The sequence below is a fragment of the Mycobacterium sp. VKM Ac-1816D genome (assembly GCF_000416385.1).
Lineage (GTDB): Bacteria > Actinomycetota > Actinomycetes > Mycobacteriales > Mycobacteriaceae > Mycobacterium > Mycobacterium neoaurum_A.
The window spans coordinates 1-57,671 of record NZ_AOHQ01000146.1; the positions used below are offsets into that span (position 1 = coordinate 1).

Genomic DNA, 57,671 nt, shown 5'->3' on the forward strand with positions numbered 1-57,671 from the left:
AGCCATCACCACCCGCTGGCTCGACCCCTCCCACGGCGGCATCAACCTCGGCTTCCCCGAGAACGGATAAAACCATGTCTTACAACGTCACTCTTCCCCGGCACAGCAAGATCGGCGCAGGCGCGGCGGCCGACCTCGGGACCCTGTGCGTGCAAGTCGGTATCACGCGTCCGGTCCTGGTGACCGACGGCTACCTCGCCGATACCGGCCAGGCCGACCGGCTGCTGGGCATCCTGCGCGAGGCAGGCTGCGAGCCGGCATTGTTCGCCGAGACCGTGCCCGATCCGACATCGTCATCGCTGCTGCCGGGACTCGAGACCGTGCGACGGCACCGGGCCGACGGTGTCATCGGATTCGGCGGCGGAAGTCCGATGGACACCGCGAAGGCGCTGGCCGTCCTGGCGGTCGCCGAGGGCGACATCAGCTCCTTCAAGGCACCGAACCTGTACGCCGGTCCCGCGCTGCCCATCGTCGCGGTACCGACGACCGCGGGAAGCGGCTCGGAGGCAACACAGTTCACGGTCATCACCGATGACGACACCGACGAGAAGATGCTGTGTCCCGGTTTGTCGTTCCTACCGATCGCGACCGTGATCGACTTCGAGCTGACCATATCGATGCCGGCCCGCCTGACCGCCGACACCGGTGTCGACGCACTCACCCACGCCATCGAGGCCTATGTGAGCCGTCGCGCGAATCCGTTCAGCGACGGAATGGCGCTGGTCGCCATGCGCACCATCAGCGCCAACCTGCGGCGCGCGTATGCCGACGGTGAGGATCGGGCCGCGCGGGAAGCGATGATGCTCGCCTCGACCCAGGCCGGGATGGCATTCTCCAACGCCAGCGTGGCCCTGGTGCACGGTATGAGTCGTCCCATCGGCGGACATTTCCATGTCGCACATGGTCTGTCGAATGCGATGCTGTTACCCGCCGTGACCAGATTCTCGGCGCAGGCGGCCACCGCGCGCTACGCCGAGTGCGCGCGCGCGATGCGCGTGGCCGACGATGCCGCCAGTGATGCCGTGGCAGCCGGTGCGCTGGTTGACGAACTCGACGCCCTGTGCGCCGATGTCGCAGTGCCGTCACCAGCTCAGTACGGCATCGATTCGACGGACTGGGATTCCCGCCTGGAAGTGATGGCCGCGCAGGCGCTGGCCTCCGGTTCGCCGGCCAACAACCCACGGGTTCCCGACGCCGATGAGGTGATCGAGCTGTACCAGGCGATCTACCAGTAGCCAGGCGTCGTTCCCGAGCCGCATCGTGGTCGCACCGCATAGGGTGGGCGGACCGACCACGAGGGAGCCACCATGGGCAGTCCGGCATCAGCGAGCAGCACCGTGCTCGAAGTTGCTGCGATGCTGCAGAACAACGGCCAGTCCACCGGCATGACGCTGGCGGCGGTGGACAGGCTGAACAACGGTCTGGACATCTCGACGACACTCATCCCCTCGTGGCAGTCGTTGACACTGACCGATTCCGGTGATGACACCGGTGCGGCTCAGGCCGTACCGGTGTCGCCGACGGCGGTGAACATCGCGCGGGTGGCCGCTGTCATGCGGGTGGTCGACACCGCCGAGGACGGTCCCGTAGCTCTCGACGAGGTACGCGGTGCACTCACCGAGGCGGCATCCCTGCCGCTGTCGCACCCGGTGCTGTTCACACTGGCCTGTGCCGGCGGGGCGGGCGCGCTTGCCGTCATCTTCGGTGCCGACAGCCCGACCGTCGTGCTGTTGGCAGCGCTGACCGGGGCGGTCGGAGGAGTCCTGCGGCGCGTGGCCGGCCGCTGGGGTGCCGGGCCGCTCCCCCAGGCGCTCCTGGCCGCCACGGTCTCGGGGTTCATCGGTGCCCATGCGATGAACGCGCAGCTGGGTGCCGGGGCGGCGCTCGTGGCGCTGTGCGCCGTGCTGATCCTGGTGCCCGGCCCGCACATCCTCAACGGGGCGCTGGACCTGTTGTCCGCACGCATGGGGTTGGGAATGTGCCGGATCGGTTGGGCAGTAGTGATTCTCATTGTCATCGGCGTCGGCCTGCTGCTCGGTGTGCAGCTGGGCGGTGCGAATTTCCCCGAACTCGGCACCGCAACGAGGGCACCGCTACCCGGCGATGTGATCGCGGCGGGGGTCGCGGCCGCCTGCTACGCGGTGTACTTCTCGATGCCGTCCCGATTCATCCTGTGGCCGGTGGCAGCCGGCATGCTGGCCCACGCCGGACACTGGATGGCGCTCGCGGTATGGCACTGCGGTCCCGCCACGGCCGCCCTCATCGCCTGCCTGATCGTCGGCGCCGCGCTGGCGCCGGTCTCACACGCGTTGCGAATACCTTTCGCCGGAATCGGTTTCGCATCGGTGGTATCGCTGGTTCCCGGGTCCTATGTGCTGGCAACGGTTCACGGCATGGTCGGACTCGCCGGTGATCCCACCCCGGAGTTGTTGGCCACCACTGCCTCCAGTGCGGCGACGGCTGTCGCGATCATTGCCGCGATGGCAGCGGGTCTGGCAATACCGATTCATGTTCGCGACGTCGTGGTGAACCGTCGGCGCCGGTGACGCCGACGGACGGCCGCGACACGCAGTAATGCGCGAGAACCTGGGCAAGCGGTGCGATATCGCGCAGCTGTTCTATATCGGTGTTGCAGTAGATCTCCACCAGATACCTGTTCTCCGCCGCGTGCACGCCCACCCCGAGCACCGCGCGGTACCCGAGCACCTCCAACAGGGCCACTTCGCTGGGATCCGACGATTCGTCGTCACGGCAGGCGAAGAACGTCGACGCCTCCCTGATCGCACGCTCGCTTTCCGGGTAGTCGGCGAGCTCGCCGCCGTCGACGCCCAGATCGGTCAGGATCGCCAGATCGGAGTCGGGTTCGCGCACGATGTCCATCTTGCGTGCCGTGGCCACCGATGCGCCGTCGGCGGAGACCACCGATAACGCGTAGGCGCAGGTGTTCACCGCGCGCTGCATCTGGAGGGCGAGGACCTCCAGGGCCTCCAGATGCGACAGTCGAGGGTTCTCGCCGAGAATCCGCACCACACTGTCGGTCAGGAACTGCGTGCCGCGGTGCACATCATTGCTGCGATCACCGCACCCGACCGGAAGGTGCTCGGAGATCACCACCGAGCTGAAGTGGGCGGGGCCGTGGCGCTTTGCCTCCAGCAGTGCCGCGTCCGCGGCGGCAAGCAACTCATCACCGGTGCAGTCGCTTCGGTCACTCGTGGCGGCAGCACCCCAGGACACACTGACCAGTCCACCGACGGCCTCGCGGATGTCGCAGGTGGCGCACTTGGCCAGGTCTTGGGCGTGGGCCATCGTCGCGTTGGGCACCAGTATGCAGAATTCGTCACCCCCCAGCCGGGCAACCAGGGCGCCCGCAACGGTGCGCGCCAGCCCGGACAGCACCGCTGCGACGTCACGGAGCAACTGGTCCCCGGCGGGATGGCCCGACTGATCGTTGACCTGTTTGAACCCGTCCAGGTCGCAGACCAGGGCCACCACGTCGACCTGACCCCATTCGATCCCGTCGCAGAACTCCGACAGCGCCCGCCGATTCGCCAGCCCCGTCAGCGGGTCTTCATAGGCGTACCCCCAAATGGTGCTGATCAGCTCCGACCGTCCGATCGCAATCGCGACAAAGGCGGCCACCGCCTGCAGGAGCTGGGCATCGCCATGATCAAAACGGCGGCCGTCGGCGCCGCTCACCCACACCTCACCCCACATCGCATCGCCCGCCATGATCGGGACAGCGAGCTCACACTCCTTGCCGAGCTCTTCGAGAAGCATTCTGGACCGCGGCGGGCAGGCGGGATCATCGATGTGGTGTGTGTATGACCGCCCGTCGTGCAGGAGTTCGGCGACATCGGATTCGTTGGCCACGTAGTAGAACTCGTCGGAGGGCCACCGACGCTCATGCGGTCCGAGGTTGCCCACGTTGATCAGTGTCTGCAGCGCGTTGTTCTCACGTTCCCACCGGCAGATCGACACCGATGCCGCTCCCAGCGCGTGGACGGTCTGCTCGGCGATGACCTCGAGGACGTGCGCGAACGAGTCCGGGCGTAGTACCGCCTCCGCTATCCGTAGCAACGCCTTGAGTACCGGAACCTCGGCGGCGGCCCCGATGAGCTCGTCGATGACCGGCGGCCACTCTCCGTTGGCGGCCTGCCACACCTTGGCACTGTCGATGCCGGAGGTGGCGCCCAGAACACCCTGTCGGTACATATCGGTCCCCTGCACACCCTCCGCCGCACCGAGGACGGCGCCGGTCGTGTTTGCAAAGATAGCCGCTGTCGCGCGCTTGTTCAGCGGCAATCGTGGCGGCCTCGGGCTGAGCCACCCCGTGGTGGCCTCACGCGGTGTCGGTTCGTATCCGTCGCAGGTAGTCCCGGGCGAGTTCCGCCGCCGACTGCCGCATCATCTCCTCGGTGACATGGCTTCGGGCTTCGAAGCGACTGATGGCGAACAATGACGAACAGTCCGTGAGGTATCGGGCGAGCTCGGCTCGCAGTACCTGACGGGGTATGGACAGCCCGTGATATTCGGCGAGCAACTCGGCCAGCCGATCGACATGGGCTTTCATCCACGGTGCGGGGTCCCTGGCGACCCCGATCGTCATTCCCGCCCGCCTCCTCAGCGAGGAACTGCGCATGCCTTGTCGCAGTCCCCTGGCCACCAAGGTGCCCAGCGGGTCGTCATCATCGGACACCGGTCGTGCCTCTGGCCGAAGATGACGGCGTCGGCTGCAGGCCCGTCCGCAATCGCCCACGACCTGAGCCGTCGCCATCCGATACCGAGTCGCTTTCACCCGTTTCCTCCGATCCCCCGCCCGCACACGACCGCGCCCTCAACGATCCCATAGCGGCCCGGGACCCACATCTCGGCCCGAGCGATCTGCCGCCGGCTCGGGCACGGTTCGCGTCGGTCACGGCGTCGACATTGCCGATCCGGTTTCCGCCGCGTCTTCACACCGATGAAGTATCTGTTGACGTGGATTGGTCTGGCGACGGCGATGGTGCAGGGTGTGAAGAATGTTGCCGGTGCTCGATCTGTCAGAGTCGCACACCCACCCCGACGGTTTCCGTGTCGCGTTGCGGGAAGCCGCCCACACGTTCGGTTTCTTCTACCTGACCGGGCACGGTGTCTCGGACGCCCAGATCGCCGGAGTCCTGACGTCGGCCCGCGAGTTCTTTGCGCTGCCTGTCGATGTCAAGAACCGGATCAGTCAGTTGCAAAGCCCGCAGTTTCGCGGCTACTCCCGCCTGGGCGGTGAGCTGACCAATGGCCAGGTGGACTGGCGCGAACAGATCGATATCGGCCCCGAGCGCACCACCGTTCCCGGCGCCGAGGGCTACTGGCGGCTGCAGGGTCCCAATCTCTGGCCCGAGCAGCCGACGGGTTTCCGGGCGGCCTTCGAGGACTGGGACCGCTCGATGTCAGCGGTGGGTCTGCGGTTGCTCCGGCTTTGGGCCGAGTCGTTGGGGGCCGCCGCGGACCTGTTCGACGAGGCGTTCGCCGGACTTCCCGCGACCCTGATCAAGGTGGTGCGGTACCCGGGAGGCGCCGCCAGTGACCAAGGCGTTGGTGCACATAAGGATTCGGGTGTGCTCACGCTGCTTCTGGTCGAGCCGGACTCGACCGGCCTGCAGGTCGAACTCACCGCGGGTGAGTGGGTCGACGTGCCGCCGGTGCCCGGTGCGTTCATCGTCAACATCGGCGAACTCCTGGAAGTCGCCACCGGCGGCTACCTGCGGGCCACTCGGCACCGGGTGCTGTCACCGAAGCCGGGTACCGACCGGATATCCATCCCCTACTTCCTCAATCCCGCCCTCGATGCCACAGTTCCGCTGATGGTGCTGCCCGACGAGCTGGCCGCACTGGCTCGTGGTGTCGAAGCCGACCCCGACAATCCGATCTTCAACACCTACGGTGAGAACGCCTGGAAATCACGAACCCGCGCACATCCCGATGTCGCCGAACGCCATCACGGGATCCGGCCCACGGGCGTCCCGAACTCCGGCTACTGACCAATGGGGCCTGCAGACTTGCCGTCGTGATGAGCGCAACCCTGCCTACGGCCGAGAATCCTTCCTAGTCTTCGCGAGATGTTCGACGTGCGCAGATTGGTGGTGTTGCAGGAGATAGCGCGCTGCGGATCTCTCAGTGCTGCAGCCGCCGCCATGAACTACACCACATCGGCCGTCTCCCAACAGGTCACTGCGTTGGAGCGCGATCTGGGTTGCACCTTGCTGGTCCGCGGCCCGTCCGGCGCACGCCCGACACCCGCCGGTAGCACCCTCCTGGAGCACGTGCCCGCGATCCTTGGCGCAGTGGCTGCAGCCGAGCGCGACCTCGCCAACGGCACCACCAGACGGCCGGGCGTCGTGCGCATCGCATCGTTCGCCAGCGCGGCGGCAGTCATCCTGCCACCGGCCATCGCTCGCACTCGACGGGTATTACCCGGGTTGGCAATTGAATTGGTAGCAGTCGATCCTGACGACGGGGTAGAACTACTGCGCAACGGCGACGTCGACGCCGCCATGGTGACCGAAGTGCCGGGAGAACACACCGACTTCCCGGGCGTGACCACACTCGACGTCTACGACGACGAGTTCTTCGTCGTGTTGCCGTCGGGGCATCGCCTGGCAGAGCGGACCGAGGTACCGATGGTCGAACTTGCCCGCGAGAACTGGGTGGTGAGCAGCCAGACCGGCCTGTGCCCGGACACCCGCGTCTTCCGCAATGCCTGCGAGCGTGCAGGATTCGAGCCGAAAGTCAGTTATCGCGCCGAAGAGTACGCGACGGTGCAGGGCTTCGTCGCCGCCGGGCTCGGTGTGTCCCTGGTGCCGTCACTTGCGGCATCTGGCGCACGCACCGACGTCGCCGTCCGCAGGGCCGCAGGACACCGCCCCATGCGAACGGTGGCGATAGCCACCGCCGCGGTTCCGGCACCGGCAAGCGTTCTGTCCACCGTGATCGGATTGATCGCCACAGCCGGCAAGGCCATCGCGGCACGCACCGAGTGCAGCGTTGCTGCAAGCGCTTCCAGCGTCGCTTGAACCATCTGTTCACACATCTGCGCTGCCCCTAGGTTTTTCCGCGGACCATGAAGCGAGGAGCCCACACGATGCCCACCACCATCACCGCCGTACCCGTTCTGCGAACCGTCGAGGACGCCCTAGGGGTCGCCAATGCCGTCGCGTCGTCGGTCGCCGCGGGAGCCGTCCGACGCGAGATCGACGGCAGCCTACCGACCGATGCGCTGACTCAGATCGGCAGCTCCGGTCTGCTGGGAGTGCTGGTCCCGAAGGCATTCGGTGGTCCGGGCCTACCCCGGTCCACCGCCGTCGAGGTGCTGCGCATCCTCGCGCGGGCCGATTCGGCGGTGGGCCAATTGCTGTTGGCTCATTACGTCGTCACCGCCGCCATCCGCGGCCTGGAGGACCAGGAGCCTGCCCCGCGGATCTACCGAGACGTCCTCAACGGGGCCCAGATCGGCAACGCCACCGTCGAGCGAGGCACCCGGACCAGCGTGGAACGCACCACCACGGTCACCCGACAGTCCGATGGCGACTGGCTACTCGAAGGAACCAAGTTCTACGCCACCGGATCACTCGGCGCCACCTGGATCGCCGTCGCTGCCAGGATCAGCGGAACCGACCACGGAGCAACGGTTTTCGTCCGCCCCGACGATCCCGGCGTCATCCTGAACCTGGACAGCTGGTCGTCGTTCGGCCAACGCGGCACGGCCAGCGGCCAAGTCGTCCTGGACAAGGTGCACGTCACCGCCGATCTGGTCATCGACGAAGGTCCAGACCCTGACCCCCTATCGGCGGAGCCGTCGGTCCTCGGCGCATTCGATCAGGCGCTGCACACCGCCATCGACGTCGGCACTGCCCGCGCCGCGCTCGAAGACGGTGCGGACTTCGTCGCATCGCGGAGTAGGCCGTGGTTCGAGGCACACGTCGAGCGCGCCGCCGACGAATCGCATGTCATCCGTCGGTTCGGCGAACTGACCGCCAAACTGTATGCCCTGGAGGCACTGCTGACTCACGGCTCGCGCCTGGTCGACGACGCGCTGGCCGCACCGGAGGTGACCCGTGACGCCGCGGCAGCGGCCTCACTTCAGGTGGCAGCGGCCAAGGCCCTGGCCCAGGAGTACGCCGTCGAGATCGCAAGCGGCATATTCGAACTCACCGGAACATCGGCAACCGATGCCAAGTACGCACTCGACCGGCACTGGCGCAACCTACGCGTCCACACATTGCACGATCCCGCTCGGTGGAAATACGTCCATCTCGGGCGGCACACCCTGGACGGCACGCTGCCGCCACGTCTCGGCCTGCTCCTCTGACACCACTACCACCAAGGATTACTCATGACCGGCTTCTATCTCACCGGCAGCATCAACGTGCCGACCACCGCCAACGCATTCGCCCTCGTCGGAGAGCGTCTGCAGCCCGGTGTTCGTCGCGTCCCCGACGGCGAACCGGGCGACCGTGCCAACTGGGTTCTGGTGCATTCGTCTCACTTTCTGTCCAACCCGACCCTCGACGTCATCGACGGACGCGCCGCCGTCCGCCCGGGAACCGAGGTGTCCTTCGGCGATGTCGACTACCACTCCGCTGCGATCGCCTCCCATCGCGAATTCCGGTCCGCTCGCGACGCCGGAATCCTGGATAGCGACAGCAGGTTCCTTGTCTCCATCGGCACTCCTTTCAATGCGGTGAATTCGTTCGCCCACTTCGACTCTCAGGTCGAGATCGCCCTGGCGTACGAAACCGCGCTGCGACGCAGTGTCGAGCACATACAGGACGCCATCCCGCATGCGGACCTGGCGATCCAGTGGGACCTGCCGACCGAACTGGCGACCATCGAGGGATGGTTCGCCAACCCCTACCCCGACCAGGAGTCGATCTTCGCGGCCACTGCCCGCCTCGCGGATTGGATAGCCGAGGATGTCGACCTGACCTTCCACCTCTGCTACGGAGACTCGAAATTCGGCGCATCGCCCTTCATGGGTGAACCGCCCACCGAGGAGGCGGCGGCCCGCGGCGGTCGGCACATCCTGCCGCGGGATGCCACCGCGATTGTGACGTTGTCCAACGGCCTTGCTCGCCACATCGCACGTCCAATCAACGCCATCCACGCTGCGACGGTGGCCGCGTGGACCAAACGGGCACATTGGCAGCCCCTGAGCGGGTTGGCAGTCGAAGCCGAAACGGAGTTCTATCTCGGCTTGCTACACGCCGAGGACGGCGCGGCAGGCACCCGGCGCCGGGCAGCACTCGCCGGCGAATTCCTGCCGCGGTTCGGCCTGTCCACCGAATGTGGACTCGGACGGCACTCCGCCGAACAACTCGATGCCGTACTCACCGCATGGCAGGAACTTGCCACCACCTATCAACCCGCCCTCGCGACGGCCTGAACGAAGGACATCTCATGACCGATCTGGCCACACCCCAGGCCCTTCCCGACCTGTCGCAGACTCCACAGGACACCGCCGTTCCGCGGCCAGAAGACACCGTCGCCCCGCGCCCGGGGGATCCCGGGCTGATCGCCCTGCCGCTGATCATCGCCGGCGGCTTCGGGCTCGGCGTCACCAATACCGGCATCCTCGACGTGCCGGCAGCCGCCGTGCCAATCCTGTTGTCGGCGACGTCGATAGGGCTTCTGGTCGCCACCCTGTGGTCGGCGGCGCTGGGCCAGAACGTCAACGCGACCGTGTACGGCACGTTCTTCGGTTTCTACGGAAGCTACGCGGTGCTGTCGCTGGGCCTCACGCACGACTGGTTCGGCATCGCCGCGGCCGATGCCGGCGGCACCGTCGCCCTCTGGCTGGCCAGCTGGCTGGTGACCATCGGCCTGCTGACGGTGCTACTGCTCCGCCTGCCCTGGACCTACCCAGTGCTGCTGCTGGTGGTCGACCTGGCCCTGGCGGCGTTGCTGATCGGAAATCTCACCGCCAGCACCGATGCGACGCATGCCGGTGGATGGCTGATCTTCGTGTTCGTCGGTTTCGTCGTGTACTTCTACACCGCGGCGTTATGGGCGGAAACCGGAGGCAGGCTTCTCCCGCTGGGACGTCCCCTCGTCGGATGAGGTCATCGTCAGTGCGACGCCGCTCACATTCATTAGCGTAGCTATCTGATTTTTGGTTGACTGGGCAACGATTCAATCCAGTGGCCGCGCAGACAGGGATGAGCCGTGATCGACAGCGTGAGACAAGCCGTTAACCGCTTCGCATCGGTGACCTCTGCCACCGCGCTACTGGCCGGTGTTGCCGGCGGGGTGTCCATCGCGCCGGCCGCGGCCGACCCATGCCCCGACGTCCAGCTGATCTTCGCCCGCGGCACCTTCGAAGCGCCCGGCGTCGGATCCATCGGGCAGAACTTCGCCGACGCCGTGCAGCAACGCGCGGAAGGTAAGTCGGTCAACACCTATGCGGTCAACTATCCGGCCTCGCTCGACTTCGCGACCGCAGCCGATGGGGTCGCCGACGCCAGGAACAAGGTGCTCTCGACCGTATCGTCCTGCCCTGACAGCAAAGTGGTGGTAGGAGGCTACTCGCAAGGGGCCGCGGTCGCGGCGTACCTCACCATGGATGCCGTGCCCGAGGGCTATCAGCTGCCGCCCACCATCAGCGGCCCGCTACCCCGCGAGGTGGCCGACCACGTCGCGGCGGTGGTGTTGTTCGGCAAGCCGTCCAGCGGCTTCCTCCAGATGATCCATACCGGCGCTCCCCCCATCACGGTCGGCTCCGAGTACGCGGGCAAGACCCTCGACGAGTGCCTGCCGGAAGACCCGGTGTGTTCACCATCCGGTCGCGACCAGGGCGCCCACGGCGCGTACGCTGTCCGCGGCCTCACCGGCCAGGCGGCAGATTACGTCGTCGCCAAGCTCGGGTCGTCCGCCGCGAACTGACGGATCGTCACCCTCTTCGATACGAAACACCCAGGAGCCCAACAGTTTCGCCTTGACACTCGGCGACGGGTCCGCGGGCTGACCGGTACGGCGAGACAAGCCGCGGATTTCGCTACATAATCTTGTTGAACCTGCAATTATATTGCGGATTCGGCACCACCTGCGAATTCCCTTTGTCCACCGCTCCGCGCCCTTCGATGCATCGCCGCACCGCCGCGCGCGAGCATCGTGCGTCTCTTATGTCGAAGGATTCTCATGAGTGTCGCGAGGCGCCTTGCCGCCGCGGGTTTCGCAGCCGCCGTCATCATCGGCGGGACCACCGCACCGGTGGCACAGGCCGCCACGACACATCAAACCGGAAGCACGGCGTTCTATCTGCGCTATACCTGCCTGTGCGACTCCATTCCGCATGCCCAGGAGGCCCTGGATCTGGCGAGCGGATACCTCGACGATGTCGGTCCGATCAACGGCGTCGGGTACCCGGCGGGCCTGTTGTTCGCCCTGGACTCGGTGATCGGCGCCGGTGGGGTGAACTCCGCGCTCGGGTCGGTCGCCGACGGCGTCAAGATCACCCTCATCGGCGTCAGTCAGGGCGCGATCGTGCTCAACTATGTCAAACAGTCACTCGCACTGCAGATCACCGCCAACCGCCCGCATACCGAACTGTCGTTCGTCACCTTCGGCGATCCCACGAACGGCACCGGCGGCATTGTCGCCAAGAACCCGCTGCTGTGGCTGACGGTGCCCTTGGGGCCGCTGCCGACCCCCTACAACACCACCGAGATCGTCCGCGAATACGACGGGCTCGCCGACTGGCCCGACCGTCCAACCGCGCTGTCGGCGATGAATGCCCTGCTGGGCACGCTGGTCGTGCACCCCGATTACGGAGTCGCAGCGGATCCGCGCACGCCGGGCACGCTGAAAACCGTCACCACCAACATCCTCGGCGGCACCACCACCCACTATCTGGTGCCCACGGCGGAACTACCCATCACTGCGATTCTCCGCGCGGCCGGGATGGATACATCGCTCATCGACGCCTGGCTTCGGCCGCAGATCGACCGTTCGTACAACCGCCCCACGACTTCTCCGTCGGCAGCCACCACCACCGAGGAATCCACGCTCGCGACCGAGCATGTCGCCACGCCCACCGACACTGTCGCCGCCACCATTGCCGAGGATGCGACGAAGGTGGTTTCGCCGCAACATGTCTCGACCGCAGTCTCGGTCGATCATACCGCCGGACACAAACGAGAAGAGGAGTTCAGCTCCGACCGCGAGGTGGCTGCGCCACCGCGGGCCGAGGATGACGACGGGATCGACACCAAGACGCCGCACCACTCGACCTCGACACCCGATGACAGCGAGGGTGCGCGGACATCGACAGACCCGTCCCGCACGACCGAGGTCGAGCGCGCGTCGGCACCTCAGGTGGACAGCACGCCCCACGGCACGAACGCCACAGCGGAGCGGCCGACCGAAAGCCGTGACACTGCAGCGCCTCACGCCGACAAGGAGCCCAAGAGCTGACGGGAGTTGCCACCGTCAACCGATGCCTCTGACTACGGTGCCAGGACAATTCGCCCGAACACCTGCCCGGCATCCATCAGACGATGCGCGTCAGCGGCGCGCTCCAGCGGCAGCACGTCCTCTACCACCGCATGCAACGCACCGCGCGTGACGGCGTCGAACTGTTGCCGGCGAACAACGTCTTTGGCGTCGTTGCCTATCGTGTCGAGGCTGAAGGTCGCCAACGAGCGCGACAACTGGAACCCGGCCAGCAACCGGGATCCGACATCGGCAGGCACCGGCCCGGCCACCATGCCCGCGATGACCATCCGGCCGTTCGGAGCGAGCCGGTCGATGAACTCCGGCACGGCGGTACCGCCCACGATGTCGATGATCACGTCGAAATGTGTCGGTGCGTGTGGATCACCGGCGCCGGTGCGATCGAGGATGTGCGTTGCACCGAGCTCGCCGAGGCGCCGACCGCGCTCCTGCGAGGACGTGGTCACTGCGACGATCCTCGCCCCCGCGCGTGCAGCGAGTTCCACCGTGGCGATGCCGATGCTGCCCGATCCGCCGCGTACGAGGACGGAGTCGGCGGAACCGAAGTGGGCGTGAGCCAAGGCGAAATGCGCGACGGGACCCGCGCCTCCCACCGCGACGGCATCCACGAAGGACAGCTCGTCTGGTAACGCCGCAATATCCGATACCCGGGCGGTCGCGAAAGCGCAGTAGCCGCCGCTGATTCCGGTGAACGCCCACGCCCGCCGCCCTACCCAGGAAACGTCGACATCCGCTCCGACCTCCGACACCACACCGGCCACCTCACTGCCGGGGATCAGCCCGGCCGGCACCGGAAGCATGTCTGCGACGGTGCCGCGTCGGATCATCGCGTCCACACCACCGACCCCGATGGCCGCTGTCTCGACGACGACCTGATCCGCTTCCGGGGTGGGGTGGGAAACATCGATGATTTCCATGCCGCTCGGATCACCAAACCGCTGGACTATCACTGCGCGCACCGGTCAACTCCTCATCTCACGTCGAGTACGCTCGGACGCTAGTGGACGCCCCCGTCCACTTGACCCAAGTGAGAAGCACCGCCGCTCAGATGACCCAGATGTTGCGCTCGGACGCGCGAGACAACCGCGACCGTGTGCTGGCTGTGGCACGCGAATTGTTCGCCGAACGCGGACTCGAGGTGACCATGCGGGAAATCGCACGGCGAGCCGAGGTCGGCCCGGCGACGCTCTACCGACGGTTCCCCTCCAAGACCGACCTCGTGGGCGCGGTGTTCGCCGACGAGGTGCGACTGTGCACAACGATCGTCGACGAAGGATGCGCGGACACGGATCCCTGGCGTGGGTTCTGTTCGGTGATCGAGCAGGTCTGTGTGCTCAACGGACGTAATCAAGGTTTCGTCGACGCGTTCACCTCGGCGCAGTTCGACACGGCTCAATTCGACGCATCCGACTACGCCGCTCACCGCCGAGCGGCATTGGCATCCCTGACCTCACTGGCGCGCAGGGCGCAGGCGGCAGGTCGGCTGCGCGCCGACTTCACCATCGATGACCTCATCCTGGTCCTGCTGGCCGGGCGTGCCCTCGCGTCGATACCGCAGCACAGGCGCGAAGCGGCGGCACGGCGCTACGCCGCGTTGGCCATCGACGCCTTCCGCGCCTGAGCCGGGCATGCTCGCCGTGTAGTGGCCCCGGCGGGCGGTGTGGTCTGCGACACTCCTGTCATGATCCAGGGCTTCTCACACATCGGTATCTGCGTCACCGACCTCGACCGTTCCATCCGCTTCTATACCGACGTCTTCGGATTCGTGAAGCTCTATCAGCTGGACTTCGACAACAACGAAGTCGCCGCCACCATGGAGCAGGAAGGCCGGTTCCGCTCCGCGATGCTCATCCGCGACGACATCAGGATCGAGTTGCTGCAGTGGGTTGATGTGCCCACCACCGGTTCCGGGCATCGCAAGCCGATGACCGAACTCGGCTTCACCCATCTGTCGTTCCGTGTGGAAGACGTCGATGGTCTGACCGAAGCGATCGTGGCCGCGGGCGGGACGTTCGTGGAGTCGACGCGCACGGTACTGGGGGATCCGGCGGATCCCACCTCGGGGCGCTTCATCTATCTGACCGACCCGGATGGCACCCGTATCGAGCTGATGCAGAACGTGCCCGATCTGTCCGGGATGAGCGGGTGAGCACGTACGTTACGTCGCGTCGTACCGTCTGAGGCTAAGGCTGTTTCCAACCGGTGATGCGCAGGTAAGGGTCAGCGCCCATATTGTCCTCGGGCCGACCACCGTGTTCGACCTCGGTCTCGGATACATCGACCGAAGCCACCGTCTGGGACAGGTCGACCGGCTGCGGCAGCACCGAATACTTGTTCTCTGCTGGTGGTTCCTCGCCCATACTCGCCCCTCCCCCGTTGATACCGCCTCATCCTCTCGCACAGTCTGACTGATCTCGCGGGCCCTGCGGTCACGAAGGGCCGAGCCGCGAGAGCGACGTCGACCCGCTTCACGGCGCAGTACATCGATCAGCGCTTTGTCGCGTGCGCAATGTCACTCGGCCGAAACTCGTTCCCCCAGGTCACTTATCAGGTGCTTCTCAGAGTCGCCACGGATAATTCCGGATCGTCATGCCACAACGTGAGCCCGCTGGGCCGGTCACCGATGTGCTGCCGCAGGCGGGAGGTCCGCGCCACCGTATGCCGCGGCGCGGTCCGTCGCGCCGCGGGCGGGTCGTCCTCCGCACGGTCGCCGCTCTCATCGCCGTCGTCACGATCGCGGTCACGGGCGTCGGATGGTCGGTGTACCGCAACATCGCAGGCGGGATCACCACCTCCGAGGCGCTCGCAGGTGCGGCGACCTCGACCGGAGGTGACCAGAACATCCTCATCATGGGTCTCGACAGCCGCCTGGATCAGCACGGCAATCCGCTGCCAAAGGATCTGTACGACGCCCTGCACGCGGGCGACGAGACGGTCGGCGGTTACAACGCCAACGTGCTCATCCTCCTGCATGTGCCGGGCGGCAACGGTCCCGTGACCGCGGTGTCGATCCCGCGCGACGACTACGTGCACCTGCACGGCTGCCCCAGTGGCGAGTGCCAGGGAAAGATCAAGCAGGCCTACGGTCTGGCCTACCAGGAGACGATGAACTCACTCGCCGACAGCGCGTCGACGTCCACCGATCCCGCGGCCAACGAGCAGGTCGCGCGCGAGGCCGGCCGCAAGGCCCAGATCAACACGATCAGCGACCTACTGCGCGTTCCCGTCGACCACTTCATCGAGGTCACCCTCGGCGCCTTCTTCCAGATCGCGCAGGTTGTCCAGCCGATCACGGTGTGCCTGAACGACGACACCGCCGACGACTTCTCAGGCGCCGATTTTCACCGCGGGGTCCAGCAGATCGACGCCGCCCAGTCGATGGCCTTCGTCCGGCAGCGCCGCGACCTCAACAACGACCTCTTCACCGACTTGGACCGCACGCGCCGCCAGCAGGCGTTCATCGTCTCGCTCGTGAAGGCCGTGCGGGACGGTGGCGCCCTGTCGAACCCCGCTGCGCTGCGACACCTCGCGGAGGTGGCCAAGCAGAACGTGGCCGTCGACGCGGGATTCGACATGATGAAGTTCGTCGATCAGGCATCGGCGCTGAGCGACAAGCCGATGTCGCTGTACACGCTGCCGATCGGAGAATTCGGTCAGGACCCGCTCGGGCAGGACGTGAACATCGTCGACGTCACAACGATCCGATCGATCGTGCAGAACCTGTTTCATACCGGCTCGCCGAACCCTCCTGTCCCCGCAGACCCTTCGACGTCAACCGACGAGCCGGCCGCGGTCAATGTCGTCAATGCGACCGGGCACACGGGGTTGGCGACCAGCGTCGCCAAGGAGCTGAGCGCCCACGGCTTCACCCGCGGTGACATCGGCACCGCCGAGGCGCTGTCGGATACCACCACCGTCGAGTACGGCCCCGGCGCCGAGCACGCAGCCGCCGCGGTCGCGAACGACCTGCCCATCGCCGTGACGTCCGAATCGTCCTCCGCGGTGCCGCTCAACACCGTCGTCGTCACCATCGGTGCCGACTACCCCGTGAACGGTTACGAGAGCGGAATGTCGTCGGGCGCGGGAGCAACGGCGGCGCCCGCAGAGATCATGACGGTGGACGCGACCGCGACCGGAACACACGCACCCGCGCCGACCGATCTGACCGAGATGTCCGGCGCCCGGATCCCCTGCGTGCGCTGACCACTCGTCGCACCAAAGCGGCCTCGGTAACCCGCCTCGACGCCCGCAATTACGTAGGCGCCGGCTCTCCGCACGGCCCAAAAACGGAAAAACCGCGGACCTAAAGTAGGTCCGCGGCTATTCCGGTGTCTTGCGACACCACACTAGTAGCTCTGGCCCGTTTTAGTCCTAGCTATCAGCCCCAGCAACAGCGAGAGATGACGGCCGCAGTGGCTAGCAAGAGGCTCGTGTCACCACCACGGCTACGACGGCGTCTGACCGCTCGGCTGCGGGCGGCAGTAGTGGAGGCGTACGAGTCTGGACAGACCAGCCGACAAGTCGCCGAAGAGTTGTCGCTAGGACGGAGCACGGTACTGGGCATCTTGAAGGATGCCGGAGTGGCAGTCAGACCCCAGGGTCATAAGTACTAGCCAAGGGCCGTCACCAACAAGTACTCGATCAACGGCTGCAGCGGGCACAAAAACGGTCAACACGCGAGGCGTTGGAGCCCCACGGCATTACGGCCACGTTAATATACAATGCTCAACAGGGGATGATGCATGCTACAGAGAATTGTTATCAAAAACTTCAAATCCTATGAGACTTTTGGTCTCGACTTCAACGAAGATATCAACATCATTGTTGGAGATAATGAAGCGGGAAAATCAACCCTTCTAGAGGCCATTAACCTCGTATTGACGGGACGAGTAGCGGGCCGACCAATACAGTCGGAAATCTCACCTCATCTGTTTAATCAGTCGGCAGCCCAGCAGTATCTTAAAGCGGTCAATGCGGGTTCAAATCCAATGCAACCCGAGATCATCGTTGACTTGTTCCTAAAGAAAGACCCCGAAACGGCGCATCTGACCGGCACCAATAACCTGGAGAAGATTGACAAGCCAGGCATCCGCCTTCGCATTGCATACAACGACGAGTACGCCGAAGAATACAGTGCTTTCATTGCCGCCAAGACCGCATCGACGATCCCGGTCGAGTACTACAAGGTTGAGTGGCTAGCATTCTCGGGAAACCCCATAACACAGCGGGGCATACCCGTCGCAGCTTCGATGATCAACGCTGCCAACATTCGGCTGCAGAACGGCGCTGACTACTACCTACAGAAGATCATCAAGGGGCACCTGACCGACCAACAACGAACAGAACTGTCGCGCGCCTATCGTGACTTGAAGCAAACATTTGCGGCAAATGACTCCATTAGCGCTATCAACGACATACTTGACCAGGCGAAGGGAGACGTGAGTGACAAGACCTTCAAACTTGGCATTGACGTATCGCAACAGTCGGGCTGGGAATCCGGACTAGTCCCCCATCTCGACGACCTACCGTTCACGATGATTGGATCGGGCGAGCAGAACACGATGAAAATCCTCCTCGCGATCAACCGACGCCTCGAGGAATCTCACGCCATTCTGATCGAGGAGCCCGAGAATCACCTCTCGTATGCGACGTTGAACAAGCTGATCAGCAAGATCGAAGATAAATGCAAAGAACGCCAGGTCATTATTACGACGCACAGTTCGTACGTCATCAATAAGCTCGGGCTCGGAAAGCTCATTCTTCTCCACGAGCAGCAAGCCGCCAAGATGACCGATTTGGACCCCACGACGCAGGACTACTTTATGAAGCTGTCGGGCTACGACACGCTGCGGCTAGTGCTGGCCCGCGAAACGATCATCGTCGAAGGCCCATCCGATGAGCTGGTCGTGCAGCGTGCCTATATGGACACCCACGGCGGTCGGCTACCAATCCACGACGGTATCGACGTGCTCAATGCCCGAGGCCTGTCTTCGAAGCGGTTCCTCGAGATCGCCGCTCATCTAAAGAAGCCCGTTCACGTCGTGACCGACAACGATGGCAAGCCCGAAGCCGTCGACGAGAAGTTCAAAGACTTCGCCCCATACGACAACATCACCATCCACCGCAGCGATGACGCCACCCTGCCGAGCCTGGAGGATCACATCCTTGCCGTCAACGGTCGAGAAAAGATGAACCGAATCCTTGGCAAGAGCTTCACCGACGATGCCAAGATTCTTGCTCACATGAAGAATGACAATAACAAGACAACCGGTGCCCTAGCCATCTTCGGCACCCAGGAAACCGTAACAATGCCAGAGTATATTTTCAATGCCATCAAATAATCGCGTCATCCTCGCAGCGGCCGGCTCTCGGAAAACTGAATCCATCATCCAGGCCATCGCCGAGGCGGACCCTGCAGGCCGCATCCTGATCACGACGTACACCATTGAAAACGCAGCCCAGATAGTCGAACGAATTACGAAAAGGCTTGGCGCAGTCCCTCGGAACGTCACCGTTAAGACATGGTTCACATTCCTGCTCAGCGACTGCATCAAACCGTATCAAAATTTCCTGACCGACACTAACAGGGTTCGGACGCTTAACTTCACCACCAAACCGGGGCAATACGCACGCAAGGTTGATGTCGACGGCTACTACATTGACGCACAATCCAACATTTACAGCGATAACGCCGCCGACTTCGCGGTAAGCGTTAACGAAAAATCCAACGGCAAGGTCATCAGCCGCATTGAAGACGTCTACGATGAAATCTATGTCGACGAAGTCCAGGACTTGGTCGGCTACGATCTTGATCTACTTGATCTGCTCATCGCTTCCAGCATCTCACTAACAATGGTCGGTGACCCACGACAAAGCACCTACACCACAAGCAATACCACCAAATACAGCAACTACCAACGTCTCAACCTCTATATGTGGTTCAAAGAACGAGACGCCTCCGGACAACTAACCATTGACTGGCGCAACGAGAGCTACCGCTGCAACCAGGCAATCTGTGACTTCGCGGACGCCCTGTACCCCAATCTGCCTCGAACAACTTCAAGAAACACTGAACAGACATCTCACGACGGTATCTTCCAGATCACCGCAGCCGAAGTTGATGACTACATGTCTACCTACCGGCCGACTGTCCTGAGATACATGGTCACCGCCAATACCCTTGGCTATAAAGCCATCAACTTCGGCTTGTCCAAAGGGCGCACCTACGAACGTGTTCTTATCTTCCCAACGAGTAAGATGAAGAAGTATCTCAAGACACGAAACGTTGCGGACGCAGGAGATATCGCCAAATTCTATGTGGCAGTGACCCGCGCTAGATACAGCGTCGCGTTCGTCGTCTAGCTGGCGAACACACACGTTCACCCGATCACCAATCCATTAGATCAGCGCATGCAAGATCGATATTCATGTGTTCCCAGGGCACCTCGACTGGCGCCGCTACTGTCGGGAACTTCTTATGCGAGACCCACCGCTCCCATAGATCGCGCGTAAAACCCGGCGGCTTCTCCCGATGCCAGTTCAGGTCGTAATCCCAAAACAAATTCGGGTTCTCATCCCACCACCGGCTCGGGATACCAGTCGACGGAGACCGACACCACCAGCAGAATACTGGCGCCATTCCGGGGTGGTCATTGGGATGGCCGTGAACACCGTCACCATCACAGCTGATACAGAAATACGTCAGAGGCAGTGGCTGCCACGAATCGTCGATATGTCGGAAGTTCGACCGATGCCCATTGCAGTCCCAACAAAGAGTCCGCAGGTTGTCGACGTGGTCCGAACCACCGGCTGACCAGGGCACAACATGGTCCAGTGTCAGTCGCTCTACCGCGTTGCACCACACGCACCGAAAGCCGTCGCGCTCGTAGACGTACTTGCGGTCGTCGCTGCGAATCGGTTCGCGTTCCTCGGTGCGGCTGGTCCGGTGGACGGGATAGCGACGTCGCGCCTCTAGTTCCAAGTCCGGTCTCAGCGCGGCTAGCTCCGCGCCAAGGCTGGTGATTTCACGGCGGTGTTCTGACATCGCTTCTCCAACCGGTCCGCACATTCCATCGTCTGTCACTCACAGCTCGTTTCATTGCGTCGCATCGAGCGACCAATTCATAAGGAGCTCGCGCCGGTCCGATACGAGCAACCGTCGCAATGCGTGTTTATCGAGACAAGAGACCCGTGACTGAACAGAGGAGCCGGCTCTGTCAGCCGAACAAGCGGAATTACTTCCGCTTACTCTTCGCCTGCGACAACGCGCTGGCGGCCACGGACTTGGTCTTCGCCGACGTCTTCGGATTGCTCAACAGCGCCGAAGCCTGCTTCGCAACCTTGGCGCTGGTAACCCGAGTACTACTGGACTTTGCCATTAGCTGCATTCCTCCCGTCTGCGCCACTTCAAGGTTTTCCCGGGGCCGAGCGTCTGACTTCCCCGTCGGACATCGGCTCCGGTATGCATGACCACCGCCCGGCTCCCAGCGAGCAGCAGAACAGTTGCGGTGACTCCGCCGCAGTGGTGCCGACGACGCCAGTCAGCTACGCCCTCTTGTCGTAGCCCTTCAGCATCAATGGCGATACGGACATATCAGCTCAACCAGCCGTCGACACGCCGGGACGTATTTCGCGCAGGCCCTGGAGCGGCGTACTCGCACCGAAGCGCATAGTTCCCTGCGCGGAAGTACCGGCGAAACTCGACTCGATGCGTATACGATCCGAGGGCAGACTAGGCCCAGGCCCGCACGGATTGAGCCTGCCTTGGCGGGTGGGGCGAATGCTGCGAGACTGCCCACGCGCGGTGGCATGAGTCAAGGCCTCATGCCAGAGCTTGGGGTTCAGGTGCTCGCAATCAGTTCGCTCATCGCTGTTTTGGCAGTCATCGTTTGGATCACTACATTGAGCGTCTTCGTGGCCAGACGTCACTCGTCCGTCGATTTGGACCGACTCGACCGCGTGATCCGAATTTTCGGAAGCACGCTTCCGTGGCGCAGGCGTTAAGACCTTGCTCCAGTCAGAGGGTCTACTGCCTCGGACCAAGAAACGCAGAACGGACTGCGAGTTTCGAACGATGTCCATCATGAGCATCGAGGCGCTTATCGAAGAATACTGGCGCACACGCAGCCGCAGCGACCAGGACCGCGCGTCCATCCGTCGTGAGGTCATCCAGTACCTCGACACCGCGCTACCAAAACGCGATAAGTACGTCCGTGACGCCGAGAAGGCAGTGCGCGACCTCACGGCTGAGCGCACCATGCTGCTCCGTGCGCACTACGAGGGAGCTGTTCCGCTCGAGCAACTACGAAGCGAGCAAGAGCGAATCAACATTGAGCTTGGAGCCGCCGAGCGTGTACTCAAGGAACGCCTGCTCAGTCGCGATCAGCTACAGCGAAGTTTGGACCACGCCCTTGAGCTCATGCGTGATCCCCACCAGGCCTACGTCGCAAGCGGAAGCCGGGGCAGGCGGTTGATGAATCAAGCAATGTTCAGCCGACTCAACCTGTCAGACGACGAGATTGTCGACGCGCGCCTGACTGACCTGTTTGAGCGACTGCTTGATCCGAATCTGAAGAAGCTGCTCGACGAGGAGCTGACATCGATCTCACACACGGCACGAACCGGCGTAACAGGGGTCAAAACGTCGAAACGTTCGAACTTACGCCCTGTTTATCAGGACCCAAGTTCGAACTTTCGAACTTGGGTAGCGGGGACAGTGTGGGGTTTCAGGACATCGGAATAGGGTGTCTCAAGACATCGGCATAGCTCTATGCGCCAGTTTCAGCTGGTGTCGAAGGCTCGCCTGGTCGTCACCGCTGTACTCGTCGAAGGCCGTTCTCAGTCGCAGGTCGCCCGCGATTACGGCGTCTCCCAGTCCTGGATCTCCCGACTGGTGCGCCGCTACACCCTCGAGGGCGAAGCAGCGTTCGAACCTCGCTCCAGACGCCCGAAAACAAGCCCCACCCGACTCCCACAAGCCACCGTCGACCTGATCATCGACCTACGCCACCAACTAGCGGGCAAAGGTCTCGATGCCGGCCCCCACACCATCGCCTGGCACCTCGAACACCACCAACTCCGCGTATCCACCGCCTCCATCAGCCGCCACCTACACACCGCCGGCCTAGTCGACCCCGCTCCGCAGAAACGGCCAAAATCGTCCTACATCCGCTTCGCCGCCGAACTACCCAACCAATGCTGGCAAGCCGACTTCACCCACTGGCGGCTCGCAGGCGGCGCAGACACCGAAATCGGAGTCCTGGCTCGATGACTGCTCCCGCCACGCGATCTCAGTCACCGCCCACCGGCGCGTCACCGCCACCATCGTCGTCACCGAGTTCGTCAAAGCCACTCAACGACATGGCATCCCGTACTCCACCCTCACCGACAACGGCATGGTCTTCACCACCCGCCTCGCCGGCGGCAGAGGCGGACGCAACATCTTCGAAGCCGAACTGCACCGACTCGGCGTGCACCAAATCAACTCGACCCCCAACCACCCCACCACCTGCGGAAAAGTCGAACGCTTCCAACAAACCCTCAAAAAATGGCTCACCAACGCACCCCGCGCCACCACAACAGCAGAACTACAAACCCAACTCGACGCCTTCGTCGACGAATACAACCACCGCCGCCCACATCGCTCGCTGCCCCACCACGCAACACCCACGACGATCTACACCAGCCGCCCCAAAGCCGACCCAGCAACCCGACTCGACACCCACAACCGCGTACGCACCGACCGCGTCGACCAAGCCGGAGCCGTCACCCTACGAGTCAACGGACGACTCCACCACATCGGCATAGGCCGACACCACTAGCGAACCCGCGTCTTAATCCTGGCCCAGGACCACCGCATCACCATTATCGACGCCGCCACCGGAGAAACACTCCGCGACTTCACCCTCGACCCCACCAGGGACTACCAACCCACCGGCGCACCCAAAGGCCCCAAACGGAAAAAACCGCGGACCTAAAGTAGGTCCGCGGCTATTCCGATGTCTTGCGACATCACATAGTAGCGGGGACAGGATTCGAACCTGCGACCTCTGGGTTATGAGCCGGCCGGTCGGAATCTCGCGCTTATACCTACGTCGCTAATGCGCAGGTCGGCTGCGATTTGGCGTCTCCCATGTCACGCCGTGTCGAGGCGGTCGCCCCCGTTCCGCACGGTTTCGTTCACAAATCCGTTCACATCAATCTCGTCGCCACAAATCTTTGACTACCTGCCCCTAGCGGCGCGCAGCTTTGCTCCGTCGGCTGCCAGCTCCGGTAACTGACGCGTTGCCGTTTCCGAAACACAGCCGTTCCGGATTGCCACTGACAGACTAAGAAAAGTCGGGTTCACGGGAGCGCTAATCAACCACACATTCCGTGTATAGCCCTACGATCGGTGTCATTGACCTGCGATGGAAAGTAGGGGGGATTCTATGGCATTCAAGAGCATCTTCTCGCTCCCGGAGCCTCCCAACGAGGTGACTTGGGCGGAGGGCAGACTCCCGCACCGGACGTACATTTCGCGGAGCTTCACATTGAACCTTCCGGCATCCCGGGACCACGGCGAGCCAGCCAGATATGTGACAAAGGTGTTCGATGAACCGACGTTCGACGACGCGTCAACAACCGAGCTCGATAACGACATCGAGGAGTACATCGTGGCGACGACGCCCCGTGGCCGCAAACAGATCCAGCTTCAGGTTGCCCGCGAAGCGGGTAACGTTCGTCGCCTCGTAATTCAAAGAGTTCCAACAAATCCGGGTTCTAGCAAACTAGAGGTTCTGCTTGATCTCGACCGGACTGGAGCGACGCGCCTCATCGACGTCATCAGGATGGTCAACAGCATCCCTGTCGAAGGCGATACCTCGGTCAGAATTGATGACCAAGTCCTTCAGGATTTCTTTCGAGATCCGGAAGCCATGACAGCGCTATATGGACGAGATCCGGGATCGTTAAGACGGCTAATCGAGCTCGACGCGAGCGCTGCCGACGTCATTGCGATCTCGCGTCGCCGTACGGTCGTGGGATTTTTCCGCAGACTTCTCGAAGATTCTGACCTCTTTGATGAAGTTGCAGCCGACCACAGTAGTCCGGAGAAGGTGTGGCAGAACCTATTTGAGATGGAACCCTGGCTTCTGGGGGCGAACCTGGCGGGCCAACTGATTACCAGCTGGAGCCCGGAACGGCTGGAACAGGTTGTGACAGGCGCGTCCATCTCAGGCCCTGGGAAGAGAACAGATGCGCTGATGCGGACCAACGGCCGCATCAGCGCCATGATTTTTGCCGAGATAAAGCACCATCGAACGTTGCTTGTTGATAAGGAGTATCGATCGGGCTGTTGGGCCCCATCAACAGAGCTCAGTGGTGGTGTCGTTCAGATTCAGCAGACAGTGCATCTTGCGACGCGTGAAATTCAGGACCGCCTCGCGGATAAGGATGGCGACGGGGTGGAGACCGGCGAGTACACCTATGTGGTGCGTCCGCGTTCCTTTCTGATCGTCGGCTCGCTTGATCAGCTACGAGGTCAGGGAGGGATTCAGAAAGAGAAATACGAGTCTTTCGAGCTCTATCGTCGGAATCTCTATGAGCCCGAGATCGTCACCTTTGATGAGCTGCTGGCGAGGGCCGAATGGCAATGCACGTTGCTTGAGACGTAAGCCGCCAGTCGTAGCACACGCAGGCGGAGCTGCTCGCAGCGTCTTGTGGGTGTCGTTCTGACAGATTTGACCCTGCGACCATTTGACCCCAGGGAGCTGTTTGGCGTTGCCTGTGCCTCGACGCGCGCCTCAAAAGTGCAGTTCAGGCGGGCTCTGCCATTTCTGTTCGCTGTATCACGTTGTTAGAGTATGGCTCGGGAAACTGGTGAAACATTCGGCTACGGGGCCGCGCTCGCCTGTGCGTGCTCCGGCGGCTCCACCCGCGCGGCGGACACAGCAACGATTGGGTGCACGGATGCAGCACCGCCCGTCGGCGCAGCACCCTATGCAACTCAGGTTAAGGTGCCCTATGCCAGACTCCCTTCCTCTCCACGTGTTCGTCGCGACGCCCGGCGACGTCACCACGGAGCGAACCTTGATCTCAACCTGCATCGACGAACACAACTCGCGACAGGGATCGACTGGCGTCAAATTCAAGATGGTGGGTTGGGAAAGCGTTCGCGGGACCGCGCGGCGACCCCAGGAGGCAATCAACGAGCTGATCGGCGAATCCCACTACCTGATAACCATGTTCAAAGAGTCTTGGGGTAGCGAACCAGGGAGCCCCTGGGGCTTCACGTCCGGCACCGAGGAGGAGTTGTTCACCGGACTGTTGGAGCTTGGCCGGCCTGAACAGCCTATGCGGGATGTGTGGGTGGCGTTTCTGCCCTCCAAGTCACCTGATACGCGAATCGAATCGCTCCAGGACCAAATGGCGGCCACTCACGCGGTGATGTATGAACGTCCCTCCGACTTTCGGGACCTAAAGTCCAAGATCACCGATCGCCTCGAAGGGTGGGCGGCCACGGCAACGACTAGGAAGGTGGCCCGACACGTCGAACTTCTCCCAACTTCGGGTAGGGATATTCTTCGGGCGGCAAACCTGCGCCGCGATGGCGAGAAGCTGATTGAACTCGGTCAGCCGGGTATCGGTGGGGACAAGCTACAAGAAGCCGCTGCGGTCGGCGGCCCGCCAGAGCAACTTGCGTATGCAAAGTTTCTCGAACGTCGCGGCGATCTCGACGACGCCCGGCGGGTAATCCAGCGCGTAATCGACTACTTTGCAACCGGGCCGGGCGTTCTCCACTCAGCTTTGGCAGCTGAAACCTTCGCCGCTGACGCCCGCATACTTCGCCGGAAAGGGGACGAAGTCGGCGCAATTGGCCGTTTGCAGCATGCCCTGACGCTCCTGGTGGACAGCGATCCGTTCTCTACGAGGGTCAAATGCCGGATACTCGACGACCTCGGAATTGCTTACCAAGCCGTGAAAGACTACGACTCGGCGTTAAAACAATTCGAATCTGCGCGTGAAATTCGCGAACAGCATGATGATACTGTCGAAATTTCTCAGTCCTTGGTCAACATAGCCCGTATCCACGGGAGGACCGGTGACCATAAGTCTGCAGAGGAATTTGCAAAAAAGGCTATAACCGGGCTACGCGACGTACCACCCGACACTCTACGTGCCAACGCAGAAATCCTTCTTGCCCAGACCCTCCTTCGATTGGGAAGGGCCACGGAGGCGATAGAAAACGCGGAACGTGCCGCGGCAATAAATCAGCAGATCGGTAATCGACAAGGTGAAGCAATCGCGTATCTTGTGACGGCTCAGTGCTATCGATCCGCTGGCCAGGACGACAAGGCCAAGTCCCGGGCACAGAAATGTCTAGATCTCAATACAGCCATGGGAAACCAGTATGGCGAGGGGCGCGCGCGCTGGCTTCTCGAAAAGCTTGGCAACTAAACTTGATGAATGGGCCTAGTTCTGAATGACAGGCGAGCCGTCGCTGTCGACCTGAAAATAAGTCCTCGCCGGCCATATGAATGCGGTTAGGCGGCCGTGTGCAAATGATCCACATCCGGTATCAATTCGTGCACTGCTGGTTTCGATCAATGGCACTGCGCCGACCGACACATGCGCTGACACTCTGTAGCGATCCTCGGGCGATGAAAGTGGTAGATGCGAAGCAACCACATCCGCATTTTCAAAACTGTCCGGCATACTTCGAAGGAAATCGATGTGCGTCACAGGTATCCGCGACTCAAACTCAGCCAGAACATTAGGGCCTACCGGACGGCGCAAGTATGAATGGATCGTCTTCGCTCCCCCGATCTTGAGAAAGTGAGTTAGATTAGCACTCTCGAGCGCGTCTAGGAGAACCTTCTCGTGGTTCCCCTTCAGCAGCACCATGGGCAGCCGCTGCGATTCATTGAGTAGCAGCTCGATTACACCAGCCGAATCGGGGCCTTTATTTAGGTAGTCTCCGAGGAAGACGGTTTTCTGGACGTTCAATTTCTCGATGTGACTTATCAAACCCCGCAGGGCATCGGAATTTCCGTGCACATCGCCGACGAACGCAATTGAGTTCTGGCTCATAGAAGAATCTTATCCACCTCCGCATAACCAGTATCCGCACCAACAAGACCAAGCGCCATAAAGCCAATCGCCAGGAGATCGCCTCCGTCGTTCCATTCGTTAACTATCAGTGCCTCAAGAGAGCCGTGAGGATTCGGAGGCAACTCACCAAGTACGCGCTCAAGTCGGACTAAGCATTCCCGCAGGTCAACGACCTGAGGTGGACCCTCGTGCCGAGATGCCAAAAGGGAAACTAACGACGGGTCGTCGTGGCGGGTCGCAATCTCTCGGACTGAGAAGCACGGGTCGCCAGCGGCAATTGCCTGCGCGTAGAGACTGCTTCGAAGCAGGTAACGAGCCTCGCGAAGGAGACCGGTTAGATACTTGGGTAGGTCAGCGTCCAAAGCGCCAAAGACCTTCGACATGTTTCTGACCCGGCTGAACAGGCGAGCTGTGTCGACCTCACCTAGGCCAATCACGACGTCGTGTAGTCGTCCCGTCGGATCCCAAACTATCTGCGCATCGCGTCGCAAGTGCGCCCCAAATAGAGTTCCAACGCCCGACTTTAACTGATCGACTGTGTAGAAGCTCACGTTAACGAGGCCGGAATATACGCTCGGCGACATTCGCTCAGATAGAGCCAGTAGGTCTAAGTCTGAGTCTGCGACCGCATCTCCCCGAGCCCGGCTGCCGTATACCAACAGTCCTTGCACACCCGGCGGGAGATCGGGAACATCCCGCAGAACTTCTTCGGGAATGTCCAGTCCGCGGAGTGCCTGTACGAACACCTCTCGATGCAATCTGCTCCCCCCGACCCTCCACGCTGCTCACTCGACGCACACGCACAGTATCGGAGCGCGTGTCTCCGCCGCGTCCCGTCTCAGCTGTTGAGATTTGCCGCAGCCCGGCGGCATAGTCGGCCAATCCTTGGGGAGAATTAGGCGGGGCCAAGTCAGGTGACGATACTCAGCCGCCGATATGGGCGATGCTGAAGTTCTGCCGGACGGGGAAACCGACACCGCTGTGATGGCGGATCTGGCCAACAACGGACTGAGTTATCCCACTCGTGCGATCAGCACCGCCCCGGTTCCGCATATGATCAGCAAGCACTTACCGATGCGGACGCACCCCGAAGCTCGGGCCGTCGTCAGCGACACGGCTGGCAGACAGCACGCACCCGAAAGGGAAGCGGCACTATGCGGCCGAGGGCGATTTATTCCTGAGAGCGCCGATGCGGACCGAATTGCTCTCCGTTCCAACACAAACGAACGTGTCAGCGGCACGTGAGGCCGAGCCCAGGGACGCGGCGTACATCGTCGTCCATCACATCTCTGGCCTTGACCTGGCTGACCGTACGAGCCGCTCGCAATGGACGCGGAACTCACCAAGCCGCGCACGACGCCCTCGCTCGTCTCGTGGATGTCGCGTTCGGCCCCCGGGGAACTCTCAACTGCCGCGCAGCGGCTCGACATCCTGTTCGCTCCCGCCGCTTGGAGATGAGCCAAACCACTGGGTGAGACGACCGTGTCCGCGTGTCCCTGGCCTGTCGGCCCGCGACGATAGCCTGCTGCAATGACAGCTACGGTCGCACCGTTCGGTCACGGGTCTATTGAGAACATCGCCAGGATCATCGGAGAGCTGTATACGGGCCCCGAGCTGACACGGATCCTCATATCGGTGGGCATGCCCGACCCCCTCGGCGAGCGCCAGACGAAGTGGAAGCGCGTCGCCGCCAGCATGCAGGAGAAGCAGTACTCACAGCGGGACGGGCGGCCGATCCTGGCCGTAATCACCGCGGCGATGAAGCCCGACACGATCTGGGACCGCCAGGCCAAGGCCGCAGTGGCCCGGGACGAGCTGACCCAGGTGCTGTCACTGTCGGGCTACCGGGTGCGCGAAGATGGACGCATCGGAGCTGCCATGACAGCGGCCACAGCGTCCGAAGCGTCTGCGCGGAGCGAGCGTCTACGCAGCCGCCTGACCGAGCGCGGCGCGCATCCAGAAGTTGTCCGCCACTGCCGTGAGGAACTGCTGCGCACGGACTGCTACGAGGCCGTGTTCGAAGCGGTCAAGGGCCTCGGAGCGCGGCTGCGGGAGAAGTCGGGACTCGATAATGACGGCCGTGCACTCGTGCAGGCGGCGCTCCGAGGGAAGTCCCCGCGCGTCCTGATCACGGACTGCTCCACTGTCACCGAGCGCAACGAGCAGGACGGCGTCGCGCTTCTTGCCGAAGGAGTGTTCGCTGCGTTCCGGAACCCCGCCGCCCACGAACCACGACTGGTCTGGGAGGTGTCCGAGCAGGATGCGCTCGACGTGCTGGGCACCCTGTCGGTGATCCACCGCCGCCTCGACGGCGCGCGTCCCGGCGCCGCGAGCTGACGGTGGCCCGAGCCGCGGCATCAGGCAAAGCGCGGCGTGCCCTCGGTCAGTAGTCGTGCTGTGTCCTCAGGCTTTCAGGAACTTCTACTGGTCGGGGAGGTATCCGCATGGCGACTGGCGCCACCGCCACCTACGTGGATGATCACGGGCTGCCTGCAATGCTCAAGCTCAACCTCCTTCGGCGCTACCTGTCGGCGTTCCTAATCGGTACCAGCAAGCAGACCAAACACGTCGCGGATATCGACGGGTGCGCCGGCAGAGGCACGTACGGCGACGGATCCTTGGGGTCGTCCGGCATCATTATGGAGCTCGCAGCCGCGCAGAAGTTCGGACGTTCCAACGACTAAGCCTTGTACACGTGCGGGGAGGACGGGGCTGATGGTTAGGAACACGCTCAGCGTGGTCGACGCAACCCCTACCGCACATCCCCGCTGCCCCTCAACCCACGTCCACCCGCACCGCTACGGCTTATCCTTGAACGATGTCGACGCCCACTCCCAGCGAGCCCCGGCAGGTGAGCCAGCCCGAAGTGCTGGGCGAGCATGATCTCGACGCCGGATACGCGCGGCTGGCGACTGCGTTCAACAGTGATGCCGCCGACGCCGACAGACGTATAGCCCGCGACCACTATGCGCGCCGATTCGACGATCACTTGTGAACTGTGGATCTGCTTGTTCTGGCGGTGCTGGCCGCGATCATTGTCGTTGTCGTACTGGCGGTTCAACGCAAGCAACCGCGCACACTGTTCACAACCCCTGGCGAGCGGCAAGACAGCAGTGATGTCGGCGCGGTACAGCAGTGGGTCGCGCTGCACGACTATGCCCTCGCTCACGGGCTGCGTCTGCTGTACTTGCTGCGGGTCTACAAACGACAGCCCAACGGGTGCAAGGCACAGGTGCCGATATATGGCGACAGCGGGTCAACGCTGCGCGATGCCTGGTTTTGGCGGACGCAGGTAGCGCCAGGGTCGGTCGTCGCGGTCAACGGTCAACGTCAGCGACGGATGGGGTCCGCACACCCGCCGTGATGACGTGCTGTTCATCGGTTCCCAGGACCGCCCCGGAGTGCATGCCACTCTCAACGCCGCCACCGTGCGACGAGCGCAGCGCCAGCACCATCGCCCCAACCACCACTGACAACACCTCAGCACTAGCACTTCCTGTGCCATCCCATTCGCCGATCTGACTATCGCTCAACGCCTCTCATCCCCATCGTGCTGCACACGCGCTGCCGCGTCCCAGCTCCTCTCATTCCCATCCCTTGTTTCCACAGACCGAAACACAACACACCTCTTGCATGAAGGTCACGGTTTGGTAACGGCGGTTGGAGATGTTGCTTCTGGTGGTGGTTTTTTCTGCGGCTGGCTCCGTACTTTCGGGCTCATGCGGGCCAAGGGGTGCATGCGGCGTTGATGTCGATGCACAAGCTGACCGCCGGGGACGGCTACCTGTACCTGGTGCGGCAGGTCGCTGCCGCCGACAGCACCGAGCGGGGCCGCTCCAGCCTGGCTGACTATTACTCGGCCAAGGGCGAATCGCCGGGCCGCTGGATGGGCCGCGGCCTGGCCGCGTTGGCCGACACAGGAGCCCGTGAGGTCAGCGGCGAAGTGCGCCAACAGGTGTGGGCCGTCGAAGGCGGATCGGTGGTCACCGAGGAGCAAATGAAGGCCTTGTTTGGGCTGGGTTGGCACCCCAACGCCGACAAGATTTTTGCCCATCTGTCCCCGCGATTGCGCGCTCAACCCGCGACCGCGGCCGCACAGCTAGGTCGTAAATACCCTGTGCGGGAGGAGCCCTCGTCGGAGTTCACCCGTCGTGTCGGGAAAGCGTTCCGCGCGCACAACATCGGGGCCGGTCTGGCGGGCAACGCCACTATCGACGATGACGTGCGGGCAGGCATCCGTACACAGGTGGCTCGGGAGATGTTCGCTGAGCAGTTTGGCCGTGACCCGGCCGATGAACGGGAGCTGTCAGGGTTCGTCGCGCGGGCCACCAGGGCACGCACTACAGCGGTGGCCGGCTATGACTTGACGTTCTCTCCGGTGAAGTCGATTTCGGCGCTGTGGGCGATTGCCCCGCGAGAGATTGCCGAGCAGATCGAGGCCGCTCACGAAGCCGCGGTGGCCGACGTGTTGGAGTGGCTGCAAGACAACGCCGCCTTTACCCGTACCGGCACCAACGGTGTCGCACAAGTCGACACCGAAGGGCTCATCGCCGCGGTGTTCACCCATCGCGATTCACGTGCCGGGGACCCCGATCTACACACCCATGTAGCGATCGCCAACAAGGTGTCTTACCTCGACCAAAATGGGGTGCGCCGCTGGCTCGCTCTGGATGGTCAACCGCTGCACCGGCTCATCGTGGCGGCTTCGGAGATGTACAACACCCGCATGGAAGTTCACACCATCGACCGGCTCGGTGTGGACTTCGCCGAGGCGTCCCGTGGACGGGGTAAACGACCCGTGCGCGAGATCGTTGGGATGTCAGCGGAATTGATGATGCGTTGGTCGAGTCGTGGCATCGCGATCAAGGCCCGCACCGCCGAGCTGGCCAAGCAGTTCCAGCACAATCACGGCCGCGAACCCACCACCATCGAATCCCTCGCATTGGCTCAACAAGCGACGCTGGAATCGCGCGAAGCCAAGCACGAACCGCGCTCTTTCGCAGAGCAGCGCGCCACCTGGCGCAACCAAGCTATCGAGGTGCTCGGCCACGATGGATTGGAACGCATGCTGGCCACAGTTTTGGGCCCCCGGCGCGTCCAGAAGGCACCGGAAATCACCGCGGAATGGGTGGCGTCGCGTGCTGTCGCAATGATCGCCACCGTGTCCGAATCGCGCGCGACCTGGCAGGCCCACCACGTGCGCGCCGAAGCCCTTCGGGTCGTGCGGAGCGAGGGTGTCGCACACGTGTCGCAGCTTGTCGAACGGCTCACCGGCACCGCACTTTCTGAGGCGTTCTCGGTGCCTCACGCCCGTGGCGAGGACGACGAGTTGGGTGAGCCTGTCGCATTGCGTCGCCGCGACGGTTCAAGCGTCTACAGCCGCCACGGCGTGGCGACCTACACCAGCCGCGAAGTTCTCGCCGCAGAGCAGCGCATCCTGGCCGCTGTCGCACGCTGCGACGGCCGCGTCGCCACCACCTCCGAGGTCGATATCGCGCTGGCCGGTTCGGCCGCCCGCGGCAAGCCACTTAACCCCGGTCAGGCCGCGCTCGTCGAGCAGATGGCCACCAGCGGACGTCGCGTCGCATTGGCGCTGGCGCCCGCCGGGGCGGGCAAGACCACGGCCATGGCCGCGCTGGCGCATGCGTGGCGCAGCTCTGGTGGACATGTCCTCGGATTGGCCCCGACCGCGGCAGCGGCGATCGTGCTCGGGGAGGATTTGGGCGCGACCACCGACACCCTCGACAAGTACGTCCACTGCGCTGATCCGGACAACGCTGCGACGTTCGGAACACCGCAGTGGTTCAACGACATCGGACCGGACACGTTGATCATCGTTGATGAGGCCGGCATGGCGTCGACCGCGGGTCTGGACGCGATGATTGCTGACGCGCAGGGCAAGGGCGCGAGTGTGCGGCTGGTTGCTGATGACTGCCAGTTGGCGTCGATTTCGGCCGGCGGGGTGCTGCGCGACATCGCCACCGAGACCGAGGCACTGTCACTGTCGGAAGTGGTCCGGTTTCACTCCCGCTCCGAGGCCGCGGCGTCGCTGGCGCTGCGTGGCGGCGATCCGGCCGGGATCGGCTTCTACATCGACTCCGGGCGCATTCACGTCGGCGCCGAGCAGACCGCCGCGGACACCGCGTTTTCGGCGTGGCTGGCCGACCGCAACGCCGGGCGCGACAGCCTGCTCCTGGGGCCCACCAACGCGATCGTCGACGACCTCAACGCCCGCGCCCGCACCGCACGTCTGGCCGCCCTCATCGAGGCTGACCCGAACTGGGGCCCGGGTCGTGAAACCGTGCTTGCGGACCAACTCCGTGCCAGCGTCGGCGACGTCATCCGCACCCGCCGTAACGCCCGCTGGCTGCCCCTGTCGGGCACTGATTACGTCCGCAACGGCTACACCTTCGAAATCCTCGACGTCGCCCGCGACGGGGCGCTACGGGCTCGTCATCGCGGCACCGGGCGTGAGATCACCCTGCCGGCCGACTACGTGACCGAACACGTCACCCTCGGCTACGCCGCCACCATCAACGGCGCCCAGGGCTCCACCGCCGGGCACAGCTGCCACGTGGTGGGTGCTGAGCACCTGACCCGCCAACAGCTCTACGTCGCCCTCACCCGCGGCCGCGCCGAAAACCACCTCTACCTCTCGACCGCCGAAACCGACCCGCACCGCATCCTGGCCCCCAAGGCCACCCACCCCGACACCGCCGTGGACGTCCTGTCCCGGATCGTGGCCCGCGACGGCGGCCAGGTCTCGGCCACCACCGCCGCCCGCCAAGCCGCCGACCCGACCCGCAGACTGACCGCGGCCGCAGACATGTTCACCGACGCCCTCGGCGCTGCGGCCGAGCACCAGCTCGGCGCGGGTGCCCGCGACCGTCTCGACGCCCTCGCTGAATCAGTGCATACCGATCTCAGTACCTGCGCAGCGTGGCCCGTGCTGCGTCGTCGCCTGACCATCCGGGCGCTCTCCGGTGCCGATCCCGGCCAACTGTTGACCGCCGCCCGCGCTCGAGGCGGCCTCGACGATGCCGCCGACCCGGCCGCGGTGCTGGACTACCGCATCGACCCCACCGGTTCCGCCGGCCGCGACTGCGGGCCGCTGCGCTGGCTGCCCGCCATCCCCGCCGCCCTGGCCGGCGACCCGCAGTGGGGCGACTACCTGCGTCGCCGAGAAAGCCTTGTCGAGGAGCTGGCCGCGCAGATCCGCGAACAAGCCCGCGCCTGGACCCCCGACACCGCGCCGAGCTGGGCACAGCCCCTGGTCACGGCCAACCCCGCTCTGGCCGCAGAAATCGCCGTGTTCCGAGCCGCCGCCGGCGTCGACGACACCGACACCCGCCTCACCGGCCCACCCCAATACCCGGTGGCCACCCGCGCAATCCAAGACCTCCTGCAACGCCACGGCACCGACGCCATCGAGCGCGATGGCGCCGACCCCGCCCGCTTGAACGACCTCCTCGACAATATCGACCCCCGCATCCGCACCGACGCCTACTGGCCCACCCTGGCCGCCCACCTCACAAGAGCGGCCCGTACCAACGACATTCGCGATGCTCTCACCGTCGCGGCACGCCAAGGACCGCTGCCCGATGAGATGCCCGCCGCGGCGCTGTGGTGGCGGCTGGCCGACGCATTGTCCCGCACCGCAGCCCTCCCCGATCGGCACGTCGTCGACCACGCCACCACCCAGGACGAAGGCGTGCACGCAAGCATGCATGCCACTGAGCGTGCGCTCGTCGAGGTCCTGGCCGCCGCCTGGCGCAACGCCGACCCGCTCGCCATGGCGCGGCCACACACCGACCCCGCCGCGGTCGCGCTGTCGGTGCCCTACGTCGTGGCCACCGTGGCGGCCGAGCGCTACACACCCGACCTCGCCGAAGCGATCCACACAGCGGCCACCGCCGCCAACCGCCACCACGTCCGCGTCACCGCGACCCCACAGCCCGACCGGCTCAGCCTCAACCACCTCGCCGAGCAGATCACCATCCACGAACCAACTCGGCGCGGACCGGTCATCGTCGTTGAGGACGCCGCGGCCGCCGACCCCGACGCCCTTGCGGCGGTGGCCACCGCCCTGGTCCCCGCACACGGCCGCCTCCTGCTGATCGACAACGGACAGCCCGGCAGCGCCCGCCGACTCCTCGACGGACTCACCCTCCCCTGGGCTGAAAACACCCGCCCCGCAACGGACATCGACAATCCCAGACTTGCCGCTGCCGCAGACGAACACCGCGCCATCGCTGCCCGCAGCTGGCGCACTCTCACCACCGGACCCACACGCGATCGAGGCAGAGACCGCGGACACGGCCTCGACATCGACTGACGCGGGCACACCCACCGCACTCGATATATATCGTTGACGGTATATACCGAGTCCGGTATAGTCGGGGCGTGGGTGATGAGTGGCGGATCATGCTCAGCGGCGAAGTGGAACGCTGGTATGCCGGTCTGTCTGAAAGCGAACTCGCCCAGGCCGATCAGGCCCTCGACCGGCTCACCGCCGAGGGCATCACCCTCGGCATGCCGCACAACCGCTACCTTTCAGAGAAACTGTGGGAGTTGAGGTTTCGCTGCGGCCAGGTCAACCAACGCATCACCTACACCGCCGACCCCGACCGCCAGCTCGTCACCCTGACCACCTTCCGCAAACAACGCCAAAACGAACGCAACGAAGTCACCCGCGCACGCAAAGCGCTACGACGCCACCAAGCCAAGAAGGGATAACCCAGCCATGACCGTCAAGACCGCCACCGCGAAGAAGACCGCTGCCCCGAAGAGGGCCGCAAAGAAAGCCCCCGCCGCCGCGAAGACGGCCGCCACCACCAACGGTGGGGTCGATTACCGAACCGCCCGCGCCCAGCGCCAGGCCGCCCTCACCGACGAGCAGCGCCAGACCTACCAGCAGGCCTACCACGACGCCGGCCGAGCAATGGACCTCGCCGAGCTGGTCTACACCGCCCGCACCGAGGCCGGCCTCACCCAAACCCAGCTCGCCGCAGCCATGAGCACCAGCCAATCCGCCGTCGCCGCCTGGGAGAACGGTGCACGCATCCCCGGTATCGACGCCCTCGAACGGCTCGCCGCAGCCTGTGGGAAACGCCTCCACATCGCCATCACCGCCGCATAACCCCCAGCGGTCAGGCTGTTTCTGGGTGCCACCATTCGTGGGCCGCGCGGCAGTGCGCCACGGCCTGTGGGTCGAACACCTCGATATCGCGGAGCACGGCCTCGCACTCCTCGGCTGAACAGCCGAACTGCGTAAGCTCTGTCATCCACATCATCAGCGGACGGGCGCTATCCCCCGTAGTGGGCCACGTGGCCCATATCCGGCCGAAGGTGGCGGCCACGCTGTCACGGAAAGCCGCACGCACCGTGTCATGGGCTATGTCGAACAGCCCTTGAGCCTGCTCCGCGTAGGTAGCGAGCTGCGGTATCCCGAACTCGCGTTCCAGCACCGACGGAGCGGCGAACCCTAATGCAGTGCGCCAATACTGTTGTGCAGTAACGATATCGGAATTAGGGCCGCTGGGCCGGATGTAGAGGAGATATTGGCCGCCCTCGGTGTAGTCGGCCTCTCGCCAATCGGGGTCGCGCCCAGGTATCCGGATCCTCGGCGGTGCCTTCAGCGTGGTGCGATCCCAACTCAAGACTGGCGGGTCGAGAGAGGCGTTCGCGCACAACATCTTCAGCGTCGCACCGATCTGTTCCAGCCGGTGGGCGTACCCGAGCAGTGGATAGCTCGGCGGTGCCGAGGTATCGCCCCAGCGGCCGTCCCCGGTGGACACATGAAACTCCCGTGCCCACAGAGATGCTTGGTCGATGGTATTGGCCAGCTCGGCATGCCAGCGCTCCAGCTCGACTCTCCAGGCCGCGCCGTCCGCACCCTCTGGAGTCGTCATCGAGGAGCCTCGTATTGGAGGTCCTCTTCAACGCTGACAAGGGCCTTGACGATCATGTCGCGCAGGTCAGGATCGCCGGTAGCGGCTGCGGCGTAGCACATGTCGGGTAGCGGCAGCGGGCGCCTGGACCACCCGCCGATGTGCTCGGCTGTACGCGCAACCATCCAGTGCGCCCGGTAGCCGGCCAGCTCTTCGGTGGTGTCGCTGGGATCGGCGACCGCGCCGGTATTGGTGGCGAAAGCCGGTCGGCGCATCGCGGTCATGACGTTGAGGGCCCTGGCCGCCTTATCGTAGTCCGCCCACTGCTGCAGGGATGGCTCGCCGTCACTGCCGCGGATCGCCCAGACCAGGCGTAACGCTTCGTCAATACCGCCATCGATGACTTGGGCCTGGGTTGTTGCTGCGTTGATCATCGCCGCGGTCACCGCCGAGACGATCCGGTCTTGAAAAATTGGGTCGGCGTCCATGATGCGTAGCAACCGCGGATACACCTCGGGCCACAGCACCGCCAGCCGGTGCACATGCATGTCGTCGAGCACGGGGGCGGGCACCTCGACGCCTTGTTGTAGCAGCGGGTTGGTGTCTCCCGAGCACGACGGCGGATGCTCCACCCCGGCATCGCGCAAGACGTTGACCCCCGCCGTGGTGGCTGCTGCGACCAGCTTCCAGCCCCACTGGGCGCGCAGTTGGGCGTACTCGACGAGGACCCGTGCGGGATCGCCCCAGCCGAACCACCTCTGCCGAGCGTCATCGTCCAGCAACGGATCTGTGGAAAGTACCCGTACCGAGCGCGGAACGAACACGCCAGCCGGGATGTAGCTGGACCCGTCATTGGAGGTGATGACCGTCTCGGTGCCGCTCGGGGAGCGGAACACCCCGACCGCCCACCCTGTTGCGGGATTGCGCGCCATGTAGGCGGCGTGCTGCAGTTTCCAGACCATCTCTTTGGACGCCGCTGCGTCTGCGGACTCGCGGCGCTCCCGTGCGGCTGCAGTCTGGCCCGCAGCGACCACGCCGGCCGGAATCAGAGTCGGGCCCGCAGCCGCACTCGCTGCGGACGGGGCGGGCGGTGCTGGGGCATTGGTTGAGCTGAGGGAGCCCGCCGGCACGGTCGGTGCCGGAGGCGGCGCACCTGCTGGGGGACCCATGGAACCCGGCGGCAGCATCATCGGCGCACCACCGCCGCCGGTCCCCGCGCCGGTAAGTGCGGCAGCCGGGGCGGCGGGCGACACCATGCCTGGCTGCGCCGCGGCCGGCGAGACGCCCCCGCCGGGGGCCGCCGACACCGGGGGTGCCGCATGCCCACCACCGGCCGATAGGGCCGGCGACGGGCTCGCTGGGGCTGGAGGTGGTGCAGACGGTATTCCGCCGCCCATCCCCGCTGTAGTCGCCATTCCCTGGTTGAATGCCGACGATAACGGCGACGCGCTGCCCGACGCACCTGGCACGGCTCCTGAGTTCGGCACACCACTTGCTGCGCCGGCCATCTGACCGACACCGCCACTCAGCGGGTTAGACCCCATCCCCGGCATGCCGCCGCTTCCCAGACCGCCGGGCATCTTCGGAATCCCGCCACCGGAACCCATCCCGCCGCCACCCATGCCGCCCATCGACGGCATACCGCCACCGCCGAGCGCTGAGGCCGCCGGTGAGGAAGTCACGCCAGGCGTCGGCTGCGTCGCCGGTCCGGTCGCGGCCTTGATCCCCTCGTCACCTGCGGCCGTCTTGCTGCCGGGACCAACTCCAGGCTGAGTGGTTGATGTACCTGCCGGATCTGTCGGCGCGTCGGCCACAGGCTCGGGTGCGTCCGCACCGGCTTTCCGCTTTTCGGTGTCGCTGTAGGGGCTTTCGTCCTGTTCAATACCGGGCGACGTATGGTCGACGGGCTGGACTGGTGGAGCGGTGGGAACATCGCCCCACTTCGTTAAAAGATCTAGTGCCCTTGTGTTTTCGGTGCTTGCCTTGAAGGCGGTGTGGGAGGCCACTGCGGCGGTTACTCCCGTCTCGGTTTGGTATCGGGCTATGCCCTGGTAATGGGTCACCAGGGCCTCGGCTTCGCCTGGAAGCTTCGCGCTCGCGATTTTGGCGTCCGCTTCGCGGACGAGCTGCTCCTGCCCTGAGCGCGTATCGCGCAGCACCGTGGCGATATCGGCGCACTTGTTGGCGCACTTCTCGTGCCATTCGGCGATCGTCTTGGCTTCCTCGGCCAACACCGCGCCCGCCCGGTGCGCCTCGTCGAAGCCCTGCGAATCCGCGGCATCGCGAAACTCCGCGTTGTCAGTCACGATTTTCTGGTGGATTCCGTCCCACGCCGCGGCACCAGCCCGGTAGGTCTGCTCCTGGGTGTCCCACTGCGTCGCGTCCGGTGGCTCCATATCTGGCGTAACGATCAGCCGTCCATACGATCCCGTAGACCCTCCGACAGCCGGCATCAGCGCAACCCGCACTCGGACGTGATGACATCGATCAGATCGTTACTGCGTTCTTGTTCGTGATCGGCCTCGTCCCAGTGCCGCAAATTTAGCGCGTGAAGCATGTCGATTCTCGTTGTCATCCAGGCACGCAGAGGCTTCGCCGTTGAAGCTGGTGTGGCGTCAGACAGTTGCGTACGCAGGTACGAAACCGCGGCCATACCGGTACGTTTCTCCGTGGCCAATGCGGCGAGGCTCTCGGGACTTGTCCAGCTCTGCTCCAACGCCTCGGCGCTGGACTTGCTCGCCACCGCCGTCGAACGTGCCGCCCGATCCCATGCCGAGCAGGCGGCCGCCTTAGCGGCCTGGGTGTCGCTGCTGCTGTAGGTAGGCGGCGGCGAGGGGACCACGTTCACCGTGTGCTGGCTCGGTTCGATCGGATGAGCGACGGCTAGGCCGCTGGTCACCACTGCACCTACTGCGACCGCGAACGCCGCCGTCGCGGCGGTTATCCGGGTGCGGTGACGCCACCGGCCCCTCATGGTCATGACACGACGGTATCGCGAGCGAGTGACACCGGGCCACCGCCGAGGGCACATTCGAAAGAGCAAATTTCCGCAGTTCTGTTGCCTATAGGTAACACTCGACAAGTCAGCGCTGGTGGAGGGTGTGTGCCTGAACTGGTCGAGATTTGAGCAGAGAAACCTCGCGAGTGGAATCGAAGTTCGACGACAACGAGGCGAAAGCCGGAAGCGAGCGCCTGAGTGCGTCGCCCACCACGATGAGCCCGTCCGTTCCCGCGCCGGATGTCCCAACTTCCCTATCCTGGAGGGATGACAAGCGAGGACGGTGACGCTGGATCAGAGCTTCCTCTGCCCCCCGCTCCCCCGCGCCGCTTCGGTCAACTGCCCGACCTCGCTATCACAGATGACTTCGACGAGCCGCTACCCCCTACCGAAGCCGCGGTGTGGGAAGAGCCTGACCCGGCCGACGAGGACATAAGCGCTGCACTCGACGACGATGACTGGCCTATCACTGAGGCAGACCGGTGAGGATCGCTGCAGGAGTCAAAAGCAGACAGCACGCTCAGCGAGGAGGAGATCCGCGCTCGCTACGGCATACCGCGGTCAGACACTAACCAATGAAATTCCCACTACCTACGACTCGCAGGGGACAAACGGCGGACTGACGGGCCGAGGTCGTCGACTGCGGCGAGCTCGCCGCGCACCTACGAGGGAGCCAGGCCGCCGAGTCTGCGAGGAATGCCTTCACTCGTCGAGAACTACGGGTGGTTCAAATGTTCTGCTGCCGTTGTAATCACGTTCGAGCTGGTCGCATAGATCAGCCATTGCCTTGCGGATGAACTGTTGTTGAGTGCTGATGCCGGTATGGGGCCGCGTCCACGCGATGGTGTTGACCATGCGCTCTTTCAATTCTTCTGGCACCGAGAGCAAAATATCGACAGACTTGCGACCAGGGACGCTTCGACCAACTCCGATGTCCTTACCTGCAGCGCACACAACACCATCCTTGATATCTGAAATCAAACAAGGCAACTCGGACATCGAACTCCGTATTAGGAATGCCCGCCAGAATCAGGACGTTCATTCTTCGTGCAGCCAAGCACTCTTGCTATTGAGGCAACAGGACACCGCCTCCGGCGATGCAACTTTTAGGTCGCGCAGCTCCAAGACGCACTCCTCGAAGCTGAACCCTCCGTCAGCCAGTGCCTTCATCCATGCCATGAGTACGCGTCCCTCATTGGCCTGGGAAGCACGAGCCCAAATCCGCCCATAGGTGACCGCCACCGAGTGTGCGTAGGCTTCACGCACCACCCTCGAAGCGTCGTCGAAGAGCGCCTGTGAGATCGAGGCATACCGCTCCAGCCCGTCAGTGCGAATACCGCAAACACTGAGATACATTGCTGCGTTTGTCACTTCATTTCGCCAAAGATCCTGCAAAGTCGAGCGATGCGCGCTTCTTGATTGAAGGACGTGTACGAAGTCTGCGCCGATCACGTATGTCGGTGACTGGATCGCAGCCCCGTAGCTGAGTGGCGTTACTGACACATCCTGGGCGCTCATGCGGCCTTCGAAAGAGGAGGCCAGGTTGACGCACGCGCCCCCAAGAAGCCTCCAAAGCTCCATGAGGTAGTCAGCATGCTGCGTGAGCGGGTATGTCATGAACACCGACCCATCAGGTAGGACCTCGGCGGTTGAAACCCCGAAAGATTTTGCCCAGACTGCTGCTTGTCCAATGACATCCGCAAGTGCTGCATGTCTCCTGCCGAGCTCGAATCCGCGGTTATTTGCCTGACTCAGTTCATCGTTCACAACATGCCTCCGTGACTTCGGAGAAGCCAATCGGACCCATTGTCACCGTGGCCACAACGACGAGGCGCGCGTTCGACGGGGCTCAACTGGCATCGCCCAAACCCTGCAGCCGACGTGGTGCGGTACACACCCCCAGGCTACCGGTACAGCGCGGCGATTGACCACCAGTCCAAAGGTATTAGCTAACAACAGCACTGATCGCCCCCGGCCGACTATCAGAGACGCACACGTTCATGGACTAATGAATGCTTCACCAGTGCACAACGAGTCCCAACTAGGGGTCAACTAGCACTCAATTAGTGATCAACCATGCTGCTGCAAAACTATTTTCGGCTTGCCAGGCTCGCACGGATAGACCACAGAGGACGCATATCTGCGGTCCCTGCGTGGATGTCTCTGATGCCCCCTTGCGCAGACGACATGGCCCGTCACGGCGGAGCGCCCCGCACCGTTCCAGATTCGCCTTTTGTCCGGGCGGGATGACGACAGGCATTGAAATCTGACTAAGTTGCCCAACGTAGTGGACGCCGTTTCATCCGTTCAACTACGTTCCGGTTAACTGAAATTGCTACAGCTCGTGACGGCCGGAGCGAGCGTGCACGACGTCCGTCCGAGCGTTCGCCTTTAGCCGTTCGAGAGAGTGTGGAACCCGAATGATCGACGCAATGATTTTGGTAAGTAGGGGCGATAGATGAGTTGGAAAGCACTCAACTGGTCAATAAATATCGAGGTCGAGACTCCTATCGAGCGTCTTATCCTCATGCTGCTAGCGAACCGCGCAGACCAGAGCCTCTCCTGCTACCCGTCCCTAGGTACGCTCGTATCGGAATCTTGTGCTGCGCGAAGCACGGTCCTAAAGGCGCTTAACAAGCTGGAAGGGGCCGGGCTCGTTGTGCGAGTTGCTCAGTACCACAAATCCGGAGCCAGACGCCCAAGTCATTACCTCCTCAAAGTTCCCGATGCGACGCACTCGCGCCCCAGTCTTGATGTCGGACTCCCTCAGTCCGCCAACGCGACCGGGACCGTCCGATCTCCAGACCGAGACGGTCCACCTCCCGGACCGCCGGAGGTCCAATTCGCGGACCCCTTGAACCCTTCAATAGAACCACCACCCGAACCATCATCGGCCTCCGTGCTGGAGTCTCTTCCCACGCCGTGGCGAATTAGCAGGAGAGAAGCGAGAAGACTGTCACCGGCAATCGAGGAGGCTTTCGCGGCGGGCTGGACATCGCAAACGTTGTTGGCCCACCTTTCATCCCGGCCTGAGGGAGTCCGTAATCCCGCTGCCGTTCTCGCGTCGCGGCTATCAGAGCTGCCAACCCCACCAACCTTCTCCGTCCGGCGAAAGAGGCCGTGGTGCGGCGAGTGCGAAGACCCCTTGTCGCGCACGATCACAGTCGCACAGGCGGACGGCACAGAAGCAGCAGAGTTCTGCCCGCGATGCAGCCCTCAGAAGCTGTCAGTGCCGAGAGACAATTCAACGACGGCTGTGGGGAGGTGAAATCAAATGGAGTCAAACGTATTTGATCATCTTCCGCTGCTCCTCGCGGTCCCGCGCGCAGCCAGCATTCTGGGAATTAGCCGCGCTGCTGCTTACCGACTCGCTGCATCTGGCGAGCTTCCTGTGCGCAGGCTGGGAGGACGCGTCTACATCGTCACTGCAGAACTGCGTGAGTTGATCGCCTCGTGAAGGGAGCCGTCTATCAGCGTGGGCGGACATGGACATACCGTTTCCGGGCGCCTGAAAGAGATGCTTCTACCGGCGAATATCCCACGATCTCGAAGGGCGGATTTCAAACTGAGAAGGAGGCATGGAAAGCGTGTCGCGATGCAATGCGGGAAGCGGATCAGGGTCGCGTGGTGCGACCCTCTACCCGCACGGTTGCTCAATTCTTCGCGGAATGGTTCGTCGCCGTTGAGGCATCAATGGATGCCACAACGTGGCAGAACTGGAAGGACTACGCCCGGAGCTACGTTGTGCCCCACATCGGGGCAGAAAAGCTCCAGCAACTCAATGAACCACAGCTGCTGAAGCTGTACGCCAAACTTCTTAACGAAGGCCGAATCAAACAAGACCGAAACTACGAGATGTATCGCTATTGGCTCACCCATGTGGTCGACGGAGAGTCGCCGGCACCACGTGAAGTCGCTAACGTTTGTGGCACAACGATTCATGCCGCTCGTGCCGCTGTCCGTCGGTACAAGGCAGGAATCGTCCCGAGAAGGGTCAATCCCGGACTAGCACCAAAGACCGTTCGAAACATTCACGCCATGATCCACCGAGCGTTGGTTGATGCCGTCGCGTGGAAGTACAAGGCCCACAATCCAGCAGCGAACGTGAGGCCGCCGAAACGTTCCCGGGCTCGGCGCACCGTGTGGAACCCGGAGCAGATACAGAAGTTTCTGCGGGCGGTCAGTCACGATCGATTCGCCGCGCTCTTTCTTCTAGAACTCACCACCGGAATACGTCGTGGGCAGATCTGTGGCCTCAGATGGCACGACGTCGACCTGGACGCTCGCGAGATCACGGTGCACGACAATCGAGTGGTCGTTGGCGGGCACGCGCGAGATAAGGCCGGCGGCAAGACGCACAACGCAGATCAAACCATCGCGATTGACCGAACTACCGCTGCGGCACTGGAGAAGTGGCGAGAACTTCAGAATGAAGAGCGAGCATTCTTCGGGACGGATTATCACCCCGGGAACTACGTCTTCACGTTCCAGGACGGTCGACCACCGCACCCCGACTCCATCCGTCAACGGTTCGACCGCTTGGCGGCCGCAGCCGGCCTCGAACGCATCACCTTCCACGATCTTCGCCACTCGTACGCGACCGCCGCTCTGAAGGCTGGCGTCAGCCCCAAGATCGTGAGCGAGCGCATCGGGCACGCAGACGTGGGGTTCTTCCTGCAGACCTACGCGCATGTGCTCAAGAACGACGACCGGGAAGCCGCTGAGCAGGCGGCTAAGTTCCTCATCGGGGACGGGTACGGATCGTCAACTGCATTCGATTGAGGCCAGAAGCGTTTATGCGCCTCGCGGGGCTGCTCTAGGTGAGTGCCGGAGGTTCGAAACCTGTTGCGGGCCGGCATGTGAATCTGCGTTTCCACCGTTTCCGGGATACAAGGGTGTCCAGGCGTAACGACCAACGACCTCTGCAAATTTATAAAAGGAGTTCTTGGACGCCGCGCCCAGCTCTCACCCGAGCACCGTGCCCGACTCACGAAATGCCTCGCCCGGTCTCAGTCGATCCCGCGCACACGGAAGCCCCGCCCCATCACGATCAGACAAACTCAAGCATTCCGGGAGCCGGCGAGTGCAGCCCCTGCTCGCAGAGCGAGACGTCAGGCTTGTCGGAGAATGTCTCTGACATCTTCACAACGCAACCAGGTGGGGGCACGTACTCGCCCATCGGACCGCGATCGGAGCATCGGAGGCGGACTTGCGTGCGGCGGCGGAACAGCTTGCCAGTTGGCAGTCGGTCACGCTGGGCCTCACTGGCAAAGATCATTCGTTCGCGGCCTTGCTCCACAGCATCTCGCACAACGCCAACGAGTTGACCTGTCGCTTCGCGGATGACCGCCTTCTCGCCAACGTCGTTCCTGCTGAGCGCCACGACGCGTTGCGGGCTCACCGGCCAAATAATGTATTCGGCGTCGAGCGTTCCCGGTCGCTCGGACCGCACGAATGGAATCAGCACAGGGGCATCGCACGTCATGAACCGTGCCTTCGGGTCGTGCCAGACCTCGATCTGCCGTTTGATGAGCACATCCGCGCCGCCCCACATGGCCTTGAACAGCATTTCGGTGTGGATACCCGCTGCTTGATGCGGATTCTGGTCGTCGTCTGCGATTACGTGAAACTTGGGGCTCTGAGCCGCCATCCACGCGCTGTATTGGATCTGGACGCGCCTTTGCTGCAGAGTTCGCGTCCGCTGCACAGCCATCGTGATCCCGAGGCCTAGGAGGTCATCGAAGTCCAGTGCTTCCGGATCTTCGAGACCGGCAAACAGTCGTTGAACTCGACCAAGTTCCGTATCTACGACACCGAACAGCTTCTCGACTCGGTTGTGCGGAGCGCCATCTGGTCCCATAACCCGATAGAAGTTCTCATTAACGCAGACGTCCCTGGTGCCGAGCGGCTTCACCAACCCGGTCACCGTATCCAGCGTCCAAACCCGCCGACCATCGAAAGACCACTGACGGAGGTACGCCTGCGGCACGTAATGGTGCCGACGGCTCTCCGTGTCAGGCACGCGCTGCTGAGCGAGCAGCCTATCCATGTAGGCGCGAGCGGCACCGGAGAGATACCGCCCACCCCCGGTGTGGGGAATCTGACCCCAGGGGTTTCGGACCCTGGTTACCCGCCACTCGCTGATGTCGTCCAACTCCTGCTGATGGTCGATGATTGAGGGTCTATCCGGTCATCAGGTTGCCGCCCGCACCGCCGAGCGCGCCGATGGCGATCTGTTGAAGCGCACCGGTGAGCCATAAACCGGCCTGCTTGGCGCGGCTCCGCTCCTCGTCGGGCCGGGCCTCATCGGCGGCGACAGCCTCGAACGCGGCGACCAGTCTGTTCAGCTGCACCTCGGGCGACGGCCACTGTCCAGCGACTCGCAGGGCGGCGCTGGTGGGCTTGCCGACGGCAATGACTTCGCCGCTACCCGACAGAGACCTCTCAAAATAGGGCTCCGTAGCTAGGGCGCGCAGCGCCCGTTGAACTGTGTCCTTATCGAACCCGGTCCTGGCCTCGATCGTAGTTGCACGCGGAGGCCGCCGATGCTCCTCCCACATTTCGACTGCTGCCTCTAGGACGGGAAGGTCACGCGATTCCCAGGTGTCTGCCACGTCCGGCAGTATGCCCGACGACCCCGACAGCGATGGGGGAGTCAGCTAACCGCCGAAGTCTCCGAGTAATCCCTGCCTCGTCGGTGGCAGGCGGTAGCGTGCCCGACGTGGGGGACTTAATCGCCGAAGCAGCGCAGATGCCAGACGCCAGTGTTCGTTTCGCCCAAGGTGTGAGCAATGTATGGACCCCGGAGCACCTGGTCGCCTTGCGTGACATCGTGCGCCGCGAGCACACGCAGCAATTGCGCTTAGTGCACGCGGCCCTCGACCGGCGGTTCGAACAACCCAACGTGAATTGGATGGGTGTGTTTCGCGCTGCGGCTGAGATGGCAGTGATGGAACGGGTTGGTCATGAGGAACTGCCAGTCGAGGACCGCAATCTCTTGCTCCAACTCTGGCGAGCGTTGCTGGCGGCCACGTAGACCCCGGTGGTAGCTGCAGGGGCAGCGATGGCTGAGTCGAAACACAGGGGGATTGCAAGTGACTGGCTCACCGATTCATGAGCTGTTGTGGGAAGTCACACTTCCCGCTGTCCGTGCTGCGTGGGCCACGGCGAAGGCCTATGTCGATAGCGGCAAGTATGTGCCCCGCTTCGAGCCGCCTACCTTCGAGGTGAACGACGCTGGCTGGCCGGCAACCGTTGAATTCGACCGTATCCAGGTACCAGTAACTGCGCCGGTTGACTGGTCGAAGCTATTTGCGCTTGAGCCATCTACATACACCTACGTGACGGTGCATGATGTCCCAGAACTCGGTAACGCGTTGGCTGCCGTTCGGCAGGCCGCCGAGCACGACGAGGCGTTTGCGGACGGGATTAACCCGTTCAACCACGTTGAGGACCCCAAGTTCCGCGAGCGCAGCCTGGGAGTCGACTACCTCACGCTGGTTGGCTCAATTATCGGACGGGCAGCCGCATTAGGGCTCGATTCCGACCAGGACCTTTTTGAGATTTACGCGCAATTGGAACGCGCCAGATTCGCGCCTCACCTGACAGGTGATCTTGTTATACCTCTGACTCTCACCGACTTCGGCACTGGTGAGCCTTTCCTTCTTGGTGACGATGTACTCGTCGAGCGCATCGCGCCAGAATTTCAGTGCTCGCGTGCCGCGAGCATCGGCTCGTCGGGGGCAAATCCGTACCTCGTTGCGGCCGCAACCCATGCTGTCGTGGTGCGGGGAATCACCGTCCCGAATCGACCCTATTCGACTCGGCTCCTGGGGACTTGGGGTGGCTTGAACCCAATTGATTCGAAGTACTTCGAGGAAGTTGACCGGGCCATCCAAAGCATCCACATCGTCATGGGTCGACGGGTGGGGTACAACCAAGTGCTTGTGAGACCTGACAACTGGGCTGACCGCTGGGTGCACGACCTGCCGCCGGTCTGGAAGGTCGAGACTGTCTCCCGCTACCCGGAGAATTCGTCCTTCGCGCCCTGGCATACCTCCCCCCAACCCATAGATCCCGACCATGGTCGCGAGATAGGAGCGGCCTTTTTGGCGCTCACGTCGGCTCCGGACGATGTGAAGCTGGCCGCTCGAAGAGCCGTACGTGCGCTGATGCGAACCAACGACGAGGACCGCACCTTGGACGCAACCATCGGCATTGAGGCGCTACTGCTCGATGAGAATGCCGAATTGAAATATCGCATGGCACTCCGTGCAGCAGCAGCCCTTTTCGATGACCATGACCCTGAGGGAGTCTTCAACCTTGCAAAGAAAATCTACGACCACCGCTCGGACATTGCGCACGGAAAGGTGAAAACGAATCCCTCGTTTAACTACCGTGGTCACACGGTGAGCAGCCCCGACATGGCGCCTTTGCTGCTTCGCGCCCTACTAAGAAGCCGCCTTTTGTCGAAGCACCCGTGGACCAAGAAGGATTTGGAGCCCCGCATACTGGCGGCATTGGCGAACTATCGCCCAAGCGCATAAGAACGCGAGACCGTAGGCGAGACAGCCTGACTGTCTCGCCCTGGTTAACCCGCTGCGGGGGCGGCGGCGAACTCGGTGAACGCGTTTCGGTCCTCCGGTAGGGCGGTCGGCGTGACAATGGGCTAGATCGGGCCCTCGGCGACAGCGGCAATGGCCAGTCGTCCCGTAGGCCCGATACATCAGTCGAGGTCGCGCGGGCGTCGTTCTGCCCCGAGGGCGATGCCGTACAGAAACGGCGCGATGCCCTGAGCGTCAGGGAGGGCTCGTTACGCGTCAAGCTCTCACGAGCCAGGAATCCCGACGTTCACAAATCCGTTCACAAGAGGCATGAAAACGGCCCCCGGAGAGATCTCCGAGGGCCGTTTTACCTAGTAGCGGGGACAGGATTCGAACCTGCGACCTCTGGGTTATGAGCCCAGCGAGCTACCGAGCTGCTCCACCCCGCGTCGGTGAACACAACATTACCCAAGGGCGTTCAGCACACCAAATCGGCTGCTCAGCCATGGTTTTAGCCTCCGAATCGGACCGCCTGGCCCACCGCGAGAACCCCTTCGGGATCGAAATGATCGGCGAGTTCGGCCAACCGGCGCCTGGTGCCCGCGTCGTAGACGCGTGCCATCCGCGCATCATCGGTTCCCGGCCCGAAATTGGGCAGCAACCCGCCCGTGGACCACGGGTGCAACGCCGCGGTGAGCGCGTCGGCCTGCGCGACAACCACGTCGGCAGCCGGTCCCATCGGCACCCCGATGACCGTCACCGCATACTTGGCGGTGCGGTGGCAGAACGCGCTGGGGTGCGGAGCCTGGCGGGCCATGGCACCCCCGAGCATGCGGACCTCGACGATGGTCTGCACCGATCCCGAACTCGGCCCGGCCGCGTCCAAGACCACGCTCACCGCGTCAGAATCCAAGTCGCGCAAGAGCACCTGCGCCTCGTGTATGGGCATCGGATCGACCGGGTCGGCGTGCACCGCGCCGATCGCCGGGTACGGCAGCACCCCGACGGTGTCCAGGATCGGCGTGGCCGCCTCCCGCATCGGCGCCAGAAGTGCCGCTGCCTCATCGAAATCGTCCAGCGCGGTATAGCGCACCGCCACGGTCAACCGTCCGGCCAATTGGTCAGGAACACCGGGCAGCGGCGGCAACTGTGCCAAGGCGACGGAGGTATTGATGTTCTCCGGCAACCCGACGCTCCACCGCGCCCATTCACGCAGCACCGCGGCGGCATCGTCACCATCGAAATACAGCGCGCCGCCATAGAACTCGGAGATCGGCAGCAGATCGATCTCCACCGCCGTCACGATGCCGAGGGTGGCCTTGCCCCCGCGCAGCCCCCAGAAGAGCTCACTGTGAACCTCGGGGGTCACCCGCAGGTACTCCCCCGCGCCCGTCACCACATCGAAGGCCCGCACATGATCGGAGGACAATCCGACACTGCGGACCAACGGCCCGATGCCGCAACCGGTGAGGAAACCGACAACCCCGACACTCGTCGACGACCCGCACAAGGGTGCCAAGCCGTGCGGCGCAGCGGCATCGAGGACCTGCTGCCACCGCGCTCCGGCGCCGACGCGCGCGGTGCGGGTGTCCGGGTCGACCACGCAGTCCGTCATCGCCCCGGTGAGGACCAGCAGAGTGTCCGCGCCGATCGCGGTGGCGCCGTGCCCGGTTGCCTGGACCGCGACGCGCAGACCATGGGACGCCGCGAACCGCACCGTCTCGGCAATATGGTGCGGCGCCGTCGCGAACACCACGGCGGCCGGCCGCACCGTGACCGCGACGTTCCAGGGTGTGCAGCGCTCGTAACCGGGCTCACCGGGCAGCGCCACCAGGGTGCTGACGCGCTCGGGCAGTGTCGACACGACGTCGCTGTCGACGGAGTCGGCCAGGGGCATGCGAGAGTCCTTTCAGGCAGTGCGGTGTGCAACTGCGGAAAGCCTCCCGCGACGCACTTGGCGTCTTCTTGGAACGAACTACAAGTGGCTCGGCGGTGAAACGACTCTGCGCCCACGGCGACGTGCTCTCGCACTGTTCCGCCGTGGGCGCAGAGTCAACACAGAATTACTAGCGCGCCTCGCGGTATCGGTTCATCGCATCATCCAGACGCTGCAACGCCGCGCCGAACTCTTCGAAATTGCCACTGGTCTGCGCCTGCTGCATGTTGTCCAGCGCCGAGTTGACCTCCTGCAGCGCAGCGGCCTTGGCACCCGAGAGCGTCACCGGCCCACCCGGAGGCACGGCCGCCGCCGGCGGCTCGGCCGCCGGTGCCGGCGTCCGGCCCTGCTGACCGGCCGGCGGGTTGGCCGCGGGCTGACCATTGGTCGGTGCCGCCTGCGGACGCCCGGCCTGGCCATCGGCCGGTGCCGGACCGGTCGCGGTGGAACCCGCTCCGGCGCCGAAGATCTCGTCGAGCGCATCACGCACCGTCGGGCCGTACCCGACCTTGTCGTTGTACATCATGGCCACGCGGATCAGACGCGGATACGTCGAGGCCGCGTCGCTGGTACCCGGCGAGGCGTAGATCGGCGCGACATAGAGCAAGCCGCCGTTACCGATCGGCAGGGTCAACAGGTTGCCCCACCGGATACGGTTCTGGCCGTCGCGACCGATCTGACCCAACTCGGTGGACACCGCGGTATCGGTGCTGATTGCGTTGAACGCCAGCTTCGGACCGTTGACCTGCCCGGGCACCGTGAGCACCGTGAGCTTGCCGTAGGTGTCCGGATCCGAGCTGGCACTGATGTAGGCGGCCAGGAAGTCACGACGGATCCAGTTCATGGCACTGGTCAGCTGGAACGACGGTTCACCGTTCTGCTTGGCCTGGTCCTTGGCCACGATGTAGTACGGCGGCTGGAAGCTGCTGGCCGTCGGGTTGGGATCCAGTGGCACATCCCAGAAGTCGGCGTTGGTGAAGAACTTCACCGGGTCGTCGACGTGGTACTTGGCCAACAACGCACGCTGCACCTTGAACAGGTCCTCGGGGTAGCGCAGATGCTGCTTGAGCTCCTCGGAGATATCCGCCTTGGGCTTCACCGTTCCGGGGAACACCGACATCCAGGCCTTGAGCACCGGATCGCTTTCGTCCTGGGCGTACAGCGTCACCGTGCCGTCGTAGGCATCCACGGTGGCCTTCACCGAGTTGCGGATATAGGACACCTGCTTATCGGGCAGCAGGCGGTTGACCGCCACCTCGTTGGAGTCGATGGTCGCGTTCGACAGCGTCGTCAACTCCGAATAGGGGTAGTTGTCCAACGTCGTGTAGCCGTCGACGATCCACACCATCCGCTTGTTGACGATGGCGGGGTACACACCGTTGTCGGTGGTCAGCCACGGCGCCACCGCCTCGACCCGCTGGGCCGGGTCACGGTTGAACAGGATCTTGCTGTTGTCGTCGATCACGTTGGACAGCAGGAAGTTCCGCTCGGCGAACTTGGCGGCGAAGACCGCGCGCGCCAGCCAGTTGCCCACCGGGACGCCACCGCTGCCCTGATAGGTGTAGTTCTTGGTCTCGGTGTTGGTCTCGTAGTCGTACTCGCGATCCACATCGCCGACCTTGCCGACGATGGCGTAATCGTCAGGGGCGCTGGCGATCACCGGGCCGAAGTACACCCGCGGCTGATCCAGCGGCGCCGGTCCTGGCGAGATGACACTGCCGTTGGCGCCGACCACGCTGGCCAGGAACTCCGGGTAACCGCCGTTCTGGTTCGGGTCGTTGGCGATACCGCGCACCGTGTTCGCGGGCGAGGCCACGAAGCCGTTGCCGTGGGTGTAGACCGTGTGCCGGTTGATCCAGTCACGCTGGTTGTCGATCAACCGGTCGGGGTTGAGCTCACGGGCGGCCACCACGTAATCGCGGATCTGCCCGTCGGGCCCGACATAGCGGTCCATCGCCAACTGATCGGGGAAGTTGTAGAAGTTCTTGCCCTGCTGGAACTGGGTGAACGCCGGGCTGACGATCGTCGGGTCGAGCAGCCGGATGTTCGAGGTGGTCGCCGTGTCCGAGGAGACCTGCTGGGCGGTGGCATTGGCATCGCCGCCGTAGTTGCGATACTCCACCGTCTGGTCGGTCAGCCCGTAGGCATCTCGGGTGGCGGTGATACTTCGGTTGATGTATTCGCTTTCCTTCTGCGCCGCATTCGGTTTGACGCTGAACTGCTCGACGATCAGCGGCCAGCCGGCGCCGACCACCAGGGAGGACAGCAGCAGCAGCACCAGGCCGATGGCCGGGATGCGAAGGTCACGAAGCACCAGGGCGGAGAACACCGCGACCGCGCAGATGACCGCGATGGCCAGCAGGATCAGCTTGGCCGGCAGCACCGCATTGATATCGGTGTAACCGGCACCGGTGAAGGGCTTTCCGGCGCGGGTGTTGCTGAGCAGCTCGTAGCGGTCAAGCCAGTAGGCGGCGGCCTTGAGCAGCACCAGGGTGCCGGCCAGCGCGATCAGCTGGATGCGGGCGGCGCGGCTGAGCACACCGGAGCGACCCGAAAGGCGGATGCCGCCGAACAGGTAGTGGCCCAGCAGGTTCGCCGCGAACGCCAGGAATACCGCGACGAACAGGTAGGTGAGCACCAGCCGGTAGAACGGCAGGTCGAAGGCATAGAAGCCGAGGTCGATACCGAACTGCGGGTCGGTGATCCCGAATTCACCGCCGTTGAGGTACAGCTGCACCGGGGCCCAGTAGCTCTGGGCGACGATCCCTGCCAGCAGGCCGATGAAGATCGGGATGCCGATGCCGAACAGCCGCAGGCGGCTCATCACCGTCGTGCGGTATCGGGCCACCGGATCGTTGGGACCCACCGTGGGCACGAACACCGGCCGGGTGCGATAGGCCAGCGCCAGGCCGGCAAAGACGACCGCGCCGATGAAGACCGCCACCACGAAGAACAGTGCGATGCGGGTGAGCAGCACCGTCGTGAACACCGACCGGTACCCGAGCTCACCGAAGAACAACCAGTCGACATAGCCGTCGATGAATCGCGGCCCCACCAACAACAACAGGACAACTGCTACCGCGACACCGATCAGAATCCGGCTCCGCTGTGTCAGCTGCGGCATTCGCGCCGCCGGCCGCATACCCAACTCGTCAACTCCACTCTGGTTGCGTGGCGCACCGACAAACCCGCCACAACATCAACGCCTCGAGCTGCTGGACGCAGCTGTCCTCATGCTACGCACCAACCGCCAAGGAGATTCTCAGCACGTGGGGGGTTCGCCACCGGCGGAAATCGTGTTCAGCGCGTCAACCGCCGTGGTGAGGGTGTCCACCTTCACCAACTGCATGCTGTCCTCGCGCGCGGTCAGCGCCTCGGCACAGTTCTCCGCGGGCACCATGAACACCGTCGCACCGGCCTCGGCCGCCGCGAGCATCTTGTGGGTGATACCGCCGATCGAACCGACCTTCCCGTCCGCATCGATGGTTCCTGTCCCGGCGACGAACTTGCCGTCGTTGAGGTCACCGGTGGTCAGCTTGTCCACCACGGCCAGGCTGAACATCAGCCCTGCCGAGGGGCCGCCGATATTGGCCAGGTTGAACTCGATGTCGAACAACGCCCAGGGTGCGTCGACCACGCCGATACCCAGATACCCCTGGTCCCTCTCCGGGTGCTTGCCCAGGGTCACGGTGGTGGTGCCCGCCGGGGCGTTCTTGCGACGGAAGTCGATGACCAGCTGGTCGCCGGGCTTGGTCTTCTTCACCTCGGCCTGGAACGCCGCGAGGTCGGCGACGGCGACGTTGTTGACCATGTCGATGGCATCGCCGGGCTGCAGCTTGCCCGCCGAAGGACCCTTGTCCTCCACCGTCGAGACGGTGACCGCCTTCGGGTACTTCAGATATGACAGCGCCGCGTACTCGGCATCGTCCTCGGACTGCCGGAACTCGGTCGTATTGGCCTGATCGATATCGTCCTTGGACTTGTCCGGCGGATACACCAACTCACGCGGCACCAGCTGATCACGACCCGACATCCACAACAGCAACGCCTGCCCGAAGGTCAGGCCATCGCGCTGGGCGACCGTCGTCATGTTCAGATGCCCGCTGGTCGGATGGACCACCTCACCGGCCACCCCGTCGGTGCTCTTGATGTCGACAACCTGCTTGCCGTCCACCTCGCCGAGGGTGTTGAAGGTCGGGCCCGGCCCCAGCGCCACGTAGGGCACCGTCACGACCGACAGCAGCAGACCGAAGGCCACAATCGGCACCAATGCCACCATCAGCGTCAGAATCCGCCTGTTCACGCCGCCCACAGTAGAGCGCGTTCACCCACAGCGTGACCCGCGGCCCTACCCGCGCAGGTGTCGGTGGGTACCGTTGACGGTATGTCTGACCTGCCCTTCGGCTTCTCCTCCGGCGAAGACCCCGATCGCGACAAGCGCAAGAACGATCCCTCGGGAGATCCCTTCGGTCTGGGCGGTGCCGGATTCGACATGTCCGATCTCGGCCAGATCTTCACCAAACTCGGCGAGATGTTCAGCGGCGCAGGCGGAATGGCTGCCGGCGGCCCGGGTGGTTCGGCCGGCGGGCCGGTCAACTACGACCTGGCGCGTCAGCTCGCGTCGAACTCGATCGGCTTCGTCGCCCCCGTCCCCGAATCGACCGCGACGGCCATCAGCGATGCTGTTCGGCTGGCCGAGACCTGGCTCGACGGTGCGACACCCCTGCCCGCGGGCACCATCCGGACCGCGGCATGGTCGCCCTCGGACTGGATCGACAACACCATGGACACCTGGAAGCGGCTGTGCGACCCCGTCGCCCAGCAGATCTCCTCGGTATGGGCGCAGGCCCTGCCCGAGGAGGCCAAGGCGATGGCCGGACCGCTGCTGGCGATGATGTCGCAGATGGGCGGGATGGCGTTCGGCAGCCAACTCGGCCAGGCGCTGGGCAAGCTGGCGGGCGAGGTCCTGACGTCCACCGATATCGGTCTGCCGCTGGGCCCCAAGGGCGTCGCGGCGCTGATGCCCGCGGCCGTGGACGCGCTGTCGGAGGGTCTGGAGCAGTCGCGCAGCGAGGTGCTGACCTTCCTCGCCGCCCGCGAGGCCGCCCATCACCGGCTGTTCAGCCATGTGCCGTGGCTGTCGAGCCAGCTGCTCAACAATGTCGAGGCATTCGCCAAGGGCATGAAGATCGATATGAGCGGTATCGAGGACATGGCCCAGGGGTTCAACCCCGCCTCCCTCGCCGACCCCGCGGCCATGGAGCAGTTGCTCAGCCAGGGCATGTTCGAGCCTAAGGCCACCCCGGAACAGACCGCCGCGCTGGAACGCCTGGAGACCCAGCTGGCGCTGATCGAGGGCTGGGTGCAGACCGTCGTGACCGCCGCCCTGGGCGACCGGCTACCCGGAACCCCCGCACTCAGCGAGATGCTGCGCCGCCGCCGCGCCACCGGAGGCCCCGCCGAACAGACCTTCGCCACCCTGGTCGGGCTGGAACTGCGGCCCCGCAAGATGCGCGAGGCCGCCGCGCTGTGGGAGAAGCTGACCGAGGCGGTGGGCGCCGACGCCCGCGACGCGGTGTGGCAGCACCCCGACCTGCTCCCCGGCGCCGAGGATCTCGACGAGCCCGCCGGATTCATCGACCGGGTGATCGGCGGGGACACCAGCGGTATCGACGAGGCGCTGGCCGACCTGGAGCGCAACGAGGGTCCCGACGGGCCTGTGGATAACTGAAGCGGCGCACGCGCCGTCCGTGACAGAGTCTCCAGATGCGGCGCTATGCACTCAACCCGTCCATGCCCGTGCTGTGGCGTCCCGACGGGACCGTGCAGGTCGGCTGGGATCCGCGCCGCGCGGTGCAGGTGCACCCGCCCGCCGGACTGACCGCCTCGACGCTGGCCCAGTTGTTGCGCACGCTGCAGGATCCCGCAACCGCAGACGAACTAGCCAGTCGCGCAACAGAACTCGGAGCGCAGCAGGCGGCCGTCGCCGTCGCCGATCTGCTCGCCGCCCTGGTGCGCGCCGGTGTGGTGATCAGCCCGTCGCCGGCACATCGGCCGGTCGCGGTACGCATCCACGGTCGCGGACCGCTCTCGGATCTGCTGGCAGGCGCGTTGCGTTGCTCGGCGACCCGCGTCACCCGAAGCAGCCGGGCCCATGCCGCCGTGACCTCCGACAGGACCGATTTGGTGCTGCTCGCCGACGCCCTGGTCGCCGACCCTCGCGTGCTGCGCGATCTGCACGCCGCCCGCATCCCGCATCTTCCGGTGCTGGTGCGTGACGGCACCGGCCTGATCGGCCCCCTGGTGTTGCCCGGCGTCACCTCCTGCCTGCGGTGCGCCGACCTGCACCGGCGTGATCGCGACGAGGCCTGGCCGGCCATTGCGGCACAGCTACGCCACTCCGTGGGCACCGCCGACCGGGCGACGCTGTTGGGCACCGCCGCGCTGGCGCTGACCCAGGTGGATCGCGTCGTGCGCACGCTGCGCGCCGACACCGATGTGGCAGCCGACACCGAAGCAGGCACACCGGCGCCGTTGACGCTGGACCACACCGTCGAGTTCGACGTCGCCCGCGGGTCGGTGGTGACCAAGCACTGGTCACGGCATCCGTCCTGCAGATGCTGACGATCAGCCCGAGGTAGTTACCGGTTCGTAGCGGAGCACTCAGCTACGTGGTGGATGATGGATGGGTGTCAGAAATCAAACGGCGTGGCGTCGCCAGGAACGCGAAGCTC

51 protein-coding genes and 1 tRNA gene (1 of these 52 running past the window's edge) are annotated in these 57,671 nt (G+C 63.9%); 34 read left to right on the plus strand and 18 right to left on the minus strand.

Going from position 1 to position 57,671, the window contains the following annotated elements; genetic code table 11:
* The first annotated feature begins 74 nt into the window (after positions 1–74).
* Both G154_RS24490 and G154_RS24495 read left to right on the plus strand, forming a co-directional pair.
* Positions 75–1,235 (plus strand): iron-containing alcohol dehydrogenase, encoded by a 1,161-nt coding sequence (locus G154_RS24490; RefSeq protein WP_019511251.1) that lies wholly within the window; start codon positions 75–77, stop codon positions 1,233–1,235.
* Positions 1,236–1,307: 72 nt separating this feature from the next.
* The gene (locus G154_RS24495; RefSeq protein ID WP_019511250.1) at positions 1,308–2,546 is read left to right on the plus strand and encodes a threonine/serine exporter family protein; all 1,239 of its coding nucleotides are present in this window, start codon (positions 1,308–1,310) and stop codon (positions 2,544–2,546) included.
* Here the strand turns inward: G154_RS24495 and G154_RS24500 are convergent.
* Positions 2,470–4,212: a GGDEF domain-containing protein gene (locus G154_RS24500; protein WP_019511249.1), complete on the minus strand. Its 1,743-nt coding sequence runs from the start codon at positions 4,210–4,212 to the stop codon at positions 2,470–2,472. The genes G154_RS24495 and G154_RS24500 overlap by 77 nt on opposite strands.
* Before the next feature lie 127 nt (positions 4,213–4,339).
* Positions 4,340–4,696: a hypothetical protein gene (locus G154_RS24505; protein WP_019511248.1), complete on the minus strand. Its 357-nt coding sequence runs from the start codon at positions 4,694–4,696 to the stop codon at positions 4,340–4,342.
* A gap of 322 nt (positions 4,697–5,018) precedes the next feature.
* Here G154_RS24505 and G154_RS24510 point away from each other — a divergent pair, with 322 nt between their 5' ends.
* The 7 genes from G154_RS24510 (at position 5,019) to G154_RS25705 (ending at position 12,441) form a co-directional block, all read left to right on the plus strand.
* Complete coding sequence (locus G154_RS24510) at positions 5,019–6,014, plus strand: isopenicillin N synthase family oxygenase (protein ID WP_019511247.1); 996 nt, start codon at positions 5,019–5,021, stop codon at positions 6,012–6,014.
* Between the two features lie 78 nt (positions 6,015–6,092).
* Entirely contained in the window at positions 6,093–7,046 is a 954-nt protein-coding gene (locus G154_RS24515) for a LysR family transcriptional regulator (protein ID WP_019511246.1), read from the plus strand.
* 68 nt (positions 7,047–7,114) lie between these two features.
* Entirely contained in the window at positions 7,115–8,341 is a 1,227-nt protein-coding gene (locus tag G154_RS24520) for an acyl-CoA dehydrogenase family protein (protein WP_019511245.1), read from the plus strand.
* Between the two features lie 24 nt (positions 8,342–8,365).
* Positions 8,366–9,415 (plus strand): hypothetical protein, encoded by a 1,050-nt coding sequence (locus G154_RS24525; protein ID WP_019511244.1) that lies wholly within the window; start codon positions 8,366–8,368, stop codon positions 9,413–9,415.
* 14 nt (positions 9,416–9,429) lie between these two features.
* The gene (locus G154_RS24530) at positions 9,430–10,089 is read left to right on the plus strand and encodes a GPR1/FUN34/YaaH family transporter (RefSeq protein ID WP_019511243.1); all 660 of its coding nucleotides are present in this window, start codon (positions 9,430–9,432) and stop codon (positions 10,087–10,089) included.
* Between the two features lie 168 nt (positions 10,090–10,257).
* Entirely contained in the window at positions 10,258–10,911 is a 654-nt protein-coding gene (locus G154_RS24535) for a cutinase family protein (protein ID WP_234713135.1), read from the plus strand.
* A 255-nt stretch (positions 10,912–11,166) separates the two neighbouring features.
* Positions 11,167–12,441 carry a PE-PPE domain-containing protein gene (locus tag G154_RS25705; protein WP_019511241.1) on the plus strand — a complete coding sequence of 425 codons (1,275 nt, stop codon included), beginning with the start codon at positions 11,167–11,169 and terminating at the stop codon, positions 12,439–12,441.
* A gap of 32 nt (positions 12,442–12,473) precedes the next feature.
* On the opposite strand, the gene G154_RS24545 is transcribed toward G154_RS25705, so the two are convergent.
* Complete coding sequence (locus G154_RS24545; RefSeq protein WP_019511240.1) at positions 12,474–13,397, minus strand: zinc-binding dehydrogenase; 924 nt, start codon at positions 13,395–13,397, stop codon at positions 12,474–12,476.
* Between the two features lie 110 nt (positions 13,398–13,507).
* Here G154_RS24545 and G154_RS24550 point away from each other — a divergent pair, with 110 nt between their 5' ends.
* Both G154_RS24550 and G154_RS24555 read left to right on the plus strand, forming a co-directional pair.
* Entirely contained in the window at positions 13,508–14,101 is a 594-nt protein-coding gene (locus G154_RS24550) for a TetR/AcrR family transcriptional regulator (protein WP_234713130.1), read from the plus strand.
* Positions 14,102–14,161: 60 nt separating this feature from the next.
* Complete coding sequence (locus G154_RS24555) at positions 14,162–14,629, plus strand: VOC family protein (RefSeq protein WP_019511238.1); 468 nt, start codon at positions 14,162–14,164, stop codon at positions 14,627–14,629.
* Between the two features lie 34 nt (positions 14,630–14,663).
* On the opposite strand, the gene G154_RS26910 is transcribed toward G154_RS24555, so the two are convergent.
* On the minus strand, positions 14,664–14,840 hold the full coding sequence (locus G154_RS26910; RefSeq protein ID WP_019511237.1) for a hypothetical protein: 177 nt from the start codon (positions 14,838–14,840) through the stop codon (positions 14,664–14,666).
* Positions 14,841–15,138: 298 nt separating this feature from the next.
* On the opposite strand from G154_RS26910, the gene G154_RS24560 reads away from it, so the two are divergent.
* From G154_RS24560 to G154_RS24570, 3 genes are all read left to right on the plus strand, one after another.
* Positions 15,139–16,683: an LCP family protein gene (locus tag G154_RS24560; protein WP_019511236.1), complete on the plus strand. Its 1,545-nt coding sequence runs from the start codon at positions 15,139–15,141 to the stop codon at positions 16,681–16,683.
* A gap of 539 nt (positions 16,684–17,222) precedes the next feature.
* The gene (locus G154_RS24565) at positions 17,223–18,821 is read left to right on the plus strand and encodes an ATP-dependent endonuclease (RefSeq protein ID WP_023985475.1); all 1,599 of its coding nucleotides are present in this window, start codon (positions 17,223–17,225) and stop codon (positions 18,819–18,821) included.
* Complete coding sequence (locus G154_RS24570; protein WP_019511234.1) at positions 18,808–19,842, plus strand: UvrD-helicase domain-containing protein; 1,035 nt, start codon at positions 18,808–18,810, stop codon at positions 19,840–19,842. Before G154_RS24565 ends, G154_RS24570 begins: the two co-directional genes overlap by 14 nt.
* Before the next feature lie 25 nt (positions 19,843–19,867).
* Here G154_RS24570 and G154_RS26205 read toward each other — a convergent pair whose 3' ends face one another.
* On the minus strand, positions 19,868–20,548 hold the full coding sequence (locus G154_RS26205) for an HNH endonuclease (protein ID WP_330218777.1): 681 nt from the start codon (positions 20,546–20,548) through the stop codon (positions 19,868–19,870).
* Positions 20,549–21,562: 1,014 nt separating this feature from the next.
* On the opposite strand from G154_RS26205, the gene G154_RS24580 reads away from it, so the two are divergent.
* From G154_RS24580 to G154_RS24595, 5 genes are all read left to right on the plus strand, one after another.
* Positions 21,563–22,222: a hypothetical protein gene (locus G154_RS24580; RefSeq protein ID WP_131701334.1), complete on the plus strand. Its 660-nt coding sequence runs from the start codon at positions 21,563–21,565 to the stop codon at positions 22,220–22,222.
* Positions 22,223–22,267: 45 nt separating this feature from the next.
* Entirely contained in the window at positions 22,268–22,750 is a 483-nt protein-coding gene (locus G154_RS27240) for a helix-turn-helix domain-containing protein (protein WP_234713129.1), read from the plus strand.
* 124 nt (positions 22,751–22,874) lie between these two features.
* Complete coding sequence (locus tag G154_RS27245; RefSeq protein ID WP_234713128.1) at positions 22,875–23,300, plus strand: integrase core domain-containing protein; 426 nt, start codon at positions 22,875–22,877, stop codon at positions 23,298–23,300.
* A 765-nt stretch (positions 23,301–24,065) separates the two neighbouring features.
* Positions 24,066–25,133 (plus strand): Shedu immune nuclease family protein, encoded by a 1,068-nt coding sequence (locus G154_RS24590; protein WP_234713127.1) that lies wholly within the window; start codon positions 24,066–24,068, stop codon positions 25,131–25,133.
* Positions 25,134–25,482: 349 nt separating this feature from the next.
* A complete protein-coding gene (locus tag G154_RS24595) occupies positions 25,483–26,916 on the plus strand; it encodes a lipopolysaccharide assembly protein LapB (protein ID WP_023985471.1) in 1,434 nt (477 codons plus the stop codon).
* 15 nt (positions 26,917–26,931) lie between these two features.
* On the opposite strand, the gene G154_RS26210 is transcribed toward G154_RS24595, so the two are convergent.
* Together G154_RS26210 and G154_RS26215 are read right to left on the minus strand one after the other, a co-directional pair.
* Entirely contained in the window at positions 26,932–27,549 is a 618-nt protein-coding gene (locus tag G154_RS26210; protein WP_081650103.1) for a metallophosphoesterase, read from the minus strand.
* Positions 27,546–28,316, minus strand: a complete 771-nt coding sequence (locus tag G154_RS26215) for a nucleotidyltransferase domain-containing protein (protein ID WP_267885082.1) — start codon at positions 28,314–28,316, stop codon at positions 27,546–27,548. Before G154_RS26215 ends, G154_RS26210 begins: the two co-directional genes overlap by 4 nt.
* A 784-nt stretch (positions 28,317–29,100) precedes the next feature.
* On the opposite strand from G154_RS26215, the gene G154_RS24600 reads away from it, so the two are divergent.
* From G154_RS24600 to G154_RS27335, 7 genes are all read left to right on the plus strand, one after another.
* Positions 29,101–29,907: a TIGR02391 family protein gene (locus G154_RS24600; protein ID WP_019511228.1), complete on the plus strand. Its 807-nt coding sequence runs from the start codon at positions 29,101–29,103 to the stop codon at positions 29,905–29,907.
* A gap of 107 nt (positions 29,908–30,014) precedes the next feature.
* Positions 30,015–30,254: a hypothetical protein gene (locus G154_RS24605; RefSeq protein ID WP_019511227.1), complete on the plus strand. Its 240-nt coding sequence runs from the start codon at positions 30,015–30,017 to the stop codon at positions 30,252–30,254.
* A gap of 134 nt (positions 30,255–30,388) precedes the next feature.
* A complete protein-coding gene (locus tag G154_RS26625; protein WP_155944857.1) occupies positions 30,389–30,565 on the plus strand; it encodes a hypothetical protein in 177 nt (58 codons plus the stop codon).
* A gap of 3 nt (positions 30,566–30,568) precedes the next feature.
* A complete protein-coding gene (locus tag G154_RS24610; RefSeq protein ID WP_019511225.1) occupies positions 30,569–30,934 on the plus strand; it encodes a hypothetical protein in 366 nt (121 codons plus the stop codon).
* Between the two features lie 384 nt (positions 30,935–31,318).
* Entirely contained in the window at positions 31,319–35,905 is a 4,587-nt protein-coding gene (gene mobF, locus G154_RS24615) for a MobF family relaxase (protein ID WP_023985470.1), read from the plus strand.
* Positions 35,906–35,973: 68 nt separating this feature from the next.
* Positions 35,974–36,306, plus strand: coding sequence for a type II toxin-antitoxin system RelE/ParE family toxin (locus tag G154_RS24620; protein ID WP_019511224.1), 333 nt, complete (start codon positions 35,974–35,976; stop codon positions 36,304–36,306).
* A 7-nt stretch (positions 36,307–36,313) separates the two neighbouring features.
* Positions 36,314–36,709 (plus strand): helix-turn-helix transcriptional regulator, encoded by a 396-nt coding sequence (locus tag G154_RS27335; RefSeq protein WP_019511223.1) that lies wholly within the window; start codon positions 36,314–36,316, stop codon positions 36,707–36,709.
* Positions 36,710–36,719: 10 nt separating this feature from the next.
* Here the strand turns inward: G154_RS27335 and G154_RS24630 are convergent, their stop codons facing one another.
* The 5 genes from G154_RS24630 to G154_RS24650 form a co-directional block, all read right to left on the minus strand.
* Positions 36,720–37,481, minus strand: a complete 762-nt coding sequence (locus tag G154_RS24630) for a hypothetical protein (RefSeq protein WP_019511222.1) — start codon at positions 37,479–37,481, stop codon at positions 36,720–36,722.
* On the minus strand, positions 37,478–39,913 hold the full coding sequence (locus tag G154_RS24635) for a hypothetical protein (RefSeq protein WP_023985469.1): 2,436 nt from the start codon (positions 39,911–39,913) through the stop codon (positions 37,478–37,480). Before G154_RS24635 ends, G154_RS24630 begins: the two co-directional genes overlap by 4 nt.
* Positions 39,913–40,359 (minus strand): hypothetical protein, encoded by a 447-nt coding sequence (locus G154_RS24640; RefSeq protein WP_234713125.1) that lies wholly within the window; start codon positions 40,357–40,359, stop codon positions 39,913–39,915. Before G154_RS24640 ends, G154_RS24635 begins: the two co-directional genes overlap by 1 nt.
* Before the next feature lie 801 nt (positions 40,360–41,160).
* A complete protein-coding gene (locus G154_RS26220; protein WP_234713124.1) occupies positions 41,161–41,457 on the minus strand; it encodes a hypothetical protein in 297 nt (98 codons plus the stop codon).
* Positions 41,458–41,496: 39 nt separating this feature from the next.
* On the minus strand, positions 41,497–42,225 hold the full coding sequence (locus tag G154_RS24650) for a hypothetical protein (protein WP_023985466.1): 729 nt from the start codon (positions 42,223–42,225) through the stop codon (positions 41,497–41,499).
* A 691-nt stretch (positions 42,226–42,916) separates the two neighbouring features.
* On the opposite strand from G154_RS24650, the gene G154_RS26225 reads away from it, so the two are divergent.
* The 3 genes from G154_RS26225 to G154_RS24655 are packed head-to-tail and all read left to right on the plus strand — an operon-like array spanning position 42,917 to position 45,240.
* A complete protein-coding gene (locus tag G154_RS26225; RefSeq protein ID WP_081650106.1) occupies positions 42,917–43,726 on the plus strand; it encodes a helix-turn-helix domain-containing protein in 810 nt (269 codons plus the stop codon).
* A gap of 6 nt (positions 43,727–43,732) precedes the next feature.
* A complete protein-coding gene (locus G154_RS26230) occupies positions 43,733–43,915 on the plus strand; it encodes a helix-turn-helix domain-containing protein (RefSeq protein WP_081650107.1) in 183 nt (60 codons plus the stop codon).
* Positions 43,912–45,240 (plus strand): tyrosine-type recombinase/integrase, encoded by a 1,329-nt coding sequence (locus G154_RS24655; protein ID WP_023985465.1) that lies wholly within the window; start codon positions 43,912–43,914, stop codon positions 45,238–45,240. Before G154_RS26230 ends, G154_RS24655 begins: the two co-directional genes overlap by 4 nt.
* A gap of 268 nt (positions 45,241–45,508) precedes the next feature.
* Here the strand turns inward: G154_RS24655 and G154_RS24660 are convergent, their stop codons facing one another.
* A complete protein-coding gene (locus G154_RS24660; protein ID WP_131701333.1) occupies positions 45,509–46,507 on the minus strand; it encodes a DUF4238 domain-containing protein in 999 nt (332 codons plus the stop codon).
* 133 nt (positions 46,508–46,640) lie between these two features.
* Positions 46,641–46,811, minus strand: coding sequence for a hypothetical protein (locus G154_RS27255; protein ID WP_019511215.1), 171 nt, complete (start codon positions 46,809–46,811; stop codon positions 46,641–46,643).
* A gap of 359 nt (positions 46,812–47,170) precedes the next feature.
* Here G154_RS27255 and G154_RS24670 point away from each other — a divergent pair, with 359 nt between their 5' ends.
* Both G154_RS24670 and G154_RS24675 read left to right on the plus strand, forming a co-directional pair.
* Positions 47,171–47,494 carry a hypothetical protein gene (locus tag G154_RS24670; protein WP_019511214.1) on the plus strand — a complete coding sequence of 108 codons (324 nt, stop codon included), beginning with the start codon at positions 47,171–47,173 and terminating at the stop codon, positions 47,492–47,494.
* A 58-nt stretch (positions 47,495–47,552) separates the two neighbouring features.
* Positions 47,553–49,004: a HEPN domain-containing protein gene (locus tag G154_RS24675; protein ID WP_019511213.1), complete on the plus strand. Its 1,452-nt coding sequence runs from the start codon at positions 47,553–47,555 to the stop codon at positions 49,002–49,004.
* 372 nt (positions 49,005–49,376) lie between these two features.
* On the opposite strand, the gene G154_RS24680 is transcribed toward G154_RS24675, so the two are convergent.
* From G154_RS24680 to G154_RS24695, 4 genes are all read right to left on the minus strand, one after another.
* Positions 49,377–49,450: transfer RNA gene (locus tag G154_RS24680), tRNA-Met, on the minus strand.
* A gap of 62 nt (positions 49,451–49,512) precedes the next feature.
* Positions 49,513–50,898: an FAD-binding oxidoreductase gene (locus tag G154_RS24685; RefSeq protein ID WP_019511212.1), complete on the minus strand. Its 1,386-nt coding sequence runs from the start codon at positions 50,896–50,898 to the stop codon at positions 49,513–49,515.
* A gap of 169 nt (positions 50,899–51,067) precedes the next feature.
* A complete protein-coding gene (locus tag G154_RS24690) occupies positions 51,068–54,085 on the minus strand; it encodes a UPF0182 family protein (RefSeq protein WP_023985464.1) in 3,018 nt (1,005 codons plus the stop codon).
* 114 nt (positions 54,086–54,199) lie between these two features.
* Positions 54,200–55,240: a PDZ domain-containing protein gene (locus G154_RS24695; RefSeq protein WP_023985463.1), complete on the minus strand. Its 1,041-nt coding sequence runs from the start codon at positions 55,238–55,240 to the stop codon at positions 54,200–54,202.
* A gap of 81 nt (positions 55,241–55,321) precedes the next feature.
* Between G154_RS24695 and G154_RS24700 the strand changes: the two genes are divergently transcribed.
* The 3 genes in view from G154_RS24700 to G154_RS24710 are tightly spaced (at most 50 nt apart) and all read left to right on the plus strand, a layout consistent with a single transcriptional unit that may run on beyond the window.
* Positions 55,322–56,668 carry a zinc-dependent metalloprotease gene (locus G154_RS24700; protein WP_019511209.1) on the plus strand — a complete coding sequence of 449 codons (1,347 nt, stop codon included), beginning with the start codon at positions 55,322–55,324 and terminating at the stop codon, positions 56,666–56,668.
* 35 nt (positions 56,669–56,703) lie between these two features.
* Entirely contained in the window at positions 56,704–57,561 is an 858-nt protein-coding gene (locus tag G154_RS24705) for a hypothetical protein (protein WP_019511208.1), read from the plus strand.
* 50 nt (positions 57,562–57,611) lie between these two features.
* Positions 57,612–57,671, plus strand: partial view of an AarF/ABC1/UbiB kinase family protein gene (locus G154_RS24710; protein WP_023985462.1) — the beginning only. 1,266 nt of this gene lie beyond the right edge of the window; only the first 60 of its 1,326 coding nucleotides appear in the window; it begins with the start codon at positions 57,612–57,614; its stop codon lies off the right edge, out of view.

What these genes read in the sequence shown, in the direction of transcription:
- G154_RS24600 (WP_019511228.1), top strand. Translation starts at nt 29,101, where the DNA reads ATGACAGCTACGGTCGCACCGTTCGGTCACGGGTCTATTGAGAACATC.
- G154_RS26220 (WP_234713124.1), bottom strand. Translation starts at nt 41,457, where the DNA reads ATGTCCGAGTTGCCTTGTTTGATTTCAGATATCAAGGATGGTGTTGTG.
- G154_RS26225 (WP_081650106.1), top strand. Translation starts at nt 42,917, where the DNA reads ATGAGTTGGAAAGCACTCAACTGGTCAATAAATATCGAGGTCGAGACT.
- G154_RS24525 (WP_019511244.1), top strand. Translation starts at nt 8,366, where the DNA reads ATGACCGGCTTCTATCTCACCGGCAGCATCAACGTGCCGACCACCGCC.
- G154_RS24560 (WP_019511236.1), top strand. Translation starts at nt 15,139, where the DNA reads ATGCCGCGGCGCGGTCCGTCGCGCCGCGGGCGGGTCGTCCTCCGCACG.
- G154_RS24515 (WP_019511246.1), top strand. Translation starts at nt 6,093, where the DNA reads ATGTTCGACGTGCGCAGATTGGTGGTGTTGCAGGAGATAGCGCGCTGC.
- G154_RS27335 (WP_019511223.1), top strand. Translation starts at nt 36,314, where the DNA reads ATGACCGTCAAGACCGCCACCGCGAAGAAGACCGCTGCCCCGAAGAGG.
- G154_RS24500 (WP_019511249.1), bottom strand. Translation starts at nt 4,212, where the DNA reads ATGTACCGACAGGGTGTTCTGGGCGCCACCTCCGGCATCGACAGTGCC.
- G154_RS24545 (WP_019511240.1), bottom strand. Translation starts at nt 13,397, where the DNA reads ATGGAAATCATCGATGTTTCCCACCCCACCCCGGAAGCGGATCAGGTC.
- G154_RS24660 (WP_131701333.1), bottom strand. Translation starts at nt 46,507, where the DNA reads ATGGATAGGCTGCTCGCTCAGCAGCGCGTGCCTGACACGGAGAGCCGT.
- G154_RS24630 (WP_019511222.1), bottom strand. Translation starts at nt 37,481, where the DNA reads ATGACGACTCCAGAGGGTGCGGACGGCGCGGCCTGGAGAGTCGAGCTG.
- G154_RS24595 (WP_023985471.1), top strand. Translation starts at nt 25,483, where the DNA reads ATGCCAGACTCCCTTCCTCTCCACGTGTTCGTCGCGACGCCCGGCGAC.
- G154_RS24530 (WP_019511243.1), top strand. Translation starts at nt 9,430, where the DNA reads ATGACCGATCTGGCCACACCCCAGGCCCTTCCCGACCTGTCGCAGACT.
- G154_RS24605 (WP_019511227.1), top strand. Translation starts at nt 30,015, where the DNA reads ATGGCGACTGGCGCCACCGCCACCTACGTGGATGATCACGGGCTGCCT.
- G154_RS24635 (WP_023985469.1), bottom strand. Translation starts at nt 39,913, where the DNA reads ATGCCGGCTGTCGGAGGGTCTACGGGATCGTATGGACGGCTGATCGTT.
- G154_RS26205 (WP_330218777.1), bottom strand. Translation starts at nt 20,548, where the DNA reads ATGTGCGGACCGGTTGGAGAAGCGATGTCAGAACACCGCCGTGAAATC.
- G154_RS26625 (WP_155944857.1), top strand. Translation starts at nt 30,389, where the DNA reads ATGTCGACGCCCACTCCCAGCGAGCCCCGGCAGGTGAGCCAGCCCGAA.
- G154_RS26910 (WP_019511237.1), bottom strand. Translation starts at nt 14,840, where the DNA reads ATGGGCGAGGAACCACCAGCAGAGAACAAGTATTCGGTGCTGCCGCAG.
- G154_RS27245 (WP_234713128.1), top strand. Translation starts at nt 22,875, where the DNA reads ATGGTCTTCACCACCCGCCTCGCCGGCGGCAGAGGCGGACGCAACATC.
- G154_RS24490 (WP_019511251.1), top strand. Translation starts at nt 75, where the DNA reads ATGTCTTACAACGTCACTCTTCCCCGGCACAGCAAGATCGGCGCAGGC.
- G154_RS24555 (WP_019511238.1), top strand. Translation starts at nt 14,162, where the DNA reads ATGATCCAGGGCTTCTCACACATCGGTATCTGCGTCACCGACCTCGAC.
- G154_RS24570 (WP_019511234.1), top strand. Translation starts at nt 18,808, where the DNA reads ATGCCATCAAATAATCGCGTCATCCTCGCAGCGGCCGGCTCTCGGAAA.
- G154_RS24705 (WP_019511208.1), top strand. Translation starts at nt 56,704, where the DNA reads ATGCGGCGCTATGCACTCAACCCGTCCATGCCCGTGCTGTGGCGTCCC.
- G154_RS24700 (WP_019511209.1), top strand. Translation starts at nt 55,322, where the DNA reads ATGTCTGACCTGCCCTTCGGCTTCTCCTCCGGCGAAGACCCCGATCGC.
- G154_RS24580 (WP_131701334.1), top strand. Translation starts at nt 21,563, where the DNA reads ATGAGCATCGAGGCGCTTATCGAAGAATACTGGCGCACACGCAGCCGC.
- G154_RS26210 (WP_081650103.1), bottom strand. Translation starts at nt 27,549, where the DNA reads ATGAGCCAGAACTCAATTGCGTTCGTCGGCGATGTGCACGGAAATTCC.
- G154_RS25705 (WP_019511241.1), top strand. Translation starts at nt 11,167, where the DNA reads ATGAGTGTCGCGAGGCGCCTTGCCGCCGCGGGTTTCGCAGCCGCCGTC.
- G154_RS24495 (WP_019511250.1), top strand. Translation starts at nt 1,308, where the DNA reads ATGGGCAGTCCGGCATCAGCGAGCAGCACCGTGCTCGAAGTTGCTGCG.
- mobF (WP_023985470.1), top strand. Translation starts at nt 31,319, where the DNA reads ATGTCGATGCACAAGCTGACCGCCGGGGACGGCTACCTGTACCTGGTG.
- G154_RS24685 (WP_019511212.1), bottom strand. Translation starts at nt 50,898, where the DNA reads ATGCCCCTGGCCGACTCCGTCGACAGCGACGTCGTGTCGACACTGCCC.
- G154_RS24510 (WP_019511247.1), top strand. Translation starts at nt 5,019, where the DNA reads ATGTTGCCGGTGCTCGATCTGTCAGAGTCGCACACCCACCCCGACGGT.
- G154_RS24565 (WP_023985475.1), top strand. Translation starts at nt 17,223, where the DNA reads ATGCTACAGAGAATTGTTATCAAAAACTTCAAATCCTATGAGACTTTT.
- G154_RS26230 (WP_081650107.1), top strand. Translation starts at nt 43,733, where the DNA reads ATGGAGTCAAACGTATTTGATCATCTTCCGCTGCTCCTCGCGGTCCCG.
- G154_RS24520 (WP_019511245.1), top strand. Translation starts at nt 7,115, where the DNA reads ATGCCCACCACCATCACCGCCGTACCCGTTCTGCGAACCGTCGAGGAC.